We start from the raw sequence: 57671 nt of genomic DNA, 5'->3' as shown, positions 1-57671 counted from the left end.
AGATACTTTTAAGTAGTTTATGATATAATTGTCATCATTATTTAAATCTGTTGTTATACCTCTTTTATTGATATAAGTTGCAATGTCATTTAAGTACTTATCAAATTTATTAAGTAGAATGGTATAGCTGTATTTATTTTCTGGTGTAGTTGCATTTTTCGGAAATTCCTTTACAAATGATGCTACTGTATTTTCTGTTTCATTAATTATTAGCTTTTGATAGTATTCTTTTTTCGCATTTAAAGGCTTTTTAAAGTTTACTTTAAAAACTGCGTTATTAGCTTTTTGGTTCAATTTAAAATCAGACAATAAGTATTTAAAATCCTTTTCCTGTCTATTATCTCTATGTAAGCCATTGGTTATAGAAACCAAACTTGAAAATATACTTCCTTTCATTATAAATCCAGTTGAATACGGTTAGCAGCTTCTTTCTTTTTATCGTCAATTACTTTGGCATATATCTGTGTAGTTCGTAACTCTTTATGACCTAATAATTTTGATACAGTATATATGTCTGTACCCAAAGTTAATTGTAAGGTAGCGTAGGTATGACGCGCACAATGAAACGTAATAGTTTTAGTAATACCTGCCTTCATCATCCATTGTTGTAATTTTAAATTAGACCAGGCACTATAATGTAAGCCATCAAATACTTTATCGTCTGGATTACCTTTTTCTCCTAATAGATTTCTTGCTTGGTCTGATATTGGTAAGGTTTCGACACCTTTAGTTTTCTTTTGTCTAAATCGGATATAATATCCCATTTCTTTTGAGTGCTGGATTTCTGACCATATCAGTTTTTCAATATCTGACCAACGTAATCCGGTTAAAGCTGAAAAAATAAAAGCATTCTTTAAGATAGGCAGTTCACATTCTGTATTAACTGCTTTTTGTAATTCATCAAGCGTTAAAAATTCTCGTTGAGGTTCTCCTTGTTTAAAATACTCTACACCATTTGCAGGATTTACTTTTAAAATTCCATCCTTGACCGCCTGTTTTAATGCCGCTGAAAATTTACCATAATACGAATATTTTGAATTTTGAGACAATTGCTTACCTGCTCTACCTATTGCTTCTTTATCTAAATACTCTTTGAAACGCTCAACAAACGATTTGTCTATATCTTGAAAACTAACATCTGTTGGACAAAACTTTTTTAAATGTTTTAGCATACTATTCCAATTACCATAATTGCCAGAGCTTGTATTTTTCTTTTCTGCTAAAGCTGTGATATAAGTAATAAAACTACCTTTTAGCTTTTCAATATCTTGAAAGCCATAAATACCATTTTGAATTTCTATTTGTCGCTGTGCACATATAGTTTCAGCCAATTGTTTGGTTTTCTTATTAACCTCTCTTTCAGTTTTGGTTTTAGGATTAGGTGTAAGGTATAAGCGTAAGTATTCTGTTTTACGTTTGCCTTTATGATAGTAATCTAAATACAGACTTATTTTGTCGTTCTTCTTGCGTTGTCTTAATGTTACTTTCATAATGGAATTAATTAAAAAGGTTTTCTATTTGCCATCTGGCCACAATACGCTTTCTACCAAAAGGAACTGCTTTTAAACGTCCTTGTTGAATCATTCTTTGAATGGTCCATCTACTCACGCCAATCAGTTGTGAGGCTTCTGTTACGCTTAAAAAATCTTTGTTATTTACAGCATTAGGATTGCGAACTTCAACAACTTGTTTTTGCTGTTGCATATCTTCAGTAAGAGTAGCTTGAATTTTTTCTTGACGTTTGCGTGCCTTATAAGCTCTTTTTGCACAAGTATCGCCACAGTATTTAGTAACTGTTGTACGTGCTGTAAATGCATTACCGCAATGCTTACAAGTTTTTGGAATGAATAAATTACTGCTCATAAATGGTGCTTTATGTAGCGTAATGGTGCAACGTGGTGCGTTATGGTGCATCATTTCGCCAATATCTTCGCCAACAGAAATGGGCAACAATTCTATATTTCAGGCAACAGATATACAACAAATTTAATCAAAAAAGAGCAAATAAACAACAAATAAAAGAAGATAAAACACTATAAAGTCAACAATAATAAGGGATTAACAAATAAAAGAAAGTAAGTTACTTCCCAATACAAAAATTAGCGAAAATATTCCCCAATAGTTCATCATTGGTCACTTGGCCGGTTATCTCCCCTAAATGATATAGGGCTTCGCGAACATCAATGGCCATAAGGTCGCTAGAGAGCCCTTCTTCCATACCAAATTGCACCTTTTCTATTTCCTCAAGCGCTTTTAAGAGCGAATTGTAGTGCCGTGTATTGGTTACAATTGTCTCATTGTTACGCAAGGCTCCCGTATTTACGAATTCCAAAAGTTTGTTCTGCAAGTCCTCTACCCCTTCTCCGGTTTTGGCAGAAATATACCTCACCTCACTTAATGCCCCTGCAATATTTTCCTTATCCTTTTCGGTCAAAGTATCGGACTTGTTTACCAATAGAAGCAAAGGTTTTTGCGGGTTGCGGTTTTTTATTTTTTCGAAATCGACTACAATGTTTTTTAGCTTGTCACTATTGGCCCTAAGCTTGGCCCCGTCAACAAGAAGCAAAACGACCTGAGCCTGTTCGATCTTTTCGAAAGTCCGTTTTATACCCATACCCTCAACCACATCTTCCGTTTCGCGTATCCCTGCCGTATCGATAAAACGAAAACCGATACCTCCAATCGAGATCTCGTCTTCTATCGTATCCCTAGTAGTGCCTGCAATATCGGAAACCAAGGCACGCTCTTCATTCAAAAATGCATTGAGCAAGGTAGATTTTCCCACATTGGGTTCACCCACAATGGCTACCGGGATCCCGTTTTTAATAACGTTTCCTACGGCAAAAGAATCGATCAATCCCTTCAATACTTTCTGAATACGCCCAAGCAACTCCTTAAACTGCGTACGGTCGGCGAACTCTACATCTTCCTCAGAAAAATCCAACTCCAATTCAATTAAAGACGCGAAGTTCAAGAGCTCTTGTCTCAAAGACTTGATCTCGTTACTAAAGCCGCCGCGCATCTGCTGCATGGCTATCTGGTGACTGGCCGCATTATCACTGGCTATCAGGTCAGCCACCGCTTCAGCCTGGCTAAGGTCCATTTTACCATTGAGGAAGGCCCTAAGGGTAAACTCCCCTGCTTCGGCCGTTCTACATCCGTTCCTTAAGAAGAGCTGAATGAGCTGTTGTTGAATAAATGGGGAACCATGACATGAAATCTCGACAACGTTCTCCCCTGTATACGAATTCGGCCCTTTAAAAACCGATACAAGAACCTCGTCCAACAACTTCCCTCCATCGACAATATGGCCCAAACTAATGGTATGGCTCTTCTTCTTGGTCAAATCCTTACCATAGGCCGATTGAAAAAAGGGGGCTACGATATCTATGGCCTTTTCGCCAGAAATACGTATTACCGCAATAGCCCCGGCACCTGAAGGCGTGGCCAATGCTATGATGTTATCGTTAGGGATCATTCATGAGTTTTTGCAAAAGTACTCAAAAACAGATAGAAGTCTTCGGCCTTCTTGTACGACAAAAATATAATTGCACCAAAGTGCAACAATAGCCGAAAATATCTACCTTCGCGCCTCCATTAACTATTATAAATTAAATTTATTATGAAAATACGTTTATTGACTTTTTGTGTGATTTTTATAGGTATGACCACCTTGACCTTTGCCCAAGAAGAAGGAGAAGTTCAAAACGACTCTATTTCCCAAGTCGAACAAGCGGAAAGGGAAGCCAAGGAAATCAGAAAACAAATCGAAGCGGCCGAAAGAGAAGCTAAAGAAGCCGAAAAGGCGGCCAAAGCCGCTAAAAAAGAGCAAAAAAGAGCTGATAAAGCAGCTAAAAGAATCGAAAAACTGAATGACAAAATCAGTGCGATCAGAAAAACCTTGGACCGCGACGAAAAGAAAGTCAGCAAGATCAGCAACAAAATGGAAGTGGACAAAATCAAAGGAAAACTTTCTCCCAACGATATCACTAAAATCGAAAAGAAACTAAGCAAACTAAAAAGTAGCATTGCAAAGAATCAGGAAAAACTGTTGAAAATAGAGCGTAAGCTATAGTAGTATCCACTAAAATTTATTTTCAAAAATCCCGTACACTCCATGTCGTACGGGATTTTTTTATTTCTTATCGCCATCTTAAATTGTAACATTTTGCTTTTTAGCTCGTCTTATATTTAGAACCCCTAAACAATCAAAAAATGGAAGTCATCAATCAAAACAAATCATTAGAAAAGAACAATCAACTATTGGTCATTGCACACCTATCACAGTTGCTGACCTATGTAACCGGTTTTGGCGGGCTTATCGTACCCTTAATACTAGGCTCTCCACAAAGGACAACGTTGACGGCATGGACGAGCATGGCAAGTCGATTGTCAATTTTCAATTGAGTATGCTCCTTTTTACCATACTTAGTATTCCGGCCATTTTGCTTTTAGGCCTAGGCATCTTAAGTTTGATCTTCATTGGCATAATCGCTTTTGTAATTCCCATCGTGAATGCTGTAAAAGCAAGCAACGGCGAAACTCCAAGCAATTTTATGACCATTCGGTTTATCTCGTAAAAATCACCTTTTATAGAACAAATAGGTCTATGACCATACTCGGCCCGCGATAGTATTATCGCGGGCTTTTTGCTTCTATACCCCCCGAACAACATCAAACCATTAACATCGATATACCGATTACGCTGGTATAGCTTAAATTTCATATTTTTAACCTGCGCCCCAAAGCATCGCAGAACCAACCAACATGAAACCACCCTACTTACTGTTATATGCACTCCTTATACTTTTGTCCATCAACCCGGTTTTTGGGCAAAATATAAAATTCAAGACCCTCAGTACCAACGACGGGCTTTCGAATAATTCCATCACCGATTTGATAAGCGATGACGATGGTATATTATGGATTGCCACTTGGGACGGACTCAACAGTTACAACGGCCAAAAATTCACGGTCTACAAACACGATATAAAAAATTCGACTTCCATAGCCGGAAACAATATTCAGCATCTAAAAAAAGACGGCCAAGGAAATATTTGGATTGTTACAAAGGATAAAAAAATAAGCAAACACCTAGGCAACGGCAAGTTTCAAAATTTTTCCTTTGATGAACCCCTACAATATATGGCCCTCACCAAAGAGGGAGGAATAGGCATCCGGACCGATAATACCCGTTACGAATTTATCGATGGCGACTTTAAAAAAGCTCAATTTGTCGAGAAAAAAAAGGAAGACAACAGTATCCTCAGGGAGCTTCTTTTGGACAAATTTCCGAATACCATTATCAACGATGTCCTCAAAGACAAATCCGGACATATCTGGTATGCCACCCGAAGGAACGGTATCTATATCATTCCCAACAGCACGACCAACCGCGACAATGAGCAGATCGATCATTACTTTCACGACCTCTACGACCCCTATAGTTTTGGCAGCAATGAAGTAGAAAAAATATACGAGGACAGTTTTGGCAATATATGGTTAGGACATAAAGACGGAGGCCTTAGCATGGCCTATAGCGGCTCTGAGCAAATCTCTACAATTATACCACATCCGAACAAATATCCACATTTACCCAACGAAACCATACGGGCAATTACCAAGGACTTCAATAATCGCATCTGGCTCGGATATTACACAAAAGGCCTGTTTTACTTTGACCAAGAAGAACCGTGCTACTTAAAATATCATATTGCCGAGGCCCAAGAAAATTCAGACTGGGGGCGGGTACGGTCGCTTTACACCACCTCCAATGGTGAAATTTGGGCAGGCACCTATGCCGGTATTATTCGAATTAAGAAGAACGGCTATACCCTGTATCAATCTAAAAACACCGCCAATCTTCCCAACGACAGAAACTATTCGTTTCAAGAAGACAACGGTAATCAGCTCTATATAGCCTGTTGGGGAGGGGTGGCCAAATTCAACCTGAAGACCGATAGCTTTGAGGCTTTTAAAGGTCAATCGGCATTGGCCCCATACCATATCAGAAACATAGAATACGCCGATAACGAGCTTTTGGTCAGCACCGAAAACGAAGGTCTGGTATTGCTTGACCTTGCCACTGGCGAACTAACGGACATCACGGTAAAAGACGGACTCTTGGGCAATAGCGTCTATTCTTCCTTTAAAGACAAGCAGTCGGGTTATTATTGGACGGGAAGCCTTGGCGGCATCAGCGTATACGACAAAAACAAGGGGCTTATACAACATATTTCAGAAAAACAGGGCCTCCCGAGCCATATGGTATATGGCCTGCTCTTAGACAGCGATAAGGTTTGGGTGAGTACGACCAAAGGGATTGCCGCCGTAGACAGAAACGATTTTTCAGTTACAGGCCTGAATATGGATGAAGGCTGGCAGGCCCGTGAATTCTCAGAGGGCGCCTACTACCAAGACCGCAAAGGCACCTTGTTCTTTGCGGGAATAAACGGGCTCAACTACTTTTCGCCAGCGAGTCTGAACATTACCAAAAAACTACCGAAAATAAAGATCGAAATAGACGATACCAGCGATTTTACGAAAGGTATTACTAAAAATTTTATCGACAATTCCCTAGATATAAAGATCGAACCCGTTGTTTTTACGCAAGACCCCAACAATCGGGTACTGTATAAACTTTCCGGTTACGATACCGATTTTCAAGAATTCAAGGAAGGCCAAGGCCGTGTCCATTACACCGGTCTGCCCGATGGCGAATATATTTTTGAAGTAAAAAACTCTTCTGACAAAGACCTAGCCTTTAAAGGCATTCCCATCATCATCAAAAAACCGTTTTACAAGACCACCCTCTTCTACCTACTTCTATTGACCACCTTACTACTAAGCCTTACAAGCTGGGTACTGGTACGAAACCGCAACATTGCGCAAAACCAGAAAGAATTGGAACGTAAAATAGAGGAACGGACCGAAACCATAAACCGGCAAAAAGAACGGCTCTTGAAGGTCAACCATACCTTAGATGAAAAAAACAAAGAAATCAATCGCCAAAGGGAAGAACTCTTAAGCTCTTATCACCAGCTTAAAAACGAAGATTTTGAAATCGAAAAGTTCAAGACCTTCGTATTGTCGGAGTTCAAGGAACCGGTTTCCAAAATTATTGAGAACACCAAAGAACTGAACGAAGACGACGGCACAAAACGAAATATCAATAAGGAGTCGAACAAATTGATCACATTGCTATCGGAATGGGACTACCTTACCAACTCTAAGGACATAGGCGAACTAAAAAAATCGGCGACCAAAATAAGACAAACCATAAAAGTACTTGTAGACGGACTCGCTACACATGCCCGAAAATCGAAAATCAATTTAGACTACACCCTAGATATCGAAGACCAATGGGTAGAACTAGACTCCCTCCGTTTTAAATTGTTTTTCAAATACCTCTTTAACGACATTCTCAAATACCTTTCGAAAGACAGCTACCTAAAACTTACGGTAAGGACAAAAGGTAATTCCTTAGGACTCTTTATAAAGTCGGACAGTAAAGTACTCTCCGACAACTTTTTCAGCATACAACATTACAGTCCGTATTACAAAGCATCGAACACCCTGCTAGCTGCTATGGAAGGAAACCTTAGCATTGAAAAAAACGACGAACTGATCATTTCGGTACACTTGCCGATCAAGGTGGTAGATACCGAAAACAATAAGGTAGAAGAAGTCTTATGGAAGCACCTCGACCTAAATGAAAAGCTACCCTCGGACAAAAACAACATTCTAGTTTTTTGTAATGATGACGACGCCTTGCCGGCCCTTCAATTATTCGACCACCCCGACAACAATCTAATCTTTGAAAAAACGGCATCAGCGGTAAGCTCGGCCATCAAGCACGTAAACATACATTGCCTGGCCCTATACAATATTCCCATTGACGAACAGTTGGTACAACTCTTTCATCTTATAAAGAGCAACGGGACCCAGATAGCCGTTTCGGTGCTGTACGTTTCCGAAGAAATAAACCATTCATTGCGCATACAGACTACGGAACTTGGCGTAGACACCTTTATACAGTTGCCCGTAAGCAAGTCTTTTATTCAAAGTAAAATCTCGAAACTCACATCCGTCAGAAAAGAATATGCGAACAACACATCAAAACACCTCTTCTATGTTCCGCCTTTCGATGAGACCAAAACCCTATCGGTCAACGAAAAACTGGTAAAAAAGGCATTGGCCCTGATAAACAAGAACCTCAACGACCCCTCCTTTAATGTTCAGAAGCTACAAGAATTGCTTTTCGTATCAAAGATCAAATGCTATCGGGCCTTTAAAGAGGTGCTCCAGCAGTCCCCTTCCGACGTCATTATAAAGTTACGCCTGCAAAAAGCCGAATTTCTACTTAAAAACCACACCTTGAACATTTCCGAAATAAGTATAGAATGCGGTTTTAACGACCCTAAGTACTTTAGCCGCCTATTTAAGAAAAATTTCGATTATAGCCCAAAAGCATATCGCGCCAAAACCGACAACGCCTAACGTTAGCTACATATTATCACAATGTTACGTTAAAATTATTGTAACGAAAGTGCACTAAAAAGAAACCATTCACCCCCTTTTTTGAGGCATAAGTACACCTTTATGATTCTTTTTTCATCTGGAAGAAGTAGCACCTCCGACTACTTTTGGTTCATAACCAATTTAAAATTCTACCTAAATGAAAAAAGTGTACTTAGTTCTGCTAATAGCATTAGGATGTATTTCCTTTTCTTATTCGCAAGTAACAGTAAAGGGAACGGTAGTTTCCGAAACAGATGGAATGCCGGTTCCTTCGGTATCGATTGTACTGAAAGGGGAAACCCAAACCGGTACCTCAACAGATTTTGACGGTAACTTTACGCTAAGCCTCTCCGAAGAAAGTGGAACCCTAGTGTTCTCTTCCCTGGGTTTTGCCACTAAAGAAGTAAACTTTTCAGGAGACCAGGTCCTGAATGTATCGATGAATGAAGAAGCCAGCTTCTTGGATGAAGTAGTCCTTATCGGCTACGGCTCCTCAAGAAAAGGTGATTTAACAACAGCTATTGCAACGGTAAGCAATGTAGAGAGTATTGCGTCAAGACCCGTTACGAACGCTACGGAGTTCTTACAAGGTAATGTTGCCGGTGTAACCGTACTAAACCAAGGTGGTGACCCTACCTCTAGCGGCAACGTCGTTATTCGCGGTCTAGGAACTTTCGCTAATGAAAGTCCGCTTACCGTAGTAGATGGTGTTCCTTATTATGGCCCTGCCATCAACCCTAACGATATTGCCTCCATTTCTGTTCTTAAGGATGCGGCATCAGCAGCTATTTATGGGGCACAAGCAGCATCGGGGGTCATCGTAATCCAAACCAAAAAAGGAGAGATGGGCAAACCCCGTATTACCGTAGACTACTATGGTGGTATCCAAGAAGCCACCAACCTACCAACCCCGCTTACGGCACAACAGCAAGCCAACACATACAATACCGCTGCGGATAATGCCGGAACCCCAAGACAATCTGCCCACGACCTCGAGCAAAACCCCTACGGACAAGTAAACCGTACCAACTGGGTAGATGCCATTTTTAGGCCCGCAGGCATGAACAATGCCAATATAAACATAAGCGGTGCAGGTGAAAGCATGAACTATCTTACCTCCTTCGGATATACCAAAAGAGAGGGCCTTTTGGAAGGAACAAGTTCTGAGCGCTATAATTTTAGGGTGAAATCCGATTTTGACCTTTCCGACAAAATCAAAATTGGCGAAAACGTTTATTTTTCAAAAACCGAGGCCGTAGGAACGAATACCGACAACCCCTATTCCGGCACCATCATTAATGCGGTTTACATGCCTTCAGCCTCCCCTACCCGTTACGACGACGGCAGTTTTGCCGGGGTAGCCCCTGAAAACCTATCACAGTTCGCAGGAGCCTATGGTGATGTGTACAACCCTTTGGCCCTCTTGCTAAGACCTACGACCAATGCGCCTACAAACTTTTTGAACGCCAATGTATTTTTAGAATATAAAATCTTGAACGGCCTATCGTTTAAAACCAATTATTCATACAGTTATACCCATTCGCAGTACAAAAGGTTTCAGCCCAAAGTACCTGAACTGGGGCGTTCAAACCCGAACAACTACCTAGATCAGACGACCTCAACCACGAACCGCTGGGTCTGGGACAACCAATTGAGCTATAAAAGATCATTTGGCGACCACAACCTAGACCTTACCGCTATCTATTCTTCCCAGCATACGGACTTTGAGAGCCTATCTAACCGAGGGGAAGGTTTTAGCAACGAAGATGCGTTCAACCAATATCTATCGAATGCATCCGTCATCAGAAACCCCGGCACCTCAGTTTATGAAGATGCCTTGACATCGGCCATTGGTAGGGTTATGTACAATTACAAGAATCGCTACTTTATCTCAGGGAGTATCAGAAGGGATATGACCTCACGCTTAGCGGTAAACAATCAAGCGGATAACTTTCCATCGGCCACCGTGGGCTGGCGATTGTCAGACGAATCATTCTTCAATGTCGAAGCCATCAATGACCTGAAATTTAGAGCTTCTTGGGGACAAATAGGAAATATCAACTCCGTAGGTTATTATTCTTTTGACGTTCCATTGAACACCACGGTAGTTACTATTGGCGAAGACGCCTCACATGACGACAAGGGCGCATACGTTGGAAAGCAATCGAACCCGAACCTGAACTGGGAGGTGTCGGAATCAGTCAACTTTGGTATTGACGCGGCCCTTTTCAACAATAGTCTAAGCCTTACTTTCGATTACTTCGAAAAATCGACCAAGGGAATGATCCTTCCCGGTCTTGAAGATCTACACCAAGGTACATCGGCTGCCGATGTAAACGGTGGAGAGGTAAAGAACAATGGCTTTGAAATTTCGGCAAGCTATTCCAAGCAAATAGGAGACCTCGACTTTACCATCAATGCCAATACCAGCGTACTTGAAAACGAGCTAGTAAACCTAGATGGTTATAACAAAAGTGGAATCAACTTCATTGCCCACAGCGACAATGTCAGAGGGGTACTTAGACCCTTCCGTTCAGAGGTCGGACGGGCCTTATACTCGGTTCATGTAGTGCCTCAATTGGGCATATTCCAAAATCAGGCGGAAATTGATGCCTATGTAAAAGACGGCAATCTAATACAGCCCAACGCCCAGCCTGGCGATTTTAAATTTGCCGATAGCAACAATGATGGAAAAATAGATGATAACGACAAGGTCTTTTACGACAGTTACCAACCCGATTTTACCTATAACTTCGGTCTGAACCTGAATTACAAAAATTTTGATTTAGGCATGTTGTTTCAAGGGGTTTCAGGTGTTGAAGTATTTAACGGATACAAGTTTTCTACCTATAACGCTTCGCTTACCGGATATAACCTAGATAACAGGGTACTTGACGCATGGTCTCCTTCCAACACAGGGGCCACTACACCAAGGCTATCGACCAAAGACGACAACCAAAACTTTGGTCTGGCATCGAGCTGGTATCTTGAAGATGCCTCATACTTGAGAATGAAGAACGTAACCCTTGGGTATACCATAAACGACCGGATTATGAATACCGTATTGCCCGGCTCGTCATTGCGTTTTTACATCTCCGCAGAAAACCTATTTACCATTACAGATTATACGGGCATGGACCCCGAAGTTGGTGGCAAAGGATTGGATATCGCACGATACCCATTGTCAAGAACCATTACTGCCGGTCTATCATTATCGCTCTAACCTAAAAAAATACAAAAAAAATGAAATTCAATAGCATAAAAACCATGAGCTTGGTACTGGGCTTTGCCGGCCTTAACCTGATTAGTTGCTCTGACGATTTTACGGAGGTCACTCCCCTAGGAAGCACATCATATGCCAATTTTTGGGCATCTGAACAAGATGCTTCCGAGGCTGTCAACAGCATGTATGCCTATATGACCGATGAAGAAATGTTCTCCCGCGGATTCTTCTGGTACATCAATGCATCCGATGACATGATTACAGGTCGTATAAAAGCTGCGGCCGACAATATTAAGAGTTTTAACATCACAGGCGGAGAAGGCGGATACACCTCAACATGCTACCCCAACACCTACAAGGTGATCCGAAGGGCCAACGATGTAATTCTGAACGTCCCCAATATGGAATTAAGTGAAAGCCTAAAAAACCAATATTTGGGAGAAGCCTACTTTATGCGGGCCTTCAGTTACTTCTGGGTGGCCCACACCTATGGAGATAATGGTGAAAATGGAGGCGTACCCATTATTACGGAAGAGAACATGAACGATGAGGCCGGTAGTTACTCAAGACCGGCCAGCGTGGTCGAAAACTACAAGCAAATAGAGGCCGACCTTATGAAAGCCGCGGAATTATTACCGCTATTCACCGAATATTCTTCCGATAACTATGGTCGCCCACATAAGGACGCCGCATACGCCTATATGGCAAAAACCAATCTATACTGGGCACAACACGATGCCTCTAGATATGCCGAGGTAGTAAAGTACGCCGATGCCGTTACCAATAGCGGTTCGGGTAGGGCATTGATCAACACGGGAAATCCGTCAACAGATTACCGTGAATTGCACAGCCATTTGAACAACTGGACCAGTGAGTACATTTGGTCCGTTAACTCCGGGGTAGACAAAGGCAGTATTCTAACCGGTGTCATGCTGGAAAACAAGGGCTGGGGCAAGTATAACGGGTGGGGATACTACACCCCATCAGAAGGCCTTTACAATGAATTTGAAGCCGGTGATGCGAGAAAAGCGGTGACCATATTGAGCTTCGGAGATGAATTTACCTATTTCGGGGAAAACCGAAGATACCAATCGGAAAACTCCCTATCGGGTTTTCAGTTCAACAAGTACATGTATGAATTTCAGTTCGAAAACCCTATTGGAACTTATCTCAACAGTAATGGCGATGCCCCCTCAACCGTTTACAACGTTCCCCTAATGCGTTATGCTGAAGTGTTGCTCATGAAGGCCGAAGCCCTCATTATGGACGGTAAAAATGGAGATGCCCCATTGAATATGGTACGGGAAAGGGCTGGTCTTGCTCCCATTACCAATGCGACCATGAGCGATTTAAAACATGAAAGACGGGTGGAATTGGCCGGCGAGTTCGCCAACCGGCATTTTGACCTTATTCGTTGGGGCGATGCCGAAGAAGCGTATTCAAAACCTATTTTTGGACGCATCTACACCGATCGTTCCGATCCCGATTCGCCTTACAGTTCTGAAATTGTATGGCCTGCACGAAATTTTGACGCCTCCTACATGAATGTTTGGCCCATACCCAATACAGTAATAGAATCATCTGGAATTCAACAGAACAAAGGATGGTAATCACAAAAATCAGTTCGTTAGTTTAGTTTTTTACGAAAGGGTGCTTCCTTAAGGGGCACCCTTTTTATAATTTTAAAGCATGTATAGATTCAAAACAAAGTATTCCTTCGTATTCGCTCTTTTCTGCATTACGCTGCTCACTGCCCAAGAAAATCGAAAAACCCTGATCCACTCCCACAACGATTACCTTCAAAACGTCCCCTTTTGGAAGGCTTACGCCAATGGTCTCGATATTATTGAGGCCGATGTCGTTTTAAAGAACGGTAAATTGAACATTGCCCACACCGAATCGGAAATCATTGAGGGCAATACATTACAAATGCTTTATTTAGACCCTATAAAGTATGCCATCAAAAACAACATTGGTGACGCTTCCGGCCTTATGCTGATGCTCGATGTCAAATCGAAAGCCCTTCCTACCTTAAAGAAAATATTGGTCGCACTCAAAAAATACCCCGAAATCACCTCACGGCCCGACATAAAGATTGTTATTTCTGGGCAAAGGCCCGACCCCGAAACCTATAGTTCCTATCCCGAATTCATTTATTTCGATTATCAGAAGCTAGAGAGCGACCTTGATTCCGATGATTGGAAAAAGGTCGCTTTTATCAGTGTCAATTTTAAAAACTATTCGGAATGGAACGGAAAGGGCAGGCTTACCCAAGAAGATTACCAAACCGTATCGGAAGCCATTACAAAAGCCCACAATCTCAATAAGCCCTTCCGATTTTGGGGAACACCGGATTCAAACACCGCATGGAAAGCCTTTTCCGATTTGGGCGTAGACATCATAAATACCGATATGCCCCACGAGACATCGGCCTACCTCAATACGCTGGAAAAACGCACCTACACCAACACCATAAACTCAAAAGTATACCGCCCTACCTACGCTACGGACCAAAAAGAGGTGCCCATACAAAACGTGATACTACTGATCGGCGACGGAAACGGCCTAAACCAAATTTCATCGGCCGTTTTGGCCAATGGCGGTGAGCTTACCCTTTCGCAACTAAAGAGCATCGGCTTTTTAAAGACACAATCTTCCGATGATTTCACCACGGACTCGGCCGCGGCAGGTACCGCACTGGCCACGGGTACAAAAACCTATAATCGCGCTATCGGCCTAGACCCTTCGAGGAAGCCTATTGAGAACATGCCCGAATTTCTCGCAAAACACGGTTACGTTTCGGGTATCATTACCACGGACAAGGTTACCGGTGCGACTCCCGCTTCCTTCTTCGCCCACCAAAAAGACCGATCGGACACCAAAGAAATCGCCCAAGACATCCTTAAGAGCAAACTTTCCCTTTTTATTGGCGGAGGGGAAGAAAATTTCACCTTCGATTGGAAAAACACCGATTTTACCATTGTAGACCGTATCGATAAAATCGGTCAACATAAGGCCGACAAGCTTGGCTATTTTCTTTCTAAAAAAGGAGTGCCCGGAGTTTTGGAGGGTCGTGGCAATGCGCTAGCCGTAGCCACCAAAAATGGCATTGAATTTTTGAATTCTAAGGACAAACCCTTTTTTTTAATGGTTGAGGCCGCCCAAATAGACAGTAACGGGCACTACAACAATGTGGGAGGTATCGTTACCGAAGGAATTGACTTTGACCGGGCCATCACCGAAGCGATAAAATTTGCCGATACATCGGGAAATACTTTGGTAGTCATTACCGCCGATCACGAAACCTCCGGTTTTAGCATACCACAAGGCGACCTCAAAAAAGGAATAATTGAAGGAACTTTTACTACCTTCGACCACACGGCCACTATGGTTCCTATTTTTGCTTATGGCCCAAGCTCGCAATCATTTCAAGGCATCTATGAAAACAGTGATATGTTTGAAAAGATCACAAGAGCACTTAACTTAGAGTCCAAATAAAATATAACCGACCATGAAAAGATTCAAAGCGCTCGACGTTTTCCGCGGATTGACCATTTGCCTGATGATTATTGTCAATACGCCTGGCGACTGGGACATGACCTTTTCACCACTATTACACGCCAAATGGCACGGCTTCACCCCTACCGATTTGGTATTTCCTTCGTTTTTGTTCGCCGTTGGCAACGCCTTTGCTTTCGTCAAAACGAAATGGGCCGACAAACCGCTTTCCGACATTTTCAAGAAAATAGCCAAGCGTACCTTGATTATATTTCTATTAGGATATACCATGTATTGGATTCCCTTTTTCTCTTGGACGGAAACTGGAGATCTTACGGCCGTTCCTTTTAGCGAAACAAGGATTCTAGGCGTACTACAACGCATTGCCCTATGTTATTTCATTGGCGCCATTATGATCTATTTTCTAACCAATAGGCAATTGATTATAGCCTCGGCCGTGATTCTATTGGGCTATTGGGGACTATTAAGCGCCTTTGGTGATTACACCTTGGAAGGAAACTTTGTTAGAACCATAGACCGAATGCTTTTGGGCGACAGCCACCTCTATATGGGCAATGGTATTCCATTTGACCCTGAAGGGCTTTTGAGCACCTTGCCCTCCATATGCAACGTTATTGCCGGCTACCTGGTAGGAAAGTACATTATTGACAAGGGCATCGATTACGAAAAACTGGCCAAAATGCTTCTTGTAGGAGCGGGTTTACTGGTAGTGGCCTATTTATGGGACCTTACTTTTCCCGTAAACAAAAAATTATGGACCAGCTCCTTCGTGGTGCTTACCGTAGGTCTTGATATCGTGGTATTGTCCGTATTGATCTATACCATTGAATTCCTAAAGCGACCGATTAACTATAATTTCTTTGAAATATTCGGTAAAAACCCGCTTTTCATCTATCTACTCTCGGAGTACCTGGCCATAGGCATGAACTTTATCCGCGTAGACGGAGAACAGACCCTCTACCAATATTGCTATGAAAAAGGCTTTAGCTGGATAGGACCTTATTTTGGCTCTTTTGCCTTTGCCCTGGTCTTTATGCTCTTCTGCTGGAGTATCGGCCTTTGGTTGGACAGAAAAAAAATCTACATTAAGGTATAGGATACGTTATTCAAAACCCATACCCGAATACAAAAAAAGCCGAGATTATAGTCTCGGCTTTTACGTTTCAATCTTGTACTCGAGGTGGGAATCGAACCCACACTCCAAAGGAACTGGATTTTGAATCCAGCGCGTCTACCAGTTCCGCCACTCGAGCAGCACTAAAATTGGACTGCAAAAGTAAAAAAAAATTTATTCCCATCACAAAAAAATAACAACATTTATCCTTTAGCAAGACAAATAAATTTCTAAATTTGCACCTCGCTAACAAAACGACTTGTCAATAAACTAGTTCACAATACGTTACCCATGGCCTACCAAGTTCCCGAACCGAAAATTTTTGCCTGTACACAAAGTGCCGAATTGGCTGCTAAAATAGCCAAGTCATATGGCGCCGAATTAGGCAACGTAATATTCTCGAGATACAGTGATGGAGAGTTCCAGCCCTCATTCGAAGAATCGGTACGTGGCGCCCGTATTTTCATTATAGGATCTACGAACCCAAGTTCGGAGCACCTTATGGAAATGTTGCTTATGCTAGATGCCGCCAAACGTGCATCGGCAAGACACATTACAGCGGTAATGCCCTATTTCGGTTGGGCCAGACAAGACAGAAAAGACAAACCACGTGTACCGATCGCAGCAAAACTCGTTGCAAAAATGCTCGAGGCCGCCGGTGCCACAAGAATAATTACAATGGATTTACATGCGGACCAAATCCAAGGTTTTTTCGAAAAACCTGTAGATCACCTGTTCGCATCTACCATGTTCTTACCTTATTTGAAAAGCCTAAACCTCGACAACCTGACCATTGCCTCTCCCGATATGGGCGGTTCTAAAAGAGCCTATGCCTATTCGAAAGCATTGGAAAGCGACGTTGTGATCTGCTACAAACAGCGCGCCGTGGCCAATGTTATATCACACATGGAGCTTATTGGCGACGTTAAGGACAAGAACGTAGTTTTGGTCGATGATATGGTAGACACTGCCGGAACCTTGACGAAAGCTGCCGATTTAATGATGGAAAAAGGCGCACTGAGCGTTAGGGCCATTACCACCCATGCCCTTTTATCGGGAGACGCCTATGAAAAAATTGAAAATTCGCAATTGCTCGAACTTATCGTAACCGACTCCATTCCGGCAAGAAGGAAGTCCGATAAGGTTAAAATACTGAGCTGTGCCGAACTATTTGCCGATGTAATGCATAGGGTTCACCACAACACCTCTATCGCATCAAAATTTTTAATGTAGCCGTAAAAAAGCGAATCAATAACGAGTATTAATTTTAAACCATATAATGAAGTCAATTAAGATTAAAGGATCAGAAAGAGAAAGCGTGGGCAAGAAGGCAACGAAAGCCCTACGTAATGCTGGACAGGTTCCTTGCGTGGTATACGGAGGGGAGAAACCATTACACTTTTCAGCAGATGAGTTAGCGTTCAGGGATTTAGTTTACACCCCAGCCGCACACACCGTAGAGATTGACTTGAACGGTAGCAAAGTAAGAGCTATCATGCAAGACATTCAATTTCATCCCGTAACGGATAGAATCTTGCATATCGACTTTTACCAACTGTTCGATGACAAAGAGGTTACGATGAACATTCCTGTTCGTCTTCAAGGTAATGCACCAGGGGTTAGAAGTGGTGGCCGTTTACTTTTCAGAAAGAGAAAACTTGCCATTAAAGCACTTCCTGACAACTTGCCTGATTTCTTCGATGTAGATATATCGAAATTGAAAATCGGCGAAAACATTACCGTAGAGTCTTTGTTGAAAGATGAATTTAGCATCTTACACCCAGAAACCACTGTTGTTGTTCAAGTTAAGACCCAGCGTTCAGCTGTAGTCGTTGACGACGAAGAAGAAGGTGAAGGTGAAGGTGAAGAAGGAGCAGCTGAAGGCGCAGCCGAGGGTGCAGAAAGCCAAGAGTAAATTTCAATTGAAGTTTTATAAAGAGCGCCCTGAAACCAGGGCGCTTTTGTATTTTTAAATACCCAAAGTTTATATCTTTCCGAGGGGAATGAATACATAATCCTTATAAAACGAAACCTTATGTTTCACTTATTTAAATCTATTTTCACCAATAACAAAACCGTTTTACAAGAAACCGACAGCATGAAAAAATACCTTATCGTTGGCTTAGGAAACATTGGCGACAAATACACCGAAACACGTCATAACATCGGATTCAAGGTACTAGACGCCCTTGCCGACAAAATGGACTTTAGTTTTGAAACGGCAAAATTGGGCGATATAGGTCTTTTTAAAATAAAGGGCAGAAGCGTGCTATGCCTTAAGCCGTCAACCTTTATGAACTTAAGCGGAAAAGCCCTTAAATACTGGATGGACAAAGAAAAAATACCTTTGGAAAACGTCTTGGTAATTACCGACGACATCAATCTGGAGTTCGGTACCTTTCGTGTAAAGACCAAGGGCAGTAACGGTGGCCACAACGGTTTAAAGGATATCCAAAATGTACTTCAGACCGTCAACTACAACCGTTTTAGGTTTGGCGTCGGCGCCGATTTCGGCAAAGGACGGCAGGTAGAATACGTTTTAGGGGAATGGAGCGAAGCCGAAAAGGAGGCCTTAAAGGAACGCTTCGAAAAAAGCACGGAACTCGTACAATCCTTCGTATTGGCCGGTGTTACCCGAACCATGAACCTATTTAACGGGTCTTAAACTCCGATATATCGCTAGTGGAAATATTGCCTTTTCCATCTGTGGTAACCACCTTCCAGAAATAAAGGGTGTTAGAGGCCACCCCTACTTCTACCTCATCAACATTTGCCTTGACCTCACTCAATAAATCGGTAGGCGGATTTTCAGTGGAAAAATACACCTTAAAGCCCACTATATCTCCATCAAGGTCAAATCCCGACCATTTTAGGCTTACCTTATTGTTGATGTCCTTAAAAGCGGTCGACCCTTGTACCGGTGAAATGATCTCTGCCGGAAACGGCACATGATCGGTCTGGCTCCCGGGGTTATAGAACAACCACACATCACTTTCGGTAGCCGTATTCGTTCCAGAGTTAGTGGTTATAACCTGCCACGAAAAAGGCGTACCCTTATCTAAGGAAACGATTTCTACGGTACCGGTCGTACTTTTTGAAAACACGGCATCGGTATTAAGGTTTTTCACCCTTAGCTCATAGTTTTCGGTATGATCGGAAGCCTTCCAATTAAACCTTACCAAACTACTGTTGGCACCATCGTCTTGCACCGGGGTGCATTCCGAGTTTTTGGCAGGAGCTATTAAATCAGCCTTTTCAGGTGCTTTTGGCGAGTCTTTTTTACAAGCCGACAAGAGCACTATTCCCATCACTATGAAAGTCAGTATCCTCATCGTTTTATCACTTTAACCACACCTTTTATCGTCTCCCCTTCGACCCTTACCAAATATATCCCCGATGGCAGCCCCGTAAAATCGAGGTCGATAGCGCCGCTACGAGGGATAGCTTCGGTGTTCCTGGCCAATCTACCCGCTAAAGTAAAGATATCGATTCTAACGGTCTCTGTCGACGACCTAAGCAAAATCTTGGTAGTCTCGTCAAACGGATTGGGAAATACCACGGGGTCGCCCGCCACAAAGAAACTATCTTCATGAATGCCCTGACAGGCCAAACCGGTAGATACCCGTAAAGTATTGCTTCCGGACTTTAGATCTAAGGTAACTTCCGATTTATCGGTCAACAAGGTTTCCCCATTCAATTCAATGGTATACAGGTCGGCACCTTCCATTGCGAGCACCAGCTGCTTTCCGTCTGACGAAACCGAAGACGAGACCCCTAAGGGCTCGGGCTGCGAAACCGTCACTTCCACACAAAACGGCTCATAGTCGAACTCTGGGGTCGAAGCATTTATACACAAGGTATATGTACCCGAGCTAAGGTTCAACAATTCAAAATCACTGGTAAAGGTATCCGTAACATCCTGTCCATTACCCGTAACGGTAACCGTGTAATCCAAGGGCAATGCTGCGGTTAAGGAAATCATTCCATCATCGTTGTTTCTACAGGTCTCACTCTCAACGGTAATCACAAAATTATCGGACGGAAAGCGAAAAACCTGACAACCCGAGACATCGACTTCAACCCCAGGGGGCGTATTAAGACACAAATCATCCCCATCATCAAAAACCCCATCATCATCTACATCGGGCCTAAATTCACCCTCTACACAAATGTCTAAAGAAAAGCTATTGATAACCCCTCCATCACCCGAAGCATTATCGACTACGGTCAATATCCATTCCCCCAAAACCGATTCGCCTTTAAAGGCACTTAAAGAGCCTAAGGGCTTTACCCTTCCCTGAATGGCATCACTTGAAGAAGTGCCACATACAAAGTCGGACGCCGAATCGTCAAAAGTGGCATCTACATTCCTTAATTTCCCACAAGAACTTGAAAATAAAGGCACTACCGTATTTGACGGTGAAGTTAGGGTCACCACCAAATCTTCGAGATACTCGTGGTCAATATCCAACCTCACATCAATATCGTCAACCTTCAAATCTTCAAAGAAGGCGATTTTTGAAATCACCGTACTCCGTTGGGTCGAAACGATTTCCAAAGGAAGGTCCCTCGCGCGCTTATTGGTACAATCCACCTGAATGGTAGTAAAGCTTCGAGTAGCACTAAGAGGCCCTCCACCACAAGCATTCAAGGGTTTCACCCTCCAATAGTACTGCGTTTGGTTGTTCAATTCCGCCGGTACGTAACTATTGGTGTTAACGGTAACGAGCTCTACCAAGTTGCTAAAGGCGGCATCGGTGGCGATATGCACTTCATATGCGGTATACGACGGGTCTTCCTCCCATTCCAACAATTCGTTGATAGACACATCTATGGCCCCATCGACCGGAGCGTTAAGCTGTACCTCGGGAAAGTCGTCGTCATATATGTTCAAATCGAAGGTAATGTCTTTCGTCAAGCTGGCCGAAACGGCAGAAATGGTAATGGAGTAAGCGCCTTCTGGTACATTCTCCGTGTTTTCGAGTAGGATATCTACAGGAGTGCCTCCAACCGATGTCGTAGCCGGCGTAAAGGAAATACCCAAATTATCAGGAACGTCAGATGCCTGAAAGGTAACCTCTTCATTAAAACCCGAATACGTTTCGTATATAAAGGGAATGATCAGGTCATCAAAATGGCAAGCCTCATATTCCAATTCGGAAAAGTTCATAATGAAGGGCGAGGCCGCAATACTAAAATCGGCATCGTTGACCGCATAATAAATATTGTCGGCCGCCTTGACCATGATACGGGCCTTGGTGGCGGTTACCCCTGGTAATACGACCTTATGCGTACCATTGTTATCAACCCCTGTCGCCAAAGGTTCGGAAAAGCTAAGCCCCCCGTCTACGGAAAGCATTATATCCACTTTTTTAGTAGCAATGGGCAGCATATCGGTGCCGGCAACATCCCAATCGATTTCAATGACCTCCCCCGCTACGAAGGCTTGGGGCGAGGCCTGTGATGTAACCTTAAACGGTCCGGCACTGTTTACCACCTGAACGTTCATCAATTCCGAAACCACTTGACCCCCACCTGCGGCATTATCGCGTACGGTAAAGGCAAAATTCATATCGCGTTCTACATCCGATACCGTTTCCCAAGCAGAGCCCCGGGTCGGAAAGGTTTCGGTCAACCGACCTTGGATTACCCGCGAAAGCATGGGAAAATACCGAACCGGAACCAAACTGGGCAAGCGTGACCTAAAATTGGCCCCACTGGCGTTATTCGGCCCAAAAGACGAATTGGTAACAATACCATTGTCAATCTGCTCCCAAGTATAGGTTAAAACATCTCCGGCATCGGCATCGGTGGCACTTCCCTCCAATACGAAGGGTGTCGATTTCGGAATCACATAATCTTCTAAAGGGGCTACCTCCGGTGGTGTATCGGCTATACTAATGACCTCCCCGCAACTCTTCTCCTTAAGGTTGTCAATAATCTGCTTGATGCTGATATAATGAAAATAATCATCTCCCCTAGCCGCTACATCATTGACCCCGGTAATACCGGCATACCCCATGATCGTAGAACCACTACCGGGCTCGACCTGTACTTGGGTACCCTCGTTCTCGTGCGACCAGGTATGGTTGGCCCCTAACTGGTGGCCCAATTCATGGGCTACAAAATCAAGGTCGAACTTATCGCCCTTAGGCACCAAGCTTGAGGAGTAAGCACTCCCTTTTCTGTTATCTACACATACGGCCCCGATAAAACCGGCATTCCCCCCATTTTCCCCTTTATGGAAAACATGTCCCAAATCGTAATTCGCCTCACCGATCTCACTGGTCATGGCATTTTGGGCCTGTTCGCCCAACAAGCTCAACGAACCTGTATACGGATCAGAGCCACTATCGGTATAAATAATTTTATCGGTGTCGGATACCAATTCCAAACGTACGGCCAAATCGGTTTCAAAAACTTCGTTTACACGGGTAAGGGTGGCATTGATCGCCGCAAGGGCATCGGCTACCGTTCCCCCATGGTATTGGGTATACTCCGCCGTTGCCGAAATGGCCAACCTATATTTTCTAAGCACCTGCCCATCTAAAGGCTTGGCCGTCAAATTTGGTTCGGCCTTCATTACTTTATCCGCCGTACTACAAATAAAATCGGACTTATCGACCCAATCAGAAGATTCGGTATACAGCACATAAGTTTGATCTTCGTTCTTTTCAATAAAACTGTTCTTGTGCGTTTTGGCCGAAACGATCATCGCCTGAACATCGTTGTGCGAAATACTAAAACGCACACGATCTTGGCTATCGTTCAAGGCCCGGCCCGAATATGACTTGATTTCCGGGTACTTTTCCGAAAGCTTTGCCGACAAAACAGGACTCTCGTGTACGCGATAAGCCACCATTTCCCCCTTCGAATTTGGAAAATATACGATATGGGAAGCCTTTTTGGAAGTAATGGAAGACTTCAACTCTTCCTTAAAAAGATTCTCACGTAACGTGAAGATTTTACTGTCATTATCCTCGGAACCCTGTAAAACACTTCGTTGTACACGCTTGCTTACCGTAGACGCTTCCCAATATTTACTTTGCGCCGAAGCGTAAAAGGAGAGAAATACTATGGTAATTGAAAAAACAAGACGTAATTTTGTAACCATTAAGGGGGTTTAGAACAGAATCAAATATAAGTCTTTTTATTATTTTTATTAGGTGGTAACAGTCCAAAGCATTTCCAAATACGATAAACTACACCCTACTGCCATTACGATAGGCACTTTCGACGGTGTGCACATCGGTCATCGGGAAATTCTAGAACGGCTTATCAAAACCGCGGTGGCCCTAAATCTCAAGTCTACGGTACTCACCTTTTTTCCGCATCCGCGGATGGTCTTACAAAAAGATACCAACATCAAGTTACTCAACACTATAGCCGAAAAAACAAAAATCCTTGAAGCTTTAGGCCTAGACTTACTTATCATCCATCCGTTCACCCAAGAATTTTCTCGGCTATCGGCCACTGAATTCGTCAGGGACAATCTGGTCAATCAATTGCACACCAAGAAAATCATCATTGGTTACGACCATCGTTTCGGCAGGAACCGCAACGCGAACATCACCGACCTACGGGCGTTCGGCTCTACCTTCAATTTTGAGGTAGAGGAAATTTCGGCCCAAGAAATAGACGCCGTATCGGTAAGCTCCACCAAAATCAGAAAGGCACTCGAAGCAGGGGACATTGCCACGGCAAACACTTATTTAGGCTACAACTATATGCTTACGGGCAGCATCCAAAAAGGAAAGGGCCTAGGCAGGCAGATCGGCTTTCCTACGGCAAACCTCCATATTCCCGAAACGTACAAGCTGGTACCCAAAAACGGGGTGTATGTAGTACAAAGCAACTTGATGGGCAAAACCGTCTTCGGTATGATGAACATTGGGTACAACCCTACCGTAGAAGGAAAGGAAAAGACCATTGAAATCAACTTTTTCGATTTTGATCAAGACCTTTACGGACAAGAACTACAGATCGACATCTTACACCGCATACGCGATGAACACAAATTTGAATCGGTCGAAGCCTTAAAGCGTCAGCTGGAAAAAGACAAACAGACATCGTTTTCGTTAATCCCTAAATAAATGTTGAATCGTTTTCTTTTTTCGAAAATCGATAATTCCCCCTTGATCATTTTCCGTATATTTTTCGGAATACTCATTTCCTTAGAATGTTACGGTGCCATACTTACAGGCTGGATCAAACGAACCTTGGTCGAACCCCAATTCACTTTCAACTTTATCGGCTTCGACTGGCTACAGCCCCTACCCGGTTACGGCATGTATGTTTATTTTTTTATCATGGGTACCCTGGGCGTTATGGTGGCCCTCGGCTACAAATACCGTTTGAGCATCATCTCTTTCACCCTGCTATGGACCGGCGTCTACCTCATGCAAAAAACATCGTACAACAACCACTATTACCTACTAATACTCATTTCATTCATCATGTGCTTTCTTCCGGCACACCGAAGCCACTCTTTCGACCTACGGAGCAATCGGGGATTAAAAAGTGACAGCATGTTCGCCTATGTTAAATGGGCCATCGTCCTTCAATTGCTTATCGTATACACCTATGCTTCGATTGCCAAGCTCTACGGGGATTGGTTAGATTTCGGGATTATCCGTATCCTGATGCTCAACAAAGCCAGTTACCCGATTATAGGAGAGCTTTTGCAAGAGCCCTTCATTCACAAGATTATGGGCGTTTACGGTATTCTTTTCGACTTACTGGTCGTACCGGCCCTTCTATGGAAGCCTACACGAAAAATAGCGTTTATCGCCTCCGTATTTTTCCATCTGTTCAACTCCATAGTTTTTCAAATCGGTATATTCCCCTATTTATCGCTGGCATTTACCGTATTCTTTTTCGAACCTGAGACCATACGCCGTATTTTTTTCAAGAAGAAGCCTCCCTACCTCTTGCAAAAAATCGAAGTGCCTTCTTTCAGAAACACGGTCTATATCTTGGGAGGCCTATATTTCGTGGTACAATTGGCGCTTCCTATCAGGCATCACTTTATAAAAGACGATGTACTATGGACCGAAGAAGGCCATAGACTCAGTTGGCGCATGATGCTAAGAAGTCGTTCCGGAAGCATCAAATTTCAGGTAGTGGACAAGGAAAACGGAGAAAAAACGACCATCAACACAAAAGATTACCTTACAAAAAAACAACAAAGAAGAATTGGAGGCTACCCCGATTTTATCTGGCAATTCGCCCAAAGGTTAAAAAAGGAATATGCCGAAAAAGGAAAAGACATAGCGGTATACGCCCTTAACTCGAAAGTAAGTGTCAACGGAAAACCGTACCGTGCCTTTATTGACCCGACGGTAGATCTGGCCAGTGCAAAATGGAATTATTTTTGGCATAATGAATGGATTTTACCCTCACCTACCGCAGAAAAAGTGCCTAAAACTTTTTAGCACGCTGGCATAATTGCAAGGGCATGCCCCAAGGATCACGAAGCATTACTAAATGTAGCCCTTCCCTTTTTACCTCTTCGACAAGCGTGGCTCCTTCGGCCACAAGCCTTAGTTTATCGCCTTCGGCATTATCGGAAACGAAGGCTACATGAAAGGTGGCCGGATGCCGCTCCTTAAAATTGCTCAGGGGCTCTTCCTCTTTTTGGTACAGCTCTAACATGACCCTGCCCGTAGTATCGGCCAAAAAGGTCATAAAAGGCGATTTTTCTTGGGCCACCACGACCTGTAGCCCCAAATGCACAACAAACCAGTCTACCCTTTTATGTATTTCGGTAACGTTGAGCGCAAAATGTTCAAAAACCATAAAATAATAAGATTATAACGGCCGTAAATGTATTGGTTTTTAATCATTAGTTTAAATTTGCAGACTAAATTTAAGAGCAATGTTACAGCTACAGGTCGTTAGAGACAAAAAAGACGACATCATAAACGCATTGAAAAAGCGCAATATAGATGCCGCACCATTGATTGATGAAGTATTGGAATTGGACGAAAAGAGACGTTCAACACAAACTGCTTTGGACAACACCTTGGCGGAAAGCAATAAACTTTCCAAAGAAATAGGCATACTCTTTAAAACTGGCAAGGCCCAAGAAGCCAATGCCCTTAAAGAAAAGACAGGAACCCTAAAGGAAGATTCGAAAAAGCTGGGCGAAGAACTCAACACCATTGCCGAAGAACTGCAAAGGGCCCTTTACCAAATACCCAATGTTCCGCACGAATCGGTACCTTCGGGCAATACGGACGAAGACAACGAAGAGGTCTTCAAAGAAGGTGAAATCCCCGTTTTGAACACCGATGCCCTTCCCCACTGGGAACTGGCAAAAAAATACGATATCATCGATTTTGAACTGGGCGTAAAAATTGCCGGCGCCGGCTTTCCCGTTTACAAAGGAAAAGGTGCGCGCTTACAACGTGCCCTGATTTCCTATTTTCTCGATAAAAATACAGAAGCCGGTTATACCGAAATGCAAGTACCGCATTTGGTGAACGAAGCTTCCGGCTTTGGAACCGGACAGTTGCCCGACAAGGAAGGCCAAATGTACCACGTGGGAGAAGATGACCTATACCTCATCCCTACTGCGGAAGTACCGGTAACCAACCTTTTTCGTGGCGAGATAGTCGCAGAAAGCGATTTTCCTATTTGCTATACCGCCTACACCCCTTGTTTTAGAAGGGAAGCCGGAAGTTATGGAGCGCATGTTCGCGGCCTGAACCGCCTGCACCAATTCGACAAGGTTGAAATTGTCCGCGTAGAAAATCCGGCCAATTCGTACCACGCCTTGGATGGCATGGTAGAACACGTAAAAAATATACTTAGGGAACTCAAATTACCTTACCGCATCCTTAGGCTTTGTGGCGGCGACCTAGGTTTTACCTCGGCCCTTACCTATGATTTTGAAGTCTTCTCGACGGCGCAAGACCGATGGCTGGAAATCAGTTCGGTATCTAATTTTGAAACCTATCAGGCCAACCGATTAAAGCTTCGCTATAAAGACGAAAACGGAAAAAGCCAACTGGCACACACCCTAAACGGAAGTTCCTTGGCCCTACCCCGGGTTTTAGCCGGAATTTTGGAAAACTACCAAACTCCCGACGGAATTCAGATTCCCGAAGTTTTGGTGCCTTATTGCGGATTTGACCGTATAGATTAAGCGTATTACAATCGGCCAGGGCATATTTGCTTCTGGCCGATTTTTATTTTTTTCGTTTACATTTCCCCTTCCCCTACTTCTTCTCCTGAAGTATAGACCACATAGGTTTTTCTCGAAGTATTGAACGTAACCCAAATCGGTTTTTCGTTTCTGATCAGATCCAAATAATCGCTGAACCGGTCCATAGGCTCATAACCCACTCCTGATTTTGTACTATCATCATAGCTATTGGCCGGCAGGGCACCGTTTTTAAAAAGAAGATACAGCTTGTTCCCATCGGCACAATACAAATTAATTCTTCCGGAATTACTCCCGTTCGGATATAGAAAGGCCGAGTAACGCTCACAATTTTTTACAAAAACCGCCATGTTTTTAAATTTTAAAAATTAAACAATCAATACATTGATTATAAATATATTACAAATCAAAAAGAGACCATAGGAACATTGTACGAACGGCTTTCAATATTGTACGGAATGGAGTAAATTGCTTTTAAAGCTTAAATATGTCCAAATTATAATCCCCTTAACAGATTCTTTTCCCAGGCTAGTTTAAATTTGTTAAATTTCATACATGAAGGCTCTCTACTTTATCGCCATTCTTCTTATAACATTTTCCGCTGTAGCCCAAGAAGACTTCTTGGCGAAACAGTATTTTAATGATGGTGATTTTGAAAAAGCGGTGATCTACTACGAAAAATTAGTGGAGAAAAATCCGCGTAGAACAGACTACACCGAAGGCCTGATAGCCACCTACCAGCAACTGGAACGATATACGGACGCAGAGGAATTTCTCTTAAAAAAAATTCAAGAACCCCATGTCTACCCCACCTTGTTCATAGAATTGGGATATAACTACACCCTGCAGAACCGTCCTGAAAAGGCCAAGGAATACTACGAAAAAGCAATCTCCCAAATAGACCAAAACCCCAATTACGGTTATGGCATAGGGTATCGCTTTCAAAAATACGCCTTGCTCGACGAGGCCCTCAAGGCCTACAACAAGGCAATGGAACTCAATCCCCAACTTGATTATAATTATCAAATGGCCCGCATTTATGGGGAACAGGGCAATATTGAAAAAATGTACGTTTCGTATTTAAACCTGATCAGCGAGGGAAAAACCTCAAAATCGAACGTACTACGGAGCATTGACGATTTTATTACTGCCGATCCCGAAAACGAGAACAACCTCATTCTCAAAAAAACACTGTTGCAGAATGCCCAGAAAAACCCCAATATCCTTTGGAACGAACTTTTAAGCTGGCTCTTTGTGCAACAGAAACAATACGGCAGTGCCTTTCGGCAAGAGAAGGCTATTTACAAACGTATGGAAGGCGCCAATACCCAACGTCTCAACACCCTCGGAAACATTACCCTAGAGGACAACGAAACCGATACCGCCCAAGAAATTTTTCAATATATAGCCGATAACAGCGCCGATGCCATAACCAAGCTCAACGCCCAGCTCAATCTAATAGACATCCAGCTTTTAGACCCTTCGGAAAAAGCGCTTGAAGAGATACAAAAGCAATTTGACGAGCTGATAGCGCTTCACGGATACAAGGCACAGACCCTTCAGTTACAGGTGGCCTATGCCAACTTTCTCACCTTTAAAAAAGAGAATCCCGAAAAAGCCGTACAAGTCTTAAAACAAAGTCTTGAGCTACCGCTGAACAACCGGGGCAAAGCCTTCGTAAAACTCGCACTGGGCGACATCTTGGTCTTTGACAGGCGATTTAACGAAGCGCTCATCTATTTTTCACAAATACAAAAGAACCTTAAAAACGACGTCTTAGGGCAAAATGCACGTTACAAAGTGGCACAGACCAGTTTTTACAAGGGCGATTTTGATTGGGCCCTTACCCAGTTAAAAGTATTGAGGAGTTCCACTTCACAACTTATTGCCAACGACGCCATGCAATTGAGCCTATTGATTTCAGACAATTCACTGGAAGACTCTACACAGACCGCCCTAAAAAAATACGCCCGGGCCGACCTGCTCGCCTATCAGAACAAAACAAAAGAGGCCATCACCGAACTTGACGATATCTTAAAAAACCATAAAGGCGAAAAAATTGAAGACGAGGCCCTTTTAAAGCAAGGCGAGCTCTTAGAACGCACCAAAGCCTACGAAGCGGCCGAATACAACTACCTAAAAATAATCGAGTTCTACGCCAACGGTATACTGGCTGACGATGCGCACTTTAAACTCGCCGAACTCTATAGAAACAAACTGAACCAACCCGAAAAAGCCAAAACGCACTACGAGAAAATTATCTATAACTACCAAGACAGTTATTATTTTCCACAAGCGCGAAAGAATTTTAGAATGTTGCGAGGTGATGCCGTGAACTGAGATAGTTATCTAAAGCAAACACAAACAATAGAGCATGGGCAGATTCACTTTGATTTTTCTAATTACACTATTTTTTTCGGGTCAGGTGATAGCAAAACCCACCCCACTGAACGAAACCGAAAAACTTGCTTCGGTCGGCAAAGTCTGGGGTTTCCTAAAATATTACCACCCCAATGTAGCCAAAGGAAAATTCAATTGGGACGAGCAGTTATTCACAATTCTGGCTAGAACGGAAAAGACCAATTCCAAGGAAGAACTATCACAAGTATTAATAGATTGGATAGGTTCACTCGGTGAAATAAAACCCTGCAAGTCTTGCCAAACGCCCACATCTACGGCCCGTTTCAATAAAAACTTTGATCTATCGTGGATACAGGATAACCAGCTCTTTTCAAAACAGCTTTCCGATAAACTCCGGTTTATAGAAACAAATAGGTTTCAAGGCAAGCAATACTACGTGACCACAGCTAAAAAGACAACAAAGGCACAAAATATCATTATCCAAAATGAACCGGAATACCCAAACTTCCTATGGAAAGATAAGAACTTAAGGCTACTAGCCTTATTCAGATATTGGAATACGGTTGCGTATTTTTTTCCATACAAGTATCAAATGGACACCCCTTGGAACGATGTATTAACACAAATACTGCCTAAGTTTCTTCACCCCGAATCTGAATTGGATTACCATTTGGCTATGCTAGAACTAGTGGTACATATTGATGATTGCCACGCGGGTTTAAGTACAGACACACTAAATGAATATTTTGGGAATAATTACATTCCCGTGACCCACAGGATAATCGACAATAAAGCTGTAATCGTAAGACCTTTTAACGATTCATTGGCCCGACTAAACGATTTAAAAATTGGAGATGTCATTAGCAAAGTGAACGGACAGAACGTTATTGATGTTTTTGAAGAAAGAAAAAACTATATACAAGGCTCCAACCATGCCGCTAAGCTGGCTTTTGCCCGGAACAAAATTTTTAATGGCAGTACAGATTCGGTCACGGTAGAATTACTAAGGAATGGAAAACCCATTACCAAAAAAATAGGAAGGTACCCGTTTAAAGACTTTAATTACGAGCAACCCACAAAGAAAAAATATAAAATACTCAACAATACTATTGGTTACGTAAATATGGGAGAAATTACCCAAGAGGACGTCTCGCAAATGATGGATAGTTTAATAGACAAAAAAGCTATCATTTTTGATATCCGAAATTATCCTAAAGGCACTATGTACCTAATAGCAAATTACCTGAACAGCAGTCCAAAAGAATTTGTGAAAATTGTAGTTCCAGATTTGGGTTACCCAGGTAGGTTTAAGTGGACAAAAACACTAAAATGCGGAGGCTCCAATAAAACTAAGGAACACTATAAGGGCAAAATTATTCTGTTGGTCAACTCACAGACAATCAGCCGTGCCGAGTTTACCACCATGGCTTTTCAGACATACGACAATGTAATGACAATTGGCAGCCAAACCTGTGCTGCCGATGGAAATGTTAGCCCAATTGGATTCGTAGGCGGTTTCAAAACAGGAATTTCCGGGACAGGTATTTTTTATCCTGATGGAACAAAAACCCAGAGAGTTGGCGTAAAAATTGATGTAGAAGTAAAACCTACTATCGCAGGTATTCAAGAAGGAAGGGACGAGGTATTGGAAAAGGCATTAGATTTGCTAAAAGACTAAAAAAACCAACACTATGTACATATACAATGTAACAACCAATATAGAAGAGTCGGTGCATGACGAATGGCTTATATGGATGCGTGAAGTGCACATACCCGATGTATTGGCCACCGGCAAATTCTTGAACGCCAAGATGAGCAAGATATTGGTAGAAGAAGAAATGGGAGGTATCAGCTACTCGGTTCAGTTCACCACCTTGAGCAAGGAAGTACTGGAAAGCTATTATGCGGAAGACGCACCCAGATTGCGTGAAGATGCCCATAAACGGTTTCCGAACAAATTCGTTTCGTTCAGGACCGAGATGGAAATCGTAAGTGAACACTAACGATTCAGCTCCAGTAAAAATGCCACACCTCTTCACTTACGGAACCCTTCAAGACCCGTATATACAACAACAGGTTTTCGGGCGCAGCCTGGAGGGAAGTCCCGATGTGCTGAACGGTTTTCGTATTTCCCCAGAAAAAATAATGGGCAGATACCTGGTTGCCGAAGAAACAAACAGTACGGAAGACCGTATTGAAGGCGTGGTTTACGAATTAGAACAAAACGAATTGACAAAGGCGGACCAATACGAAGGCGCCGCATACAAGAAAAAGAAAGTCGGTTTAAAATCGGGCAAGACGGCTTGGGTTTATATAAGGGCTTAAAAGAAAAATATGGGCAAAAAAAAGAAGAAACGTTACGAACAACACTCCACAAAGTCTTGGAAAGAAGATAGTCCCGTAAAGGCGAAGAAGCATTTAGGCCAGCACTTTTTAAAGGATGAGGAGATTGCCAAAAAAATTGCGGACACCCTTTCCCTGGAAGGCTATAGAAATGTAGTGGAAATAGGTCCGGGTACGGGCGTGCTCACCAAACATTTGCTCTTGCGCGATATGAACCTTGTTGCCATGGACCTCGATGCCGATTCCATCGTCTACCTTAACCACAGTTTTCCCTTGGAACACCCTAAAGCCATGGCCGGAAAAGGCTCTTTACAAGTAGTTGAGGCCGACTTCCTAAAATACGACCTATCGGATGTATTCGGCAATGAGCCCTTTGCCATAACAGGAAACTTCCCCTACAACATATCTACCCAAATCGTTTTCAAGATGCTGGAACTAAAGGAACAGGTACCCGAGTTTTCAGGTATGTTCCAAAAAGAAGTGGCCCAACGTATTTGCGAAGGGGAAGGCAATAAAACCTATGGCATTCTATCGGTATTGGTACAGGCCTATTACGATGCCGAATATTTGTTTACGGTACCTCCCCAAGTATTTGACCCTCCTCCAAAAGTGCAGTCGGGCGTACTCCGCTTGGTCCGCAAAAAGGACTTTACCCTTGACTGCGACGAAAAATTGTTCTTCAGGGTAGTGAAAGCCGCTTTTAACCAACGCAGAAAGACCATTCGCAACAGCCTAAAGACTTTCGATCTATCTCCCGAACTCAAGGGCGACACCCTCTTTGACCAACGCCCTGAACAGCTTAGCGTAAACGATTTTATCGCATTGACCAAGAAAATAGCCGCTGATATGGCATAGCGATTGCTTCGGCTATCACTTTCAAGAAGAGATATTGGCATTGCCCTGCACTAAAACGGAATTTTTATTGATAAAGCGTGCTAAGAAATCGTAAAGAGCACAACGCTTTAGTCGTTTTTCTTTAGCTTTGCGGCAGTTTCTTCTTTACCGTTTTCTATGATAGCATAAAATGACACCGTTTAAACTCACAGATGAACTCCTAGCTGAGATCGAGCAGCTTATAGAATCCCGAAGGGATACCGAATTGGTAAACCTGATGGAAGATATACATTACGCCGATATCGCGGAAATCATCAATGAGTTAAACGAAGACGAAGCTACCTACCTGATCAAGCTTCTTGAAAGCGATAAGACCTCCGATGTTCTGACGGAACTTGACGAAGATGTTCGAGAATATATCCTTAACAACCTTTCGGCCAAGGAAATTGCCGAAGAGCTCGATGAACTCGACACCGATGATGCCGCCGATATTATCGGGGAGCTTCCGAACGAAATTATCCAAGAGGTCATTTCCGAAATTGAAGACCGAGAGCACGCCAAAGACATCGTAGACCTTTTGCGCTATGATGAGAATTCCGCAGGGGGCCTAATGGCCAAAGAGCTCGTAAAGGTCAGGGAAAGTTGGGATGTTCTCAAGTGCGTAAAAGAAATGCGCGCACAGGCCGAGAACGTCACTAGGGTCCACTCCATTTACGTAGTAGATGATGAAGATAAACTCAAAGGCCGCCTTTCATTAAAAGATTTACTGACCACCTCCACCAGAACCCATATCAGCGAGGTGTACATCCCAAAAGTCGATTCGGTAAACGTCAACCAAAAACCCGAAGAAGTAGCCAAGATCATGTCTAAATACGATTTGGAGGCCATTCCCGTAGTTGACGAAATCGGACGTTTGGTAGGCCGTATTACCATTGATGATATTGTAGATGTTATCCGTGAAGAGGCCGACAAAGATTATCAAATGGCGGCGGGTATCTCACAAGACGTAGAAGCCGATGATAGTATTTGGGTACTCACCCGCGCACGGCTTCCTTGGCTATTTTTGGGACTTGTCGGTGGTATTGGGGCCGCAGGTATCATGGGCGGATTTGAGGAACTGATCAGCAAACATGCGGTGCTGTTCTTCTTTACCCCTTTAATTGCCGCAATGGCGGGCAACGTAGGAGTACAATCGAGTGCAATCGTGGTTCAGGGTCTTGCCAACGACGACTTAAAGGGCAGTGTAGGAAACCGTTTGATAAAAGAAATGCTATTGGCCCTTCTAAACGGTACCATCCTAGCTTTGATCTTACTACTTTTTACTTGGCTATGGAAGGGAGACTTCCTTACCTCCCTGTCTATTTGCCTATCTTTGGTAGCGGTCATCCTAGTTGCGGGCTTTATAGGCACCTTTATCCCCTTATTCCTGCACAAACGCGGCATCGACCCTGCAATAGCAACCGGACCGTTTATTACCACCAGCAACGACATATTCGGCATCCTTATCTACTTTTCCATAGCAAAAATGGTGTTGGGCATCTAAGGCAAATCATCTATTTTAGTACCTTCGTAGGCTATTCAATGGAATATAGGACACATCTCTCCTCTCCATTCGAATCAAGACAAAACCATCTTAGGTAAACCGAACACATAGGCTTTCTTCATACGGTGGGGATATAGCTTATACGAACACTTATAAAAAGGCGCAACGCCCATACAACTATGGCTGAAAAAATGAAAATTTTACATGTAGATGTAAACCACCCCTTACTGATAGAACAGTTTAACGAACTTGGTTTTCAAAATGACGAAGACTACACTTCCTCCAAAGCGGAAATCGAAAGTAAAATACATGAGTACGACGGACTTATTATCCGCAGTCGATTTAGCATTGACAGTGGGTTTCTAAACAAGGCCCGTAAGCTCAAATTCATAGGTAGGCTGGGTGCCGGTCTAGAAAATATTGACGTACGCCATGCCGAAGCCAACGATATATTTTTGGCCGCGGCGCCGGAAGGCAACCGTAATGCCGTTGGGGAACATACCTTGGGCATGTTACTTTCCCTATTCAACAAACTCCAAAAAGCCGATAAAGAAGTGCGTTCAGGCAAATGGGACCGTGAGGGCAACCGCGGTATAGAATTAGACGGCAAGACGGTTGGTATTGTCGGATATGGCAATATGGGCAAGGCCTTTGCCAAAAAGCTCCGTGGCTTTGACGTGGAGGTCATCTGTTACGACCTTCAAGGTGGCGTGGGCGACGAAAATGCCCGTCAAGTAGGAATCATGGAGTTACACCAGCGTACCGACGTCTTGAGCTTACACGTACCCCAAACCGAACTTACCATCGGTATGATCAACAGTGAGTTTATAGAAAAATTCCACAATCCGTTTTGGTTATTGAACACGGCAAGGGGCAAGGCGGTCGTAAGCGAAGATTTAGTTTCGGCCCTTAAGTCGGGTAAAGTGCTAGGTGCGGGTCTAGACGTCCTTGAATACGAAAAGGCTTCCTTCGAGAACATGTTCGGAACCACGGCCAATGACAACAACACCCCCGCAGACCTTAGCGGAATGCCCGAGGCCTTTCAATACCTGATCCAAGCCGACAATGTCGTACTGACACCCCACGTAGCTGGATGGACGGTAGAAAGTCTCGAAAAACTGGCCCAAACGGTAGTCGACAAGATTAAGGCAAAATTTTGCTAACTTAGAAGACTATAATCCACGCTGTAAAGTACCCCCATCGGATTGTGAAACGTTGAGTTTATTCATCATAAAATCAAAAAACGATGCACTTAGGTAACTTTTCGGTAAGCCTGAATGTCAAGGACATTCAGGTGTCAAAACAATTTTATGAAACCTTGGGCTTCTCCGTTTTCGGCGGAGATGCTTCCCAAAACTGGTTGATCATGAAAAATGGTGACGCTACGGTGGGCCTTTTTCAAGGTATGTTCGACAAGAACATCCTCACCTTTAATCCCGGCTGGAATAGCGATGCGGAAAAGCTTGACACCTTTACCGACGTTCGAGACCTACAAAAACAACTCAAGGCCCAAGGCATCACACTAGATACTGAAGCCGATGAGCAAAGTACCGGCCCGGCAAGTTTTATGCTCAAAGACCCTGACGGCAACCCTATTCTAGTAGACCAACACCTTTAATGATGAAACACAAGGCCGATACGCCGGAAGCATATATTGCCCAACTACCGGAAGAGCGACAGGAAGCCCTTTCCCGGCTTCGAAAGACCGTTTTGGACCACCTGCCCAAAGGCTTCGAAGAACAAATGAGCTACGGCATGCTTGGCTATGTGGTTCCCCATTCCGCTTATCCAAATGGCTATCATTGCAATCCTGAACTTCCACTTCCCTTTATAAACCTGGCCTCACAAAAGAACTTTATTGCACTGTACCATTTGGCCATTTATGCCGACCACAAACTATACAGTTGGTTTATTTCCGAATACCCTAAACACTGCAAACGGAAATTGGACATGGGAAAAAGCTGCATCCGTTTTAAATCGATGAACGACATACCTTACGACCTCATTGCCGAACTTTGTAAAAAGATGTCCGTTGACGATTGGATCGCACTGTACGAGAACGCCCTAAGGCCCAAAAATAAGTAAGCCCGACCCCAACCGGAGGTTTTCATTAACGAGGCAAAAAAAACATATTTACCGACAAGAAAAGCACCCCTAAACAAAGCTAGGAAAACCATTAAACAGGCTTTTTTATAAGTTCATTATCCCTTAATTTTATAGAAACAAACTGCTCAAAAAAAACTATAACCATGTCAGAAGAAAAAAAAGATTTCGGAAAAGATTTTGCAGAGGAAGCAAAAAAAGCCGCCAATGAATTTAAGGAAGAAGTCAAGGAAACTTTTGACCCAAACCAGCCCGAAAGCGGAAAGATTGTAGCCATCATCGCCCATATTACCATAATCGGATGGATCGCGGCGCTGATTATGAACTCACAGAACAAAACAGAGTTCGGAAGTTTCTATATCCGGCAGACCTTGGGCATCTGGCTACTTACCATTCTTTTAGCCTTTATTCCCATCATAGGCTGTTTCGCTGCAGTAATCGGTTTGGTATTGATCGTGATGAGCCTGATCAATGCGGCCAACAATAAAATGGCCCCAACAGCGGTCGTGGGCGAATACTTTCAAGACTGGTTTAAAAGCCTATAATGAACCGAGGGTTAATATTTAATAGATGTCCGCAATAGAATTAAAACCCATGTGTAAGAAAGACTGGACCTCGGTATCCGAAATATATGCCGATGGCATGGCCACGGGCCACGCCACTTTTGAATATCAACTCCCCTCTTATGAAGCATGGAATGCCAACCATCTTGAAAGCTGCAGGCTCGTTGCTTATTCAGGGGATAAATGCATCGGCTGGGCGGCCCTGTCGCCCGTATCGAAAAGGGCGGTATACCGAGGTGTGGCCGAAGTCAGCATCTATATTGCAAAGGACGCCCGAGAAAAAGGGGTAGGTTCTCGATTGATGCAGTCTTTGATCAAGGAAAGTGAAAAACACGGTCTATGGACCCTACAATCGGGAATCTTCCCCGAAAATAAAGGAAGCATCCACCTTCACGAGAAAATGGGCTTCCGCTATATTGGCAAACGCGAACGTGTTGGCAAAAGAGATGGAGTCTGGAAAGACAATCTGTTATTTGAACGAAGAAGTACGACCGTAGGAAATGATTAAGCCGCTCCCCTAGCGGCTATGAATTTTGTTGCGCTTCCATAAACTTGCGCTCCAATTCGGCCTGAAACTCTTCCATTACAGGTTTTACCGTGCTTTCGGGCAAGTCTGATATTTTAATGTACATCAATCCGTCTACCGCATTGTTGAACAGGGGGTCCACATTAAAGGCCACAACTTTCGCATTCTGCTTGATATACTTTTTTATCAATACGGGCAAACGCAGGCTTCCCGGTTCTACCTCATCGATCAGTTTATCAAATTTATTGAGGTCGGCTTGGGTCTCATCGAAGACAAACTCCTTATCGGCGTCTTTCAATTTAACCTTGAACTCTTTCTTAGGCCTTACATACTGCGCCACGTAGGGATCCCAATAATTACTCTTCATAAACTCGATCATCAGCGATTTTGAAAAGTTCGAGAACTGGTTACTAATGCTCACCCCTCCAATCAGATATTTATGCTCGGGGTAGCGCAAAGTGGTATGAACAATGCCCTTCCATAAAAGGAAAAGGGGCATGGGCTTCTGCTGGTATTCCTTGACGATATAGGCCCTTCCCATCTCAATGGACTGGCTCATCATCCCGAAGAGTTCGGGCTCAAAGCGAAACAGGTCTTGAAGGTAGAAACCATCTATCCCGTATTTGGCGAAAATTTCAGACCCAAGTCCCATTCGGTAGGCCCCCGCGATCACTCTTGCCTCATTGTCCCACAGAAACATATGATGATAATACGAGTCGAACTCGTCAATGTCGATGGAGTTATTGGTTCCTTCCCCAATCTCGCGAAAGGTAATCTCCCGTTGACGTCCAATTTCCTGAAGGGCATAGGGCATTTCATCGGCCGGGGCCAAAAACACCTCGTAATTCTTGCTCTGCACCATACGCCTATCGTTTTCGATAAGCTTTGCGATTTCAGCCTCTATAAGATCGGCCCGAACGGGTTGAACGATCTGTCGGGGCTGTTTCGGTAATTTTAATGTGGTAGGAATCTGGTCGATCAATCGTTCCTTCTCATAAATATTAGAGAGGATGTAGGTTTTTCTCCGTATAAGTTCAGTAAACTCCTCCAATGATTCTTGTTCATTCTGGGTAGCTACCGAAATAGGCTGGCCAATGCGTACCTTAATGGGCCGGTTCCTTTGCGAATATACCTCTGAGGGTAGTTTTGCCGTTCGAAAGACACCGCTGATCTTCGCCAAGCGATAAAAAAGCTTGCTATTTCTCGCGTGAAAATAAATAGGTACCACGGGCACTTGGGCCTTGCGTATCAATTTCATGGCAGTAGGTTCCCATGGCCTATCGACCACCAGTTTTCCTTCCTTAAAAGTAGACACCTCCCCTGCTGGAAAAATTCCGACGGGATGGCCTTCCTTCAAATGCAACATGGCGCTTTTAAAACCGGCCATACTGCTTTTGGCCTCTTTATGGTCTTCAAACGGATTCACCGGAAAAATATAGGAAGCCAAAGGCTTGAACCTTTGCAAGAGAAAATTTGCTATTACTTTATACTGCGGCCGATGTTGAAGCATCAGCTTCAGTAGTATAATACCGTCCATTCCCCCAAGAGGGTGGTTGCTCACCGTGATAAACGCCCCTTCTTTAGGAAGCCGCTTCAAATCGTTTACGGGAATTTCATAATCGATTTCGTACTCTTCCAGAACGGCATCCAAGAAATCGGTACCATTAAGATGGCTCATCTTATCGTACCGTCGGTTCATGTTTGAAATTTTCGTGACCCTTAGCAATATCCAAGCCACGAACGTACCAAAAAACCCGTATTTATCAAGATTGGTAGCATTGGCCACTTCCTTCGCGGTCACTAAACCCATAGTTATATCATCAATTAGGTAACCGCTAAGATAGGAAAAACACGAGAGGCCAACCGCTTTTTAACAAATTTAGACCTACAGCATGAAGATTACTTCACTACTAATTGTAAAGTCTCCTTACCTCTCTGTTCTAAGAGCACTTCATGTCCGTTCTGCAAAGACTCGATCGCTTTTTCGTCAAAATGTCTAATGGTATATAGGGATACGCCTTCATGGTGTACGACCTTGAACCTGCTTTTCAAAAGGTTTAAAAGATCTTCCAACCGACCGAAACGATTATCGACACAGACCGAAAAACTAATGGCAGAATTCTGGATCAGGTCTACTTTCATTTTATGGTCATGGAACAATTTAAAAAGCTCACTGATACTATCTTCTACGATAAAAGAAAAATCCAAGGAAGACAATTTCATCAATACCTGGTTTTTCTTAACGATAAAACAAGGCACCTTGGGCTCTATCCCTACACCCTTACCCACCGTAGTACCCGGATCGGAAGGATTCAAGAAAGATTTCACGTGAAGCGGAATTTCTTTTTTCTGCAGAGGCTGAAGCGTCTTCGGGTGGATTACCGAAGCCCCGTAAAACGCCAATTCGATCGCCTCACGATATGATATGTTGTTCAATAATTGAGTTTCCGAAAAATACCGTGGATCGGCATTGAGTACGCCGGGTACATCTTTCCATATGGTAACCGAATCGGCATTTAGGCAATAGGCCAATATGGCGGCCGTATAATCTGACCCCTCCCTACCCAAGGTCGTTGTAAAGTTATTGTCGTCACTACCCAAAAAGCCCTGGGTTATATTGAGTTTGGACTTATCAATGTTTCTAGCAACCCGTTCTTGGGTCTTTTCCCAATTGACCGACACATCGCGATAACTGTCATTGGTTTTGATAAAGTCGCGAATATCGACCCAATTGCTCTTGATACCTACCTCATTGAGGTAAGCATTCAGTATGGTCGTAGATATCAACTCGCCATAACCTACCACTTGGTCATATACAAAGTTATAGTTAGGTGATTTATTCCATGCCAGAAATCCCTGCACCTCATCAAAAAGGCCTTTTACTTGGGAAAAAATCACATGCTTATCATTGTCAAAAAGATCCTTAAGAATAGCATCGTGATAGGCTATGGTTTCTTGAAATGCCGCCGCCAAGGCAGACTTATCGCTAAAATAGGCATTGACCGTAGCCTCCATGGCATTCGTGGTCTTCCCCATGGCCGAGACCACCACAATGGTATTGCTATGCCCCGTTTGTTTTAAAACATTGACCACATTTTTCACTCCGTTGGCATCTTTAACCGATGCTCCTCCAAATTTGAATACGCGCATAAATTTCTCGATTATTCTATATTGTACAAAAGCCTATGATGGCCCTATATTTCCTCTAAAATTGATTGTCCTTTTGAACGGTCGCCTGAGGTCCACACCCAAGTCTCGTGTAATCTCAATTTTCCGTTCCCCATAGTTTCTGGAACTGAAGTACATTCACCTGTCATCAATTCATTATTGACATTGATTTGCTGATAACGCATTTCTATGGTACCGTTATCGGCCACCAATCCGATCAACTGTCCTTTTACAATATTTCCACCGCTGTAATCGGCGGACAAAATTTGACCGGTCTGATGATACTCGAAAATGGTTTCCTGTGTAGTTTCCGAATTGTCAGATCCCGAAATGGGCCTGAATCTTTTTTCGTTATAATTCATTTCAGCGGATTAAACGTTTGCCAAAAATTCCTTGATTCCGTTTTCGTCCATCTGAACCACATCCCAATCTCGCATGACCTTGGCATGGTTTTTTTCGTAAAACGCAATGGCCGGTTCGTTCCAATCAAGCACTTCCCAACAGATCCTGCGAACACCTTGGGCATGACCGTACTTGACCACTTCGGTCAACAAGGCCTTCCCTAGTCCGCTACCCCGCATACGCTCGGTTACGATAAGGTCTTCCAAATGAATGACCCTGCCTTTCCAAGTAGAATACCTCTGGTACACCAAGGCCATACCGACAACCTTGCCTTCGGCCTCACCTACGAAGCAGTGAAATTGCTTTTTCTCCCCAAAACCGTCTTCGATCAAATCGTTTTCGGTTACCTCTACGGCATCCGGTTCCTTTTCAAATACAGCAAGTTCATTGATCAATGCCAATACCTGTTGCATATCACCCGGTTGCGCCTCACGAATCGAAAATTCCATATTGTTACAAATAAAACACGAAGTTATAAATTTAAATAGTCAAATATAAATGAAACGTTCATAGTTTCACAAAATAGCCGATATTTGTTCCTGTAACAACAACCTCCTATTGAAATATGGTCAAAAAGAACATTACTCTTGGCGAATTCATAATAAAAAACCAAGCATCATTCCAATATTCATCCGGCGAGCTATCTCGACTTTTAAACGGACTAAGGCTGGCCGCAAAAGTGGTCAACCATGAAGTCAACAAGGCCGGCCTGGTAGATATCATCGGTGAAGCCGGTGACGTTAACGTACAGGGCGAGGACCAAAAGAAACTGGATGTCTTGGCCAACGAAAAATTCATACAGACCCTCTCAAAAAGGGAAATCGTCTGTGGAATCGCTTCGGAGGAAGAGGAAGATTTTATCAGTATCAACAGTTACGATGAAAAACACCAGAACAAGTATATTGTACTTATCGACCCCCTAGATGGCTCATCGAATATCGATGTCAACGTATCCGTCGGAACCATTTTCTCTATTTACAGAAGGGTAACCCCCGTTGGTACCCCTGTAACCTTGGAAGATTTTTTGCAACCGGGCAGAGACCAGGTCGCAGCGGGATATATCATTTACGGTACCTCGACCATGTTGGTATACACTACGGGCGACGGCGTTCAAGGATTCACCCTTAACCCGGCCCTGGGCACCTTTTACCTATCACACCCCAATATGGAATTTCCGGAAACCGGAAACATTTATTCGGTAAACGAAGGAAACTATGTGCATTTTCCTCAAGGTGTAAAAGACTATATCAAATACTGCCAAAAAGAAGAGGACGACCGACCATACACTTCGCGATACATTGGCTCTTTGGTATCTGATTTCCATAGGAACATGATCAAGGGCGGCATTTATATGTACCCTAAAAGCAGTGTATCTACTAATGGTAAATTACGCTTATTGTACGAGTGCAACCCCATGGCCTTTTTGGCCGAACAGGCCAATGGAAAAGCCAGTAACGGAAAGGATAGAATACTTGACCTTAAACCGACCGAGCTCCACGAACGGGTACCCTTCTTTTGTGGAAGCCGTAAAATGGTAGAAAAGGCGGAAGAGTTCATGGCCGCCCATAACGAATAAAAAAAGGCCGGAAAAACACTTTTGTTCTCCCGGCCTTTTTTCTGATTTTGTCTTAGTGTTTCAATAGGTAGATATAATCGTCAAATTCGATTTTACCGCTGAAAATCGCCACCGATTTTTCGATGACCTTATCGGCTTGTTCCCCTGTAAAGCCTAAACCAATAGCATACTTCTTCAGTAATAACATTTCTTCTTCATCTATATGATGGTCTGAAAAAATAATACGGAACAAGTCGTATAAACGCTCCAATCTTCTTTCTGAATTATGAGGAGGGTCTATAGGATATTTATTCTCGCGCTTCATTACCTCCTTGTATTCGGCTTCGGTAATGTCGAGCTTAGACGCAAAACGGTCTAACATACTTTTTTCCTCGGAACTAATCTCACCATCTATACTGGCCAAAGTGGCCAATGCTGCAAAATGTGCGAGGTTCCTTCTATGTTCACTGCTTGTATATAAATCTGCAATCGCCATATATATCAATTTTATTGGCAGCAAATATAATTTTTTTAGAGGTCATTCCCCTCTTACAGAATGATTATTTTGAGCTGGTTATTTGCCACCATTCCATATCACCACATACCCATACCGTTTTGGAATATTACGTAACTTTCAATGAACATGAAAAATCCACTTCTCGAATTCACCGATAAAGGTATTTATTGCAGTGTCGCCAAGGTTTATCTAGACCCATGGAAAGCTGTAGATAAGGCCATAATATCCCACGGTCATGCAGATCATAGTAGATGGGGACATAAACAATACATTACGCATCATAGAAATGTACCTATAATTAGTCATCGTTTGGGCGAAATTAATGTGACCGGAAAAGAATGGGGCGAAACTTTTAGCATAAACAATGTAAAATTCACCTTATATCCCGCAGGACATATTATTGGATCTTCCCAAATTCGCGTAGAACATAAAGGAGAAATATGGGTGTTTACAGGAGATTACAAAACTGAACACGATGGTATTTCTACGCCATACGAGCCTATTAAATGCCATACTTTCATAACGGAATGTACCTTTGGACTTCCTGCTTTTAAATGGACACCTCAACAAGAGGTTTTCGAGAATATCAACCAATGGTGGGAAGAGAACAAATCTGAAGGCAAAACTTCAATTTTATTCGGGTACAGTTTGGGGAAGGCGCAGCGTCTCCTAAAATATCTTGACACCGATATTGGAAAAATATATACCCATGGCGCCATTGAAAACATGACCCAAGTATTGCGCCCACTGGTTGATTTTCCAGAAACGACCTTGATTACCAAGGAAACCAAAAAAGAAGAACTATTGGGAAACATTGTTCTTGCCCCACCCAGTGCTCATGGCAGTACGTGGATTCGTAAAATGGTTCCATACGTAACAGCTTCAGCCAGTGGTTGGATGACCTTTCGGGGTGCGCGCCGGCGTCGGGCAATTGATAAAGGTTTTGTTTTGAGCGATCACTGTGACTGGCAAGGACTTTTATCCAGTATTGAAGCCACCGGAGCGGAAAAAATTATCTGCACCCACGGTTATACCGAAATATTTTCCCGATACCTGCGCGAACAAGGTTATGACGCTCGTACGGAAGAAACTCAGTATGGAGACGAAGAGGACAATACGGTTCCTGATGAAACAGCAACCCTAGAAAAGCAAACATCATGAAACCACAAACAACATCAGAAACGGATGTCCCAACCTCCATTGCATCAAATGAATTGGGCATGAGAGGATTCGCTGTACTAATAAAAACACTGGACAGCACCAATAAAACTAATATAAAGGTTCAGGCTTTAGCCGACTATTTTCGGGTTGCTAATGATACGGATAAGGTATGGACCATTGCTATTCTATCTCATCGTAGACCACCTAGACCCGTTAACACCACACTGCTGCGCGAATGGGCTTCTGAATTGGCGAATATCCCCCTTTGGCTTTTTGAAGAGAGCTATCATATTGTGGGCGATTTGGCGGAAACCATTGCTCTCATTGTACCATCTAGCAAAACATCCACAGAAAAAACACTGACCCAATTTCTAGAGGAGATGATTGCGTTGAAGAAGAAATCCGACGTCGACAAAAAAACCTACCTCTTTGAGAACTGGAAAGTACTCGATTACTACGAACGTTTTGTTTTTACCAAGTTGATTACCGGAGGGTTCCGTATTGGTGTCAGTCAAAAATTAATGACCAGGGCTTTGGCCAAAGCAACGGAAATAGATGAGGATATTTTGGCCTATAAACTTATGGGAAACTGGGACCCAAATAAAATCACCTTTCAAGAACTTATTTTGGAAGAGAATGAAAGCGACTATCTATCCAAACCCTATCCATTTTATCTGGCCTACGCCATTGAAAATGAACCAGAGGATTTAGGCGATGTTACCCATTGGTCCGCCGAGCATAAGTGGGATGGTATCCGTTCACAGGTAATCCTTAGAAATGATGAGCTATTCGTCTGGAGCCGTGGTGAAGAATTAGTCACCGATAAGTACCCGGAATTCAACCTATTTATTCAAAAAATACCAAACGGTACTGTAATTGATGGAGAAATATTACCCTATATAGATGGGCAAATAGGCACCTTTAATGATTTACAGACACGCATAGGTCGCAAAACGATTTCCAAGGCTTTACTAAAGAAAGTCCCCGTTATTTTAAAGGCCTATGATATTTTAGAATGGGAAGGAAAGGATATTAGAAACAAACCTTTTACCGAACGTAGGGCTATCTTAGAAAAATTATTCAAGGAGGTAAACCATACTGACTTACCTTTTCACCTTTCAGAAACCATGCACTTTAATTCTTGGGAAGAGGCAGCCATAGAAAGGGAGCGTTCCCGTGAAATGTTCAGCGAAGGACTCATGTTAAAACACAAAGATTCTCCTTATTTAGTAGGTCGAAAAAAAGGCGATTGGTGGAAATGGAAAGTAGCCCCATTGACCATTGATGCCGTACTCACTTACGCTATGCGAGGTCATGGTAGACGCAGTAATTTGTTTACAGATTATACCTTTGCACTTTGGAACACCAACGATGAAGGTGAAAAAGAACTGGTTACTTTTGCCAAAGCCTATTCCGGCCTTACAGATGCCGAGTTTAGAAAGGTAGATGCTTGGATTAAGAAAAACACGTTAGAACGTTTTGGACCGGTGCGCTCGGTTACTCCACATCATGTATTTGAAATTGCCTTTGAAGGCATAGCCTTATCAAAGCGTCATAAAAGTGGGGTTGCCACGAGGTTTCCAAGAATATTGAGATGGAGAAAAGATAAAACTATTCACGAAGCCAATTCCTTAGGGGATTTAAAGTTGATGATTCCTTAACCCATACATGAATAGAGAAGAACTTTACCATATTGCCCAAAATTGGTTCAACCAACAGAACTGGAAGCCCTTCAAGTTTCAAAAAGACACTTGGAAAGCATTTCTTCAAGGTAAAAACGGACTATTGAACGCTCCAACAGGCAGTGGTAAGACCTATGCTCTTTGGTTTCCTATTGTTTTAAACTACATCAAAAACAATCCACAGTACAAGACCAAGCACAAAAAAGGATTAAAAGCGATATGGATTACCCCTTTACGGGCCCTTTCCCAAGAAATTAGACAATCCGCAGAAAGAGTTACTGCCGATCTAGAAACGCAAATGACCGTTGGTATCCGTACAGGTGATACGACCACAAAAGAACGGACAAGTCAAAAAAAGCAAATGCCCGATTTGCTGATTACCACGCCAGAAAGCCTACAACTCTTATTGGCCACAAAAGGCTACGATAAAATTTTCAAAGACTGTTCTGCTATTGTAGTTGACGAGTGGCACGAGCTGTTGGGCACCAAACGAGGAGTTCAGATGGAATTGGCCTTATCCCGACTGAAAACCATTTCAAAAGACCTTCGTATTTGGGGTATTTCTGCTACTATAGGTAACTTAGAGCAAGCACGGCATGTACTCCTCGGTCCCGACACAGACGCCTTGGAAAATTCCGTAATGATACGGGCGAATATTAAAAAGAAAATTACAGTCAAAAGTATCATTCCAAAAAAAATGGAAACCTTTCCTTGGCGTGGCCATTTGGGCTTGCATTTGCTGGAAGATGTTGTTCCTATAATCAACAACAGCAGAACTACCCTACTATTTACAAATACGCGTAGCCAATGTGAAATATGGTTCCAGAAAATTCTTGAAAAACATCCCGAATATGCAGGTGATATTGCCATGCACCACGGTAGCATCAATAAAGATACGCGCAATTGGGTTGAAAATGCTATTAGAAACGAAGAATTAAAAGCAGTAGTCTGCACTTCTAGTTTGGACTTAGGGGTTGATTTTGCCCCAGTTGAAACCGTAGTCCAGATTGGCGGACCCAAAGGAGTGGCTCGCTTTTTACAGCGTGCGGGCCGCAGTGGACATAAGCCAGGCGAAGAAAGCGTAATTTATTTTTTACCCACCCACGCCATTGAGCTGATTGAGGCCTCCGCATTACAGCAAGCAGTTAAACACAATGCCGTAGAAGACCGCATGCCCTACCTTAATTGCTACGATGTACTGCTACAATATTTGACTACGCTGGCTATTTCTGACGGGTTTTATCCTGATGATATTTATAAGGAAGTCCGTCAAACGTTCTGTTATCAAACTTTGACCTTGGACCAATGGCAATGGTTACTCAACTTTTTGGTTATGGGCAGTCAGAGTCTACAATCATACGATGAATACAAAAAAGTAGAAGTTGAAGAAGACGGAAAATTTAAAGTAAATAACCGTGGCGTTGCCATGCGGCACCGTTTTCAGATTGGCACCATTGTGGGTGATGTAAACCTAACCGTCCGTTATCAAAAGGGAGGATATATTGGCTCCATAGAGGAGTTCTTTATTTCGAAATTAAATAGAGGGGATGTTTTTACGTTTGCGGGTAGAAACCTTGAATTCATTAGAATAAAGGACATGCAGGTACACGTTCGGAACTCAACCAAAAAGACCAATAAAATTTCTAGCTGGTCCGGAAGTCGTATGACCCTATCGGCCCAGATGTCCAAATTACTACGAGAAGAACTGTATACTTCCAGTGACGATAAAAAACACCAATCGGTAGAAATACGCTCCCTAGCCCATATATTCGAGCGTCAAAGGCGTGAAAGTATTGTTCCCAACCCAAATGAATTCCTGATTGAAACCTTTAAAACACGTGAAGGCTACCATCATGTATTCTATCCTTTTGAAGGTCGTTTTGTTCACGAGGCCATGGGCAGTCTTTTAGGCTATCGCATCAGTTTACTATCTCCTATCACTTTTTCATTGGCATTTAACGACTATGGTTTTGAGTTGCTTTCCGACCAAGAGATAGATATTCAACAGGTCATTGACAATGATTTGTTTACCTCTGAATATTTACTGGACGATTTACAAAAAAGCCTGAACGCCACGGAAATGGCACGTCGCAAATTTCGGGACATCGCAATTATAAGTGGTATGGTGTTTACCGGTTACCCGAACAAGGGCGTTAAAATGAAACACCTGCAAAGCAACTCCCAATTGCTTTTTGAAGTTTTCAGGGATTACGAACCTGAAAACCTACTCTTTCAACAAGCCTTTACGGAAACCTTTCAGCACCAGCTGGAAGAAGGACGTTTGCGCCTTTCTTTAGAACGTATTGCCGAACAGGAAATCGTATGGAAAGCCTGTAAAAAAGCAACTCCATTTGCTTTTCCATTAATTACTGACCGTATGAGTCGCGAAAAACTATCTAGTGAAAAATTAGCTGACCGTATCAAGCGGATGTCCGCTTTATTGATGAAGATCTAAAATGGACAAAAAAAGCCTGCTAAAGCCTAAGTTTTTAGCAGGCCATATATTTTCAAAAACGGAACAACCTGGCTCCATTTAACAAACACTATTTTTTCTTGTAAACGGACGTACGGGTGTAAGCCCCGACATAATCATCAATCCCTTCACTTATAAAAATCAGTTTAGCCCCAGAAACGGAGTAATCCACCATAACGGCCTCATTGTCTTCATCGACAACCAACACTTTGCCCGGCTCTGGTATCGACCATTCGCCCGACATGGTAGCATCGGCGTTTATGACACACTGATTTTCGTTCCCCTCCACTTGATCATAATCAATCAGCTCAAAAGTTCCGCCGGATTTAAAAATAACCGTTTCTTCCAATTCACATGCATCCAGCTCGTACGACCTCCCATTTTCAGATTGCGAAACAAGCTGCCAAGAACCTATCAATGCATCTTCAGGTCTATCTGAACTGTCATCGTCGCTACATGACGAAAATAAACCAAAAGCAATGGCACCGAATAGGATAAAACTTTTTTTCATAAGGTAATAGTTTTAGGTTTTTTTCATTGATTTAAAAAAACGGAGCATTTTTTGATTTATTATTTTTTTTGATTTTCACCAGTAAATCTGTAGTAATACGGAATCAAAATTTCATTACAAACCCAAAAAATTTACGTCCTTTCCCTTAATAACCGACCGTTTAAGCCGGGAGAAATTATCCAGTGAAAAATTGGCCGACCGAATCAAACGGATGACCCAAATGTTGACCAAGTAAAGGATTGGATATTTTTTAACTTGTTAACCTAATCTTAAATTTGAGCACACTCTTAACAAACGGTATTTTACAACCTTTGTAAGGTTAAACCCTTTTTAAAAAACAACGCTATGAAAAAAAATTACTTGCTAGTGCTTTTTTTAACCTTGACCCTGGGTGTCTTTGCACAGGACCTAAAAATCACCGGGGTCATAGACGGACCATTGCCCGGTGGCCTTCCCAAGGCCATTGAGTTTTACGTAGCGAACGACATTGCCGATTTAAGTGCCTATGGCATCGGTTCGGCAAACAATGGTGGAGGTAGCGACGGAGAAGAGTTTACCTTTCCGGCCACCACGGCCACTTCGGGCTCGTACATCTACCTTGCCTCCGAAGCGGTCGAATTCAATAATTTCTTCGGATTTGCACCCGACTACGAAGATTCCGCGGCCAATGTAAACGGGGACGATGCCATCGAACTCTTCTACCAGGGCACCGTAATCGACACTTTCGGCGATATCGATGTCGATGGAAACGGACAACCCTGGGAATACCTCGATGGATGGGCCTACCGAAAGAACGGTACCGGACCGGATGGCGCCACCTTTATATTGGACAACTGGGTATTCAGTGGCCCGGACGCCCTCGATACTGCCACCTCGAACGCGACGGCGGCCTCGCCCTTCCCTATCGGCACTTTTGGCGGCGGCGGAACAACGCTTATCGCCAACCCTACCAGCTTTGCCACCACGGTTCAAGGCACCACGGCCATCGATTTGACATGGGTCTTGAACGCCGATAACGACGCCGTTGTCTTGGCGGTCTCTACCGCTCCCATTACCGCCTCCTTGGTAGACGGACAAACGTACACTACGGGTGAGACCCTATCGGACGGCAGTACCGTATTGACCACGGGAAACCCAACCCTTTTTCAACACAGTGGCCTAAGTCCCAACACCGAATATTTCTACAAACTTTGGTCGGTGACCCCGGCCACCGAATACTCCCTGGGAGTGGCAATAAGTGCCCGTACCGAATCGGACACACCGGTCGAAGCGGGGTTGGTGATCACCGGGGCCATAGACGGGCCGCTCTCCGGCGGCACACCAAAGGCCGTCGAGCTCTATGCCACCACCGACATTCCCGACCTGAGCGTATACGGTATAGGTTCGGCCAATAACGGCGGGGGCAGCGACGGACAGGAATTTACCTTTCCCGCCGATGCCCTACAGGCAGGTCAGTTTATTTATGTAACGTCGGAAACCGAGGGCTTTACCGACTTTTTCGGCTTTGCCCCCGATTATACCACCGGCGCCATGGGCATAAATGGCGACGATGCCGTAGAATTGTTCTTGAACGGATCCGTAATCGATGTATTCGGGGCCATTGACACGGATGGATCAGGCGAAGCCTGGGACCATTTGGACGGATGGGCCTATAGAAAGGACGAAGTTCCCGCCAACAACGGAAGCTTCGATAGTGACAATTGGATTTTTAGCGGGATCAATGCCCTGGACGGTGAACTGACCAATGCCACGGCCGCTACCCCCTTTCCCTTACAATCCTACGGTCCCGATTTGATGATCACCGGTATTGTCGACGGCCCCCTATCCGGCGGCGTACCCAAGGCGGTCGAACTATATGCCCGCAATGCCATTGCCGACCTTAGCCTGTACGGCTTTGGTTCGGCCAACAACGGCGGGGGTAGCGACGGGGAGGAATTTACCTTTCCCGCGGTTGCCGTTCCGGCGAACACCTACATCTACCTAGCGACCGACATCGAGGGTTTTACCGCGTATTTTGGCTTTGCCCCCGATTACACGTCAAACTCCGTTTCCGTAAACGGCGACGACGCCGTGGAACTCTTTTACAAAGACGGGGTGATCGATACCTTTGGCGACATCAACGTAAATGGCTCGGGGCAAACCTGGGACTATCTCGACGGGTGGGCCTATAGAAAGGACGGCACATTGAACAACGGAGCCTTTGTTCTCGACGACTGGACCTATAGCGGCACCGATGTTTTGGACGGAAGCGCCACCAACGGCACGGCATCCTTGCCCTTCCCCATCGGTACTTTTGGCGGTGGGGACGGAAGCACCGAAAATCCGGATGCCATTTCCATCAGCGATGCCCGCGCTGCCGCCGACGGCACCCTGGTCTCCATCTCGGGGATATTGACCGTAGCCGACGAGTTTTCCGGCTCGGCCTACATACAGGACGAAACTGGGGCCATTGCCGTTTTCGACGAAAAGGTTCATGGCAAGAGCGTTTTTCAAGTCGGCGATTCCATTACCCTTGTAGGGGTGCGAAGTTCCTATAACGAACAGCTGCAGATCAGTCCCATTACCGAAGTCATCAACAACGGAACTCCCAACAACCCTATCGAACCTTTGGAAATTACCCTCGATCAGCTTTCGCAATACCCCGGTCAGTTGGTGAAGGTTGCGAACCTATCCTTTCCCAGTCCCGGCAATCTGCTCTTCGGAGATTCGAATTACCTCGTTTCGGATGCCAGTGGTTCCGGGGAACTGCGTATAGATAACGACGTAGAGGCGCTTGTCGGTTTGGCCCAACCCGAATCGTGCGACGAAGTCATCGGGGTAGTCGGCCGCTTTTACGAATTCTATCAATTATTGCCCAGAAACAGGTCGGACCTTGCCTGCGCACAACCCTATGAGGCACCCACCTTGCCGATTGAAGTCGATGCGGACCAGACTTTGGAAATCGCTACGTGGAATATCGAGTGGTTCGGAGACGAGGGCAACTCGCCCGCTGCCGGAAGCCCCGATTCCGATGCGATACAAAAAGACAGTGTAAAGGCGGTCATCCAAAGCATCGCCCCCGATATCATGGCCGTTCAGGAAATATCCGACGACGCATTGTTTGCCACGATGGTGAGCGAACTGGAGGGCTACGACTACATCCTATCGCCCGCAACCTCCTATCCCAATGATCCGGGGGTAAGCCAAAAAGTCGGGTTCATTTACAAAACCGACGTGGTGAGCGTTACCGATACCAAGGTCCTTTTGGAAAGCATCCATCCCTATTACAACGGCGGCGATACTTCCTTCTTGACGGATTACCCCAGCGATGCCGACCGTTTCTACGCCAGCGGAAGGCTGCCCTTTTTAATATCGACCACGGTCACCATTGACAGTACCGAAGTGGCCTACGATTTTGTGGCCCTGCATGCCCGGGCCAACGGCAGTAGTGGTGCACAGGAGCGCTACGATATGCGCAAATACGATGTAGAGGTCCTCAGGGACAGCCTCAACCAATACTACGCCGACAGCAATTTGGTAGTGCTCGGCGATTACAACGATGATGTGGACGAAACGGTGGCCGACGATGTGGCCTCTACCGCCTCTACCTATGAGGCCTATGTTGCCGATACGGCAAATTTCGACATACTCACCGACGTCCTTAGCGAACAAGGCTTCCGGTCGTATGCCTTTCGGGAAAACATGATCGACCATATTTTGGTCACCGACGAATTGGCCGGAAACTATATCGACCAATCGGCCCAGGTGCACTACGAGTTCTACGACAGCGATTACACCCAGACGGCTTCGGATCACTTTCCCGTATCGGTACGAATGCTGGTAAAACCCTTTGTTTTGGACAGCATTGCCAAAACCGACGTAAGCTGCTACGGGGAAAACAATGGTAGGGCCACGGTCTATGTATCCGGGGGCCTTGCCCCCTACACCTATGTGTGGAGCAACGGGGCAAGCACCCCGACCGTCGAAGGACTCGAACCCGGCGAATATTCCGTCCAGGTTAGCGATGCCCTGCAAAACAGTTTTGAGGCCGCCATTACCGTTTATGAACCAAGTGCCTTGGAGTTGATCGTTTCCGAGGATACAACGGTCACCATCGGTTACGGCAACGAAAACTGTACTACCCTTGGCGTTTTGGAGGTTATGGGCGGCGAAGGCAGCTACACCTATGAATGGAGTACCGGTGAAACCACGGAGCAAATAGCGGTATGCCCCGAGGAAACGACCACGTATACCGTTACGGTAACCGACGAAAATGGCTGTTCGGCAAGCAAGGCCATCGAAGTGGCCGTCGACGACGTAAGCTGTGGCAACAACCCGAGAAACCCCAAGGTTCAGGTCTGTTACAAGGGGCGGACCTTGTGCATTTCAAAATATGCCGTATCGTCCTTTTTAAGAAAAGGGGCCAGTTTGGGAAGCTGTGAAGACCTGCCCCCGGTAGACTTGGAAATAAAGGTAAGTCCCAACCCATTCAGGCACAGTACCACCATCGCCTTTTCCGAGCCGACGCCCGACCATTACCTGGCCGTACTCTACAACACCTACGGAAGATGGGTCTACAGCACCTTGATCCCAAAAAACACCAGCGAAAAGAAGCTATACCCGTTTTACCTGAGAAAAGGGGTTTATGTATTAAGCATTTACGACGGCAGGGACCTCGTCGAAAGCTTTAAACTGATCAAGGAATAAAAGTCCCGTTTTACAGGAAGAAAAGGCCGGCGAATTGCCGGCCTTTTTGTTTTCCTTGTCTTCTTAGGACTCGTTTCATGATTTTGTACTTTTGTCCCAATGGCCCATCCCCTCGTTATACAAGACCACCATTTCACCATGCATCCGTCCGGAGTTCTTTTCTGGAAGGAAAAATCAATGCTGCTCATTAGCGACGTGCATCTCGGGAAGATTTCGCATTTCAGGAAATTTGGGGCGGCCGTACCCCAAGCGGCAGTGCAAACCAATTTTAAAAAAATGGACAAGGCCATCGACTTGTTTCAACCCCAGGTGATCGTCTTTATGGGCGACCTCTTTCATTCTGCCTTGAACAAGGAATGGAAGTTGTTCGAAAACTGGATTGCCACTATCTCATCCGAAGTCATTTTAGTAGCCGGCAACCACGATATCATTTCCCCCCTGAAATATGAAGCACTGGGAATACAGGTCGTTTCAGAAATATGCTTAGACGGTTTTTTACTGACCCACCACCCTGAAGAGCGGGAGGCTTGCTTCAATTTTTGCGGACACATACATCCTGCGGTTCGCCTACAAGGCATGGGGCGACAATCAATACGCTTAGCCTGTTTTTTTAAATCTGCCCACCAGATGATCTTACCCGCTTTCGGGACCTTTACCGGCACCCACGTACTCGAACCTCAGGCAGACCACGAAATTTACGCCCTGACCGAAGAAGAAATCTTTCAAGTACAGTTTAAATCATCACGACGACGAAAACGCCCTTAATCAGTCCATTTTTTTTCAGTTCGGGTCAACAGCCCTTTTTTACTTCCCCTACCTTAGCAAAAACCCTCTCCATGAAAAAGAAACTGGCCATACTCAACCTGTTTTCGGTACTGTTCGTAATCGGCGTCAACTACATTTCACAAATGTACAGGCTAAACAACACTACCATTGGCGAAATTAGTAGCAGATACGACAACCTCTTCACTCCTGCCCCCTACGCTTTTGCCATTTGGGGCCTCATCTTTTTAAGTCTTTTGGGCTATGCCATTTTTCAGGTGCGAAGGGCCTTTTTTAGCAAAAAAGAAAGTCTCTTTATCACACAGACCGAATATTGGTTCTATATCACCAACATGCTTAATGCCGCATGGGTATTGGCCTTTGTATTCGATTATACCGGACTTTCCGTTTTAATTATGCTCGGTATTCTTTTTTCGCTCATCAAAATCATTTTAAACACGAACATGGAACGATGGGATGCTCCCGTTGAAGTCATTGCCTTTGTCTGGTGGCCCATTTGCCTGTACAGCGGATGGATTGCCGTGGCGACCATTGCCAACATTTCGGCCTACCTCACCAAATTAGGATGGGAAGGCGCTCCGCTTTCCGAGGTAACATGGACCATCATTCTTATTGGAATTGCCACGGCCATAAATCTCGCCATAACCTGGAAACGGAACATGCGCGAATTCGCCCTGGTTGCCGTGTGGGCCTTTATCGCCATTTTCGTTCGGCACAAAGACAGTTATGAACTAATTGCCTATTCCGCCCTGGTTGCCGCCATTCTCCTATTCGCTTCTTCAATGGTACATGCTATTCAAAATCGAAAAACAAGTCCCGCCCAAAAATTAAAGGAGCGGTTACGGAACCCTTGAGCAAACGAGATTGCTACTACACCATGGATTTAATATCGTTCGACCACGATGGGTAGGTAAAAACCGTCTGTTTAATTTGCTCGGCAGTCATACCTTGGCCTATAGCCATGGCAAATAAATTTATGGTCTCACCGGCATTGGGCCCTAATAGGTGGGCTCCCACAATTTTCCGGGTACGCTGGTTCAAGATGATCTTATAGGCATACACCGGGGCATTCACCCTTCGGGCATTGAACCAAGAAGGGACCGATTCAAATTTGACTTCCACATTCTTGTACCGGCTTGTAGCTTCCTCCTCCGAGTACCCTACCGAAGCTAGGTTCGGCAAGGTGTATACCACTGATGGGGTAACCGGCACTTGCATTTTTTCCTTGTTTCCTTCTAAAACATTTATAGCTACCACCTTGCCCTCTATCCCTGAAAGCGGGGTGAGCGGCAATCCCTTATCGGAAACATCGCCACAGGCATAGACACCCGTATTACTAATGCTTTGCAGATAGTCATTTGTCTCAATTCCGTTTTCATTGAAGGCCACTTTTCCTTTTTCAAGTTGCAATGTCGAGATTGCGGGCACACGCCCCGCAGTATTGAATACTACATTGCTTGCTAGCGACTCCAGCTTTCCCTTTTTCCTATAAAAAACCTTTACCTTCTTTCTAGCCTTTTCGACCTTGGTGATTTTGGCATTAAATACAAAATCGATGCCGAGTTCCTTTGAATACGACCTTAACCCTTCTACCAAATCGGCATCGAAAGCTTTAAGCGGCCTTTTCCCCGAATCTATTACCGTCACTTTGGCCCCTGCCCTTGCCGCGATATGGGCAAATTCCATTCCGACATAACCAGCACCAATAAACGTGATTTTTTTCGGGAGCTTCTTTTGGCTTAAAAAATCGTCACTGCTTTTCAAATGTTTGCTCCCCTTGAAATGCAGGTTTCGGGGTTCGTATCCCGTAGCGATTATAATTTTATCGGCCCTTACGGTCTTTCCTTCCACAGAGAGGGTCTGCTCATCTAAAAATTTAGGGGATTGATGGTATAAGCTAATACCGAGCGTTTTTAAATCTTCTTCGGTGGTTCTTGGAACAGCAAGGGTAAATTGACCTTTGTATTGCATCAATTTTTTCCAACTGATCCCTGGAACCGCTTTGATCCCCTTCCCCATAAGATTGGCACTCAACTCTATTACTTCGGTCGCTCCAAGAAGCACTTTTTTCGGATCGCACCCCCTATTGGCACAGGTACCCCCATACTCGCGTTTATCGGCCATTCCCACCGTGAGTCCACCTTTCACACAAGCTTTGGCAACGGTTCGTCCCGCCGCCCCACTTCCGATTACAAAAACATCATACTTTTTTACCTTCATATTCCCATCCTTTAAAAAAATGTCCTAAACGCACATTTAGCATCTACAAGTTGCCGCTTTTGCGTAAAACCAATTAACCCAACCCACACGATTATGAACCGTATACCTGATTTCTGCATTTTTTAATGTGATAATGTCCAAAAAACCGATTCATCGGACACAAAAACATAAGATGAGTTCGCTACCTTTGCATTCTCATATATCAAAGCCCCAATTTAATTTGGGCTTTTTGGCAGTATCATCTCGGGCAATTGCATCAAAGGACAAGAGCTCGGGTTCATTAAAAAATTAACGGTTGACGCAGTCTTCAATTCAACAACTGTTTTCCCAGTCTCCGCAAACGCGAAAACTGCGGGACACTATTGCCCAAAATTTTCCGGCAAACACAGAAAAAAACCAAAATACCGTACAGGCCATTGTATTAAAAGGGCTTTCGGGCTCTGCCTTATCATTTGCCTTTGCCAGCGTATTTCAAGATTCAAAAAGGCCCTTCCTTCTAGTTTTTAACGATAAGGAAGAAGCCGCCTATTACCTGAACGACCTCGAACAGATCATAGGCGAAAAAGATGTACTGTTCTACCCTGGCAGTTATCGCAGGCCCTACCAAATTGAGGAGACCGACAACGCCAATGTTTTGCTGCGTGCCGAGGTACTGAACCGTATCAATTCCCGTAAAAAACCGGCTATAATCGTCACC

The 57671-nt window shown here is 43.9% G+C and carries 46 protein-coding genes, 1 tRNA gene and 1 pseudogene (2 of these 48 cut by a window edge); 32 read left to right on the top strand and 16 right to left on the bottom strand.

What is annotated here, in order from left to right:
* The 4 genes from B4Q04_RS05745 to mnmE all read right to left on the bottom strand — a co-directional run.
* Positions 1-396, bottom strand: partial view of a DUF6617 family protein gene (locus tag B4Q04_RS05745; protein ID WP_013622769.1) — the beginning only. The gene continues 552 nt to the left of window position 1, outside the view; the window shows 396 of its 948 coding nt (coding positions 1-396); it begins with the start codon at positions 394-396; the stop codon falls past the left edge of the window.
* Positions 396-1490, bottom strand: a complete 1095-nt coding sequence (locus B4Q04_RS05740; RefSeq protein WP_013622768.1) for a site-specific integrase — start codon at positions 1488-1490, stop codon at positions 396-398. The genes B4Q04_RS05745 and B4Q04_RS05740 overlap by 1 nt, the downstream gene beginning before the upstream one ends.
* Positions 1491-1497: 7 nt before the next feature.
* Positions 1498-1863 carry a helix-turn-helix domain-containing protein gene (locus tag B4Q04_RS05735; RefSeq protein WP_013622767.1) on the bottom strand — a complete coding sequence of 122 codons (366 nt, stop codon included), beginning with the start codon at positions 1861-1863 and terminating at the stop codon, positions 1498-1500.
* Between the two features lie 217 nt (positions 1864-2080).
* The gene (gene mnmE / locus B4Q04_RS05730) at positions 2081-3478 is read right to left on the bottom strand and encodes a tRNA uridine-5-carboxymethylaminomethyl(34) synthesis GTPase MnmE (protein WP_088696228.1); all 1398 of its coding nucleotides are present in this window, start codon (positions 3476-3478) and stop codon (positions 2081-2083) included.
* Positions 3479-3622: 144 nt separating this feature from the next.
* Here mnmE and B4Q04_RS05725 point away from each other — a divergent pair, with 144 nt between their 5' ends.
* The 7 genes and pseudogenes from B4Q04_RS05725 to B4Q04_RS05695 all read left to right on the top strand — a co-directional run bounded on the left by B4Q04_RS05725 (position 3623) and on the right by B4Q04_RS05695 (position 16358).
* Positions 3623-4075: a hypothetical protein gene (locus B4Q04_RS05725; RefSeq protein WP_123772336.1), complete on the top strand. Its 453-nt coding sequence runs from the start codon at positions 3623-3625 to the stop codon at positions 4073-4075.
* A 140-nt stretch (positions 4076-4215) separates the two neighbouring features.
* Positions 4216-4580 (top strand): annotated as a pseudogene (locus B4Q04_RS05720) (DUF4870 domain-containing protein).
* Positions 4581-4767: 187 nt separating this feature from the next.
* Entirely contained in the window at positions 4768-8499 is a 3732-nt protein-coding gene (locus B4Q04_RS05715) for an AraC family transcriptional regulator (protein ID WP_088696226.1), read from the top strand.
* Positions 8500-8677: 178 nt separating this feature from the next.
* Positions 8678-11743 (top strand): SusC/RagA family TonB-linked outer membrane protein, encoded by a 3066-nt coding sequence (locus B4Q04_RS05710; RefSeq protein WP_088696225.1) that lies wholly within the window; start codon positions 8678-8680, stop codon positions 11741-11743.
* 20 nt (positions 11744-11763) lie between these two features.
* Positions 11764-13353, top strand: a complete 1590-nt coding sequence (locus tag B4Q04_RS05705) for a RagB/SusD family nutrient uptake outer membrane protein (protein ID WP_088696224.1) — start codon at positions 11764-11766, stop codon at positions 13351-13353.
* A gap of 79 nt (positions 13354-13432) precedes the next feature.
* Positions 13433-15241, top strand: a complete 1809-nt coding sequence (locus B4Q04_RS05700; protein ID WP_013993504.1) for an alkaline phosphatase — start codon at positions 13433-13435, stop codon at positions 15239-15241.
* A 13-nt stretch (positions 15242-15254) separates the two neighbouring features.
* Complete coding sequence (locus B4Q04_RS05695) at positions 15255-16358, top strand: acyltransferase family protein (protein WP_088696223.1); 1104 nt, start codon at positions 15255-15257, stop codon at positions 16356-16358.
* 76 nt (positions 16359-16434) lie between these two features.
* Here the strand turns inward: B4Q04_RS05695 and B4Q04_RS05690 are convergent.
* Positions 16435-16515: transfer RNA gene (locus B4Q04_RS05690), tRNA-Leu, on the bottom strand.
* Between the two features lie 152 nt (positions 16516-16667).
* Here B4Q04_RS05690 and B4Q04_RS05685 point away from each other — a divergent pair.
* From B4Q04_RS05685 to pth, 3 genes are all read left to right on the top strand, one after another.
* On the top strand, positions 16668-17609 hold the full coding sequence (locus B4Q04_RS05685; protein ID WP_013993499.1) for a ribose-phosphate pyrophosphokinase: 942 nt from the start codon (positions 16668-16670) through the stop codon (positions 17607-17609).
* Positions 17610-17655: 46 nt separating this feature from the next.
* The gene (locus tag B4Q04_RS05680) at positions 17656-18291 is read left to right on the top strand and encodes a 50S ribosomal protein L25/general stress protein Ctc (RefSeq protein ID WP_088696222.1); all 636 of its coding nucleotides are present in this window, start codon (positions 17656-17658) and stop codon (positions 18289-18291) included.
* A 120-nt stretch (positions 18292-18411) separates the two neighbouring features.
* Positions 18412-19041: an aminoacyl-tRNA hydrolase gene (gene pth / locus B4Q04_RS05675; protein WP_013993497.1), complete on the top strand. Its 630-nt coding sequence runs from the start codon at positions 18412-18414 to the stop codon at positions 19039-19041.
* Here the strand turns inward: pth and B4Q04_RS05670 are convergent.
* Together B4Q04_RS05670 and B4Q04_RS05665 are read right to left on the bottom strand one after the other, a co-directional pair.
* Positions 19028-19708 (bottom strand): hypothetical protein, encoded by a 681-nt coding sequence (locus tag B4Q04_RS05670; protein ID WP_013993496.1) that lies wholly within the window; start codon positions 19706-19708, stop codon positions 19028-19030. The genes pth and B4Q04_RS05670 overlap by 14 nt on opposite strands.
* Positions 19705-23490 carry a reprolysin-like metallopeptidase gene (locus B4Q04_RS05665; protein ID WP_088696221.1) on the bottom strand — a complete coding sequence of 1262 codons (3786 nt, stop codon included), beginning with the start codon at positions 23488-23490 and terminating at the stop codon, positions 19705-19707. The genes B4Q04_RS05670 and B4Q04_RS05665 overlap by 4 nt, the downstream gene beginning before the upstream one ends.
* A 52-nt stretch (positions 23491-23542) precedes the next feature.
* Here B4Q04_RS05665 and B4Q04_RS05660 point away from each other — a divergent pair, with 52 nt between their 5' ends.
* Together B4Q04_RS05660 and B4Q04_RS05655 are read left to right on the top strand one after the other, a co-directional pair.
* Positions 23543-24469, top strand: a complete 927-nt coding sequence (locus B4Q04_RS05660; RefSeq protein WP_088696220.1) for a bifunctional riboflavin kinase/FAD synthetase — start codon at positions 23543-23545, stop codon at positions 24467-24469.
* Positions 24470-25810 carry an HTTM domain-containing protein gene (locus B4Q04_RS05655; RefSeq protein WP_088696219.1) on the top strand — a complete coding sequence of 447 codons (1341 nt, stop codon included), beginning with the start codon at positions 24470-24472 and terminating at the stop codon, positions 25808-25810. It abuts the gene before it with no gap.
* On the opposite strand, the gene B4Q04_RS05650 is transcribed toward B4Q04_RS05655, so the two are convergent.
* Positions 25797-26174: a VOC family protein gene (locus tag B4Q04_RS05650; RefSeq protein ID WP_013993492.1), complete on the bottom strand. Its 378-nt coding sequence runs from the start codon at positions 26172-26174 to the stop codon at positions 25797-25799. The two genes, B4Q04_RS05655 and B4Q04_RS05650, sit on opposite strands and share 14 nt — an antisense overlap.
* A 79-nt stretch (positions 26175-26253) precedes the next feature.
* Between B4Q04_RS05650 and serS the strand changes: the two genes are divergently transcribed.
* Positions 26254-27525 carry a serine--tRNA ligase gene (serS, locus tag B4Q04_RS05645; RefSeq protein WP_013993491.1) on the top strand — a complete coding sequence of 424 codons (1272 nt, stop codon included), beginning with the start codon at positions 26254-26256 and terminating at the stop codon, positions 27523-27525.
* A gap of 56 nt (positions 27526-27581) precedes the next feature.
* Here the strand turns inward: serS and B4Q04_RS05640 are convergent, their stop codons facing one another.
* Positions 27582-27893 carry a hypothetical protein gene (locus B4Q04_RS05640; RefSeq protein WP_013993490.1) on the bottom strand — a complete coding sequence of 104 codons (312 nt, stop codon included), beginning with the start codon at positions 27891-27893 and terminating at the stop codon, positions 27582-27584.
* 205 nt (positions 27894-28098) lie between these two features.
* Between B4Q04_RS05640 and B4Q04_RS05635 the strand changes: the two genes are divergently transcribed.
* From B4Q04_RS05635 to B4Q04_RS05585, 11 genes are all read left to right on the top strand, one after another.
* Positions 28099-29883, top strand: a complete 1785-nt coding sequence (locus B4Q04_RS05635; RefSeq protein ID WP_013993489.1) for a tetratricopeptide repeat protein — start codon at positions 28099-28101, stop codon at positions 29881-29883.
* A 34-nt stretch (positions 29884-29917) separates the two neighbouring features.
* Positions 29918-31582, top strand: a complete 1665-nt coding sequence (locus B4Q04_RS05630; protein WP_088696218.1) for a S41 family peptidase — start codon at positions 29918-29920, stop codon at positions 31580-31582.
* 13 nt (positions 31583-31595) lie between these two features.
* Positions 31596-31907 (top strand): DUF4286 family protein, encoded by a 312-nt coding sequence (locus tag B4Q04_RS05625; RefSeq protein WP_013993487.1) that lies wholly within the window; start codon positions 31596-31598, stop codon positions 31905-31907.
* 19 nt (positions 31908-31926) lie between these two features.
* The gene (locus tag B4Q04_RS05620; protein WP_013993486.1) at positions 31927-32229 is read left to right on the top strand and encodes a gamma-glutamylcyclotransferase family protein; all 303 of its coding nucleotides are present in this window, start codon (positions 31927-31929) and stop codon (positions 32227-32229) included.
* Positions 32230-32238: 9 nt separating this feature from the next.
* On the top strand, positions 32239-33102 hold the full coding sequence (gene rsmA / locus B4Q04_RS05615) for a 16S rRNA (adenine(1518)-N(6)/adenine(1519)-N(6))-dimethyltransferase RsmA (RefSeq protein ID WP_088696217.1): 864 nt from the start codon (positions 32239-32241) through the stop codon (positions 33100-33102).
* Between the two features lie 169 nt (positions 33103-33271).
* Positions 33272-34624 carry a magnesium transporter gene (mgtE, locus tag B4Q04_RS05610; protein WP_013993484.1) on the top strand — a complete coding sequence of 451 codons (1353 nt, stop codon included), beginning with the start codon at positions 33272-33274 and terminating at the stop codon, positions 34622-34624.
* 191 nt (positions 34625-34815) lie between these two features.
* Positions 34816-35787: a 2-hydroxyacid dehydrogenase gene (locus B4Q04_RS05605; RefSeq protein WP_088696395.1), complete on the top strand. Its 972-nt coding sequence runs from the start codon at positions 34816-34818 to the stop codon at positions 35785-35787.
* A gap of 83 nt (positions 35788-35870) precedes the next feature.
* A complete protein-coding gene (locus tag B4Q04_RS05600; protein ID WP_088696216.1) occupies positions 35871-36242 on the top strand; it encodes a VOC family protein in 372 nt (123 codons plus the stop codon).
* Between the two features lie 2 nt (positions 36243-36244).
* Positions 36245-36709 (top strand): DUF1801 domain-containing protein, encoded by a 465-nt coding sequence (locus tag B4Q04_RS05595; protein WP_088696215.1) that lies wholly within the window; start codon positions 36245-36247, stop codon positions 36707-36709.
* A 164-nt stretch (positions 36710-36873) separates the two neighbouring features.
* A complete protein-coding gene (locus B4Q04_RS05590) occupies positions 36874-37272 on the top strand; it encodes a hypothetical protein (RefSeq protein WP_013993480.1) in 399 nt (132 codons plus the stop codon).
* A gap of 25 nt (positions 37273-37297) precedes the next feature.
* Complete coding sequence (locus tag B4Q04_RS05585; RefSeq protein WP_088696214.1) at positions 37298-37798, top strand: GNAT family N-acetyltransferase; 501 nt, start codon at positions 37298-37300, stop codon at positions 37796-37798.
* Between the two features lie 16 nt (positions 37799-37814).
* Here the strand turns inward: B4Q04_RS05585 and B4Q04_RS05580 are convergent, their stop codons facing one another.
* From B4Q04_RS05580 to B4Q04_RS05565, 4 genes are all read right to left on the bottom strand, one after another.
* Positions 37815-39626, bottom strand: coding sequence for a GNAT family N-acyltransferase (locus B4Q04_RS05580; protein ID WP_013993478.1), 1812 nt, complete (start codon positions 39624-39626; stop codon positions 37815-37817).
* A gap of 89 nt (positions 39627-39715) precedes the next feature.
* On the bottom strand, positions 39716-40966 hold the full coding sequence (locus B4Q04_RS05575) for an aspartate kinase (RefSeq protein ID WP_088696213.1): 1251 nt from the start codon (positions 40964-40966) through the stop codon (positions 39716-39718).
* 44 nt (positions 40967-41010) lie between these two features.
* On the bottom strand, positions 41011-41346 hold the full coding sequence (locus B4Q04_RS05570; protein ID WP_013993476.1) for a hypothetical protein: 336 nt from the start codon (positions 41344-41346) through the stop codon (positions 41011-41013).
* Positions 41347-41355: 9 nt separating this feature from the next.
* Positions 41356-41835, bottom strand: a complete 480-nt coding sequence (locus tag B4Q04_RS05565; protein WP_013993475.1) for a GNAT family N-acetyltransferase — start codon at positions 41833-41835, stop codon at positions 41356-41358.
* Positions 41836-41951: 116 nt separating this feature from the next.
* Here B4Q04_RS05565 and fbp point away from each other — a divergent pair, with 116 nt between their 5' ends.
* Positions 41952-42962, top strand: a complete 1011-nt coding sequence (gene fbp, locus B4Q04_RS05560) for a class 1 fructose-bisphosphatase (protein ID WP_013993474.1) — start codon at positions 41952-41954, stop codon at positions 42960-42962.
* Positions 42963-43014: 52 nt separating this feature from the next.
* Here fbp and B4Q04_RS05555 read toward each other — a convergent pair whose 3' ends face one another.
* Positions 43015-43437, bottom strand: a complete 423-nt coding sequence (locus tag B4Q04_RS05555) for a TerB family tellurite resistance protein (protein ID WP_088696212.1) — start codon at positions 43435-43437, stop codon at positions 43015-43017.
* Positions 43438-43584: 147 nt separating this feature from the next.
* Between B4Q04_RS05555 and B4Q04_RS05550 the strand changes: the two genes are divergently transcribed.
* Genes B4Q04_RS05550 through B4Q04_RS05540 form a run of 3 tightly spaced genes read left to right on the top strand, consistent with a single transcriptional unit; the run spans position 43585 to position 48756 of the window.
* Positions 43585-44619, top strand: coding sequence for a ligase-associated DNA damage response exonuclease (locus B4Q04_RS05550; protein WP_088696394.1), 1035 nt, complete (start codon positions 43585-43587; stop codon positions 44617-44619).
* Between the two features lie 59 nt (positions 44620-44678).
* Positions 44679-46280 carry an ATP-dependent DNA ligase gene (locus B4Q04_RS05545; RefSeq protein ID WP_088696393.1) on the top strand — a complete coding sequence of 534 codons (1602 nt, stop codon included), beginning with the start codon at positions 44679-44681 and terminating at the stop codon, positions 46278-46280.
* A gap of 7 nt (positions 46281-46287) precedes the next feature.
* On the top strand, positions 46288-48756 hold the full coding sequence (locus B4Q04_RS05540) for a ligase-associated DNA damage response DEXH box helicase (RefSeq protein WP_088696211.1): 2469 nt from the start codon (positions 46288-46290) through the stop codon (positions 48754-48756).
* Positions 48757-48844: 88 nt separating this feature from the next.
* On the opposite strand, the gene B4Q04_RS05535 is transcribed toward B4Q04_RS05540, so the two are convergent.
* Positions 48845-49285, bottom strand: coding sequence for a lipocalin family protein (locus B4Q04_RS05535; protein ID WP_013993469.1), 441 nt, complete (start codon positions 49283-49285; stop codon positions 48845-48847).
* 345 nt (positions 49286-49630) lie between these two features.
* Here B4Q04_RS05535 and B4Q04_RS05530 point away from each other — a divergent pair, with 345 nt between their 5' ends.
* The 3 genes from B4Q04_RS05530 (at position 49631) to B4Q04_RS05520 (ending at position 55608) form a co-directional block, all read left to right on the top strand.
* The gene (locus B4Q04_RS05530) at positions 49631-53971 is read left to right on the top strand and encodes an endonuclease/exonuclease/phosphatase family protein (protein ID WP_088696210.1); all 4341 of its coding nucleotides are present in this window, start codon (positions 49631-49633) and stop codon (positions 53969-53971) included.
* Between the two features lie 99 nt (positions 53972-54070).
* Positions 54071-54736, top strand: a complete 666-nt coding sequence (gene pdeM / locus B4Q04_RS05525) for a ligase-associated DNA damage response endonuclease PdeM (protein ID WP_088696209.1) — start codon at positions 54071-54073, stop codon at positions 54734-54736.
* A gap of 71 nt (positions 54737-54807) precedes the next feature.
* Entirely contained in the window at positions 54808-55608 is an 801-nt protein-coding gene (locus B4Q04_RS05520; protein WP_088696208.1) for a hypothetical protein, read from the top strand.
* Between the two features lie 16 nt (positions 55609-55624).
* Here B4Q04_RS05520 and B4Q04_RS05515 read toward each other — a convergent pair whose 3' ends face one another.
* Positions 55625-56974 (bottom strand): dihydrolipoyl dehydrogenase family protein, encoded by a 1350-nt coding sequence (locus B4Q04_RS05515; RefSeq protein ID WP_013993465.1) that lies wholly within the window; start codon positions 56972-56974, stop codon positions 55625-55627.
* 295 nt (positions 56975-57269) lie between these two features.
* Between B4Q04_RS05515 and mfd the strand changes: the two genes are divergently transcribed.
* On the top strand, positions 57270-57671 hold the start of the coding sequence (gene mfd, locus B4Q04_RS05510) for a transcription-repair coupling factor (protein ID WP_088696207.1). It continues 3003 nt past the right edge of the window; only the first 402 of its 3405 coding nucleotides appear in the window; it begins with the start codon at positions 57270-57272; the stop codon falls past the right edge of the window.

Source organism: Zobellia sp. OII3, assembly GCF_002211465.1.
Classification (GTDB): domain Bacteria; phylum Bacteroidota; class Bacteroidia; order Flavobacteriales; family Flavobacteriaceae; genus Zobellia; species Zobellia galactanivorans.
Note: the sequence above shows the minus strand (reverse complement) of the source record. Positions and strands in the feature narration are given on the sequence as shown.

Bases quoted from the DNA above. Each gene is read 5' to 3' on its own strand.
- B4Q04_RS05740 (WP_013622768.1), bottom strand. From the start codon at position 1,490: ATGAAAGTAACATTAAGACAACGCAAGAAGAACGACAAAATAAGTCTG.
- B4Q04_RS05735 (WP_013622767.1), bottom strand. From the start codon at position 1,863: ATGAGCAGTAATTTATTCATTCCAAAAACTTGTAAGCATTGCGGTAAT.
- mnmE (WP_088696228.1), bottom strand. From the start codon at position 3,478: ATGATCCCTAACGATAACATCATAGCATTGGCCACGCCTTCAGGTGCC.
- B4Q04_RS05725 (WP_123772336.1), top strand. From the start codon at position 3,623: ATGAAAATACGTTTATTGACTTTTTGTGTGATTTTTATAGGTATGACC.
- B4Q04_RS05715 (WP_088696226.1), top strand. From the start codon at position 4,768: ATGAAACCACCCTACTTACTGTTATATGCACTCCTTATACTTTTGTCC.
- B4Q04_RS05710 (WP_088696225.1), top strand. From the start codon at position 8,678: ATGAAAAAAGTGTACTTAGTTCTGCTAATAGCATTAGGATGTATTTCC.
- B4Q04_RS05705 (WP_088696224.1), top strand. From the start codon at position 11,764: ATGAAATTCAATAGCATAAAAACCATGAGCTTGGTACTGGGCTTTGCC.
- B4Q04_RS05700 (WP_013993504.1), top strand. From the start codon at position 13,433: ATGTATAGATTCAAAACAAAGTATTCCTTCGTATTCGCTCTTTTCTGC.
- B4Q04_RS05695 (WP_088696223.1), top strand. From the start codon at position 15,255: ATGAAAAGATTCAAAGCGCTCGACGTTTTCCGCGGATTGACCATTTGC.
- B4Q04_RS05685 (WP_013993499.1), top strand. From the start codon at position 16,668: ATGGCCTACCAAGTTCCCGAACCGAAAATTTTTGCCTGTACACAAAGT.
- B4Q04_RS05680 (WP_088696222.1), top strand. From the start codon at position 17,656: ATGAAGTCAATTAAGATTAAAGGATCAGAAAGAGAAAGCGTGGGCAAG.
- pth (WP_013993497.1), top strand. From the start codon at position 18,412: ATGTTTCACTTATTTAAATCTATTTTCACCAATAACAAAACCGTTTTA.
- B4Q04_RS05670 (WP_013993496.1), bottom strand. From the start codon at position 19,708: ATGAGGATACTGACTTTCATAGTGATGGGAATAGTGCTCTTGTCGGCT.
- B4Q04_RS05665 (WP_088696221.1), bottom strand. From the start codon at position 23,490: ATGGTTACAAAATTACGTCTTGTTTTTTCAATTACCATAGTATTTCTC.
- B4Q04_RS05655 (WP_088696219.1), top strand. From the start codon at position 24,470: ATGTTGAATCGTTTTCTTTTTTCGAAAATCGATAATTCCCCCTTGATC.
- B4Q04_RS05650 (WP_013993492.1), bottom strand. From the start codon at position 26,174: ATGGTTTTTGAACATTTTGCGCTCAACGTTACCGAAATACATAAAAGG.
- serS (WP_013993491.1), top strand. From the start codon at position 26,254: ATGTTACAGCTACAGGTCGTTAGAGACAAAAAAGACGACATCATAAAC.
- B4Q04_RS05640 (WP_013993490.1), bottom strand. From the start codon at position 27,893: ATGGCGGTTTTTGTAAAAAATTGTGAGCGTTACTCGGCCTTTCTATAT.
- B4Q04_RS05635 (WP_013993489.1), top strand. From the start codon at position 28,099: ATGAAGGCTCTCTACTTTATCGCCATTCTTCTTATAACATTTTCCGCT.
- B4Q04_RS05630 (WP_088696218.1), top strand. From the start codon at position 29,918: ATGGGCAGATTCACTTTGATTTTTCTAATTACACTATTTTTTTCGGGT.
- B4Q04_RS05625 (WP_013993487.1), top strand. From the start codon at position 31,596: ATGTACATATACAATGTAACAACCAATATAGAAGAGTCGGTGCATGAC.
- B4Q04_RS05620 (WP_013993486.1), top strand. From the start codon at position 31,927: ATGCCACACCTCTTCACTTACGGAACCCTTCAAGACCCGTATATACAA.
- rsmA (WP_088696217.1), top strand. From the start codon at position 32,239: ATGGGCAAAAAAAAGAAGAAACGTTACGAACAACACTCCACAAAGTCT.
- mgtE (WP_013993484.1), top strand. From the start codon at position 33,272: ATGACACCGTTTAAACTCACAGATGAACTCCTAGCTGAGATCGAGCAG.
- B4Q04_RS05605 (WP_088696395.1), top strand. From the start codon at position 34,816: ATGAAAATTTTACATGTAGATGTAAACCACCCCTTACTGATAGAACAG.
- B4Q04_RS05600 (WP_088696216.1), top strand. From the start codon at position 35,871: ATGCACTTAGGTAACTTTTCGGTAAGCCTGAATGTCAAGGACATTCAG.
- B4Q04_RS05595 (WP_088696215.1), top strand. From the start codon at position 36,245: ATGAAACACAAGGCCGATACGCCGGAAGCATATATTGCCCAACTACCG.
- B4Q04_RS05590 (WP_013993480.1), top strand. From the start codon at position 36,874: ATGTCAGAAGAAAAAAAAGATTTCGGAAAAGATTTTGCAGAGGAAGCA.
- B4Q04_RS05585 (WP_088696214.1), top strand. From the start codon at position 37,298: ATGTCCGCAATAGAATTAAAACCCATGTGTAAGAAAGACTGGACCTCG.
- B4Q04_RS05580 (WP_013993478.1), bottom strand. From the start codon at position 39,626: ATGGGTTTAGTGACCGCGAAGGAAGTGGCCAATGCTACCAATCTTGAT.
- B4Q04_RS05575 (WP_088696213.1), bottom strand. From the start codon at position 40,966: ATGCGCGTATTCAAATTTGGAGGAGCATCGGTTAAAGATGCCAACGGA.
- B4Q04_RS05570 (WP_013993476.1), bottom strand. From the start codon at position 41,346: ATGAATTATAACGAAAAAAGATTCAGGCCCATTTCGGGATCTGACAAT.
- B4Q04_RS05565 (WP_013993475.1), bottom strand. From the start codon at position 41,835: ATGGAATTTTCGATTCGTGAGGCGCAACCGGGTGATATGCAACAGGTA.
- fbp (WP_013993474.1), top strand. From the start codon at position 41,952: ATGGTCAAAAAGAACATTACTCTTGGCGAATTCATAATAAAAAACCAA.
- B4Q04_RS05555 (WP_088696212.1), bottom strand. From the start codon at position 43,437: ATGGCGATTGCAGATTTATATACAAGCAGTGAACATAGAAGGAACCTC.
- B4Q04_RS05550 (WP_088696394.1), top strand. From the start codon at position 43,585: ATGAAAAATCCACTTCTCGAATTCACCGATAAAGGTATTTATTGCAGT.
- B4Q04_RS05545 (WP_088696393.1), top strand. From the start codon at position 44,679: ATGAGAGGATTCGCTGTACTAATAAAAACACTGGACAGCACCAATAAA.
- B4Q04_RS05540 (WP_088696211.1), top strand. From the start codon at position 46,288: ATGAATAGAGAAGAACTTTACCATATTGCCCAAAATTGGTTCAACCAA.
- B4Q04_RS05535 (WP_013993469.1), bottom strand. From the start codon at position 49,285: ATGAAAAAAAGTTTTATCCTATTCGGTGCCATTGCTTTTGGTTTATTT.
- B4Q04_RS05530 (WP_088696210.1), top strand. From the start codon at position 49,631: ATGAAAAAAAATTACTTGCTAGTGCTTTTTTTAACCTTGACCCTGGGT.
- pdeM (WP_088696209.1), top strand. From the start codon at position 54,071: ATGGCCCATCCCCTCGTTATACAAGACCACCATTTCACCATGCATCCG.
- B4Q04_RS05520 (WP_088696208.1), top strand. From the start codon at position 54,808: ATGAAAAAGAAACTGGCCATACTCAACCTGTTTTCGGTACTGTTCGTA.
- B4Q04_RS05515 (WP_013993465.1), bottom strand. From the start codon at position 56,974: ATGAAGGTAAAAAAGTATGATGTTTTTGTAATCGGAAGTGGGGCGGCG.